This window comes from Pelagibacterium mangrovi, from assembly GCF_036662815.1.
Lineage (GTDB): Bacteria > Pseudomonadota > Alphaproteobacteria > Rhizobiales > Devosiaceae > Pelagibacterium > Pelagibacterium mangrovi.
This window is the reverse complement of record NZ_JBAFXA010000005.1, coordinates 1-55,438: the sequence shown is the minus strand read 5'-3', so window position 1 is coordinate 55,438 and position 55,438 is coordinate 1. Positions and strand designations below refer to the sequence as shown.

Below are 55,438 nucleotides of genomic sequence, written 5' to 3'. Positions count from 1 at the left end.
CGGTTTGCGGGTCCCAGCGTTACTGGCATGGCGGGGCCATGGCAGCAAGGCCACAGAAATTCGCCAACTGCATGAAGACGAACGGTTTTCACTTTATGACTGCAAGCATTTATGCTGCCATATGGCTCATAAGAACAATGTCGAGAGGCGCAGGGTATGCAAGAGGCTGACATCGGTCTGATCGGGTTGGGGGTGATGGGCGAAAACCTGGCCCTCAATATCGCCGACAATGGCTACAAGATCGCCGTTTACAACCGCACGGCGGAAAAGGTCGATGCGTTTCTCGAAGGGGCCGGCGAGCTCAAATCCAACGTGATGGGCAGCGGGGAGCTGGCGACTTTCGTCTCCATGCTCAAGCGCCCGCGCTCGGTCATCATCATGGTTCAAGCCGGGGCGGCGGTCGATGAGGTGATCGCCGAACTCAAGCCATTGCTCGAGGACGGCGACGTGATCATCGACGCCGGCAACGCGAACTATCACGACACTGTACGGCGCTTTTCCGAGCTCGACGGAACCGGCATCGGCTTCCTGGGCATCGGGGTTTCGGGTGGCGAGGAAGGTGCGCGGCACGGCCCTTCGATCATGGTGGGCGGTTCGGAAGCCCAGTGGGAGAATGCCGAGGCGGTGCTGACCGCCATTTCGGCCAAGTTCAACGGCGAGCCGTGCTGCGCCTATCTCGGAACGGGTGGGGCCGGGCATTTCGTCAAGACCATCCACAACGGCATCGAATATGCCGACATGCAGATGATCGCCGAGATCTACGGCATCATGCGCGACGGACTGGGCATGTCGCCGGCCGAATGCGGCAAGGTCTTCGCCGAGTGGAACAAGGGGCCGCTGGATTCCTACCTGATCGAAATCACCGGCCATGTGCTCGATGCGATCGATGAGGACACCGGCCAGCCGCTGGTCGATGTGATCCTCGATTCGGCTGGGCAGAAGGGCACGGGACGCTGGTCGGCCATCGAAGCGCTCAATCTGGGCGTATCGGCCACCACCATCGAGGGCGCGGTTGCCGCCCGCTCCATCTCCGCGATCAGGGACGAGCGGGTTCGCGGCGAGGAAATCTACGGCGCAGGCGCCAAGGGCAACGCGACCATCTCGCTCGAAGCGCTGGAAAAGGCGCTGCTCGCGGGCAAGATCGCTGCCTATGCGCAGGGTTTTGCGGTGATGGCCAAGGCCTCGGAAGAAAACGGCTGGAACCTGCCGCTCGACGTGATCGCCAAGATCTGGCGCGCCGGATGCATTATCCGCTCGCGGTTCCTCGACCAGATTTCGCAATCCTTTGCGGGTGGGACCTCATCGAACCTTCTCACCCAGCCTGCCTTCGTCGATATGATGAAGGAGAGCAATGGGGCGCTGCGGGCGGTGGTCGCGACCTGCGCGATCAACGAATTGCCCGCGCCGAGCCTGTCTTCGGCGCTTGCCTATTTCGATGCTTACCGGCAGGGGCGGGGCACGACCAATCTCACGCAGGGCCAGCGCGATTTCTTCGGGGCGCACGGGTTCAAGCGGCTGGATAGGGAGGGTGATTTCCACCACGAGTGGCCGAGCCTTGCAGCGGAGCAACGGTAACGGCGGCGGTTACGGTATAGGTTCGAGAAAGAGCCGATAGCGGCGCGCATACCTTCCCCCCGAGATAAACCCGGGGTGACAGGGTATGGTGGTGGGTCGGATGAAGCAAAGGCGATGCTCTTTGCTTATTTATTTCGGCTCTCTGCCGCCGCTGCTTCCTCGTCCCCGTTCTCGTTTTCCTGCTCGATATCTTCCTCGTCGGGCGGGTTGACCGCCTGGCCCGACGGCTGGGGATAGCGGGGGCGTTTGCGCGCTTCGTCATAGGGCTTGTGCGAGAGATCGAACTTGAAAGCCGCGAAGATGAAGAGTGCTATCGAGCCCGCCACCAGCAGGCCGGCGGCAAAGAACGGTGCGCCGGGGAAGGTGACGGGGCGCAGCGGGTTGTTGGTGAAAAACGAGAAGAGCTGTGTCGCGGCAACCGGCGCGATGATCGCCGTCAGCGAATTGGATGCGTTGACCGCGCCCTGAAGCTCGCCCTGCTGGTTGGGGCGGGCATTGTTGGCCAAAAGGCCGGTGAGGGCCGGAGCGGCGATGCCCGAGAACGAGCCGATGACCAGGAACGTCCAGAGGCCCAATTCGGTGTGGATGAACGAAACGCCGACGAAGGCGATGACGGCGAGCGACAGGCCGATGACGACCGTCGCGGAAACGCCGATATAGCGCGTGGAAAATCCCACAAGCAGCGCCTGGCTGATGGCGAACAGGACGCCGAAGATGCCGAGCGAGCGGCCGACCTGCGAAGGCGTCCAGCCGAACTGTTCGATGGTGAAGAAGTTCCAGACGTTGGGATAGGTCTGGCCCGCCAGCGAGAACAGGAACAGCGCGCCGAGCAGCACGAAGATCACCGGCGCGTGCCGGAAGGCGAGAATGGCGCCGACGGGATTGGCGCGGCGCCAATCGAAGCGCCGGCGGCGGAATTTCGAAAGGCTTTCGGGCAGGACGAAGAAGCCGAACACCACATTGGCGGCGGCCACGGCGGCGGCGAGGTAGAACGGCGCGCGCGGGCCGAATTCGCCCAATTCGCCGCCGATCACCGGGCCGACGATGAAGCCAAGCCCGAAGGCCGCGCCGATCAACCCGAAGCGTTGCGAGCGCTTTTCCTTGGGCGTGATGTCGGCGACATAGGCGGTTGCCGTGCCCATCGCGGCGCCGCAGATGCCCGAGAGCACGCGCCCCACGAACAGCCAGACGAGCGTGGGGGCCCAGGCCATGATCAGATAATCGAGCGAGAGGCCGACGAGTGAGAGCAGCAGGATCGGGCGGCGGCCCCATCGGTCCGAGAGGTTGCCCAGGATGGGCGAAAACAGGAACTGCATCGTCGCATAGACGAAGACCAGATAGCCGCCGATGACGGCGGCATTGGTGACCGTTTCACCCGTCAACTCGAGGATGAGGCCGGGCAGAACGGGCAGGATGATGCCCAGGCCCACGATATCGAGAAACACCGTGATGAGGATGAAGACGAGCGTCAATCTCGACTGGGGGCTGACTCGCATAGGATTTTGCTTGCGGCGTTTGAGAGGGGATCAGTTGGCACATCGGTTGGGAGAAAGGCAAGGACAATGGCCGACGTTCCATTGGTCGTTGCAGATGTGATCAGCCGGCAGCTCCCGGATCGTAGCCATAGAGCCATTCGAGGCGTTTGAAATGCCCACGCGGCCCCTCCATGCGGATGACGGCGTTGCGGGCCAGCGAAAGCGGAAACCCCATGTGAAACACCCCGCCATTGCTCCGCGATATGTCCTGCACGCGCTTCACGCGTTCCTGGCGCAGGGCGGCGAAACGGGTGAAGGCATGGTCGGCGTTGGGGGAGGCGGCGAGCAGGGGCGCGAGCACGGCGGCATCCTCGATGGCCATGGCGGCGCCCTGGGCCTGGAAGGGCAGCATGGCGTGGGCGGCGTCGCCGATCAGGCCTATCGAGCCCTTGTGCCATGTGTCGAGTTCGACGGTGGAGAGCACCCAGGGCGTCCAGTTTTCGCCGACCGCATCGAGGATCGCCGCGAGCCGGCCTTTGCGCCTGGACCTTATGCGCGGGGCGCGTTGGTCCAGTACGGCTAGGTCGCTTTCAGCCTCCTGGGTGAACAGGGCAAGATTGACGGCGTTGCGGTGGGGAAGGGGATAGACGACCATGTGGAAGTCGGTGCCCAGTAAAAGGCTGGTGCGGTCGAGATGCACCGAACCGAGCCGGTCCGGGGTAACCAGTGCCCGCCATGCAACCTTGCCGGTGTATCGCGCGGTCGGGCCGCCGAGAACCCGTGTGCGTGTGGTCGAGCGTACACCATCGGCGCCGATGAAGGCGAAGGGCTGGGCCCGGCGGGTCTTGCCGTCGGGTTCGGCGGCGGTGACAGTCACCGCGCCGTTTTCCGTCTCCACGGCAATATCGGTGACGCCGAACACCACGTCGATATTGGCGAAGCGCCGGGCGGCAGCGTGGAGGATTTCGACGAGATCGGCGCGATGCATCACCGCATAGGGCGCTCCGAACCGCTCGGCGACGGTCCGGCCCAGCAAAAGGGACTGGAGCGGTTCGGCGCGGTCATCGGGGAAAATGTCTATCCCTTCGGGGACGAAGCTTTGGGCCTCGATCGCCGCGCCGAGCCCCAGATTGTCGAGCACCTTGCGCGCATTGGGGCTGATCTGCAGTCCGGCGCCGAATTCGCTGATCGCCGCATTGCGCTCGAGAACCACGACCCGAAGGCCGAATTTGGCGAGGCCGAGGGCCAGCGTCAGTCCGGCGATGCCGGCGCCGGCTATGTAGATGGTGCGGGGAGCGCCCATGGGGCGGTGCTTTACGCGTGCTCGATGTCGAACACCGCGCTCGCCGGGTTGGCGGCGCCGAACGGCAGGTCCGGGTTGAACACGTAAAGCGTCGAGCAATAGGGGCACACCGCTTCGGCGTCTTGGCCCATATCGATGAAGACATGCGGATGATCGAACGGCGGCCTTGCCCCCACGCACTGGAACTCCCGGGCGCCGATCTCGATGCGGGGCAGACCGTCGGAGTTGTGGAAGTGGGGTGTTGCGTGCTGTGCCATGGAAGTCGCCATCCAGCCGGTTCGGAATTTGGCGGACCATAACGATTTGACCCCGCCATGACCAGAGAAGATGTTGGCCCGGTTGGCGGCGCTCGCCTTGCTTGTTAAGACGGGTAAATTGCAGAGTCGAAAGAATCCCTTATGCCCAGTTTTCAATCCGAAGGTTTTGAAATCGCCTATGAGGTCCATGGAGAGGGCCGGCCCATCGTGGCCGTTCACGGCTTCGCGTCGTCGGGGGCCGTCAACTGGGTGGCCACGGGATGGGTCGAGACGCTGACCAAGGCCGGCTATCAGGTGATAACCATGGACAACCGGGGCCATGGCGCTTCGGAAAAGCTCTACGATCCTGCCCTGTATGGCGCGCAGGACATGGCGCGGGACGTCGCCAATCTTATCGATCATCTGGGGTTCGAGAAGGTGGCGCTGATCGGCTATTCCATGGGCGCGCGGATTAGCGCCTATGTCTGCATCCAGAACCCCGAAAAGGTCGCGTGTGCCATTTTCGGTGGGTTGGGCGCCAATATGCCGACCCCCACGCTCGACGCTCCGGAAATCATCGAAGGGCTCAAGGCCGCGTCGCTGTCGCAGGTCACGCACCCTTCGGCGCGACAGTTCCGTATTTTCGCCGAGCATACAAAAAGCGATCTCAACGCTCTTGCCGCGTGCATGGGCGGGTCGCGCACGCTGGTTCCGGTCGAAGCGCTCAAGGCTATTGAGGTGCCCGTGCTGGTCGCGGTGGGCAGCGCGGACGAGGTCGGCGGCCCGGCCCAACCCCTGGCCGATCTCCTGCCCAAGGGCGAAGCGCTGACCATCGAACGGCGCGACCATATGCGGGCCACGGGCGATCCGCAGTTCAAGAACGGGGCGCTGGAATTTCTCGGCAGGGTTTATGCGGCATAGGATAAATGTGAACCAATTTGCCACCGAACCCTTTGTTTGAGACAATGGGTTCGCCTATATCTGTCGATCCAAAAATCTCGTTCGCGGAGTATTTTATGTCGTCCAGCGTCAAAAAGCCCGGCACGCTCAAGGCTGTCGATCCCATATGGGACACGATGAGAAGTGATGCCGAGCGCATTTGCGCGGATGAACCCTTTCTCACGCAGATGGCGATTTCGAGCGTTCTCAACCATTCCGACCTCGAATCGGCCCTGGCGCATCGGCTTGCCGGGCGGCTCGATCATTCGGATGCGCCAGCCGATCTGATCCGGCAGGCGTTTGAGGAAATGCTCGATATCCATCCCGAGATCGGTTCGTCGGCACGCGCCGATCTGGCCGCGACGCTCGAACGCGATCCGGCCTGCCATCGGGTCATCGAGCCGTTCCTGTTCTTCAAGGGCTTCCAGGCGATCCAGACGCACCGGTTCGCCCATGCTCTGTGGCATGCGGGGCGTCGCGATTTCGCGCTGTATCTCCAGAGCCGGTCGAGCCAGGTCTTCCAGGTCGATATCAATCCCGCCGCCCGGATCGGCAAGGGCATCATGCTCGATCACGCCACCGGGTTCGTCGTGGGCGAGACGGCGGTGATCGGCGATCACGTTTCGATCCTCCATTCGGTAACGCTGGGGGGCACCGGCAAGGCCGATCAGGACCGCCACCCCAAGATCGGCAATGGCGTGCTGATCGGGGCGGGGGCCAAGATTTTGGGCAATATCCGGGTCGGAGATTGCTCGCGCATCGCGGCGGGTTCGGTGGTGCTCAAGGAAGTGCCCGAGCGCACCACCGTCGCCGGGGTTCCCGCCAAGGTAGTGGGCGAGGCGGGATGCAACCAGCCCGCAACGGTGATGGATCAGATCGTCATGGTCCCTCGGGACTGACATCGTGAGCAGCGGGGAAATCTCCTCCCCGTTCTTGCGTTATGGCGCATGATGGCTAAAGTCGCGCCGATCAGTCCCTGTTTTGTTGCGCTTCCGAACCACAAAAGTGGATCGTATTTTTTCTGGAAGCGTTCCAGCGATGTCATGTGATTGCGTTTTCGCAGGCGGAATTTTCGGTTTCGTCTGGCGATGGCGCACAACGGAGAATTTTTGTGAAGCACGAAGAAATCATCAAGCTGCAGAAATATTTGCAAAAGAAATTCGGCACGGCCGAGATCGACGTACGGCCGCGCCCCAAGCAGGACGATTCGGTCGAACTCTATCTGGGTGATGAGTTCTTCGGGTTGATCTATGTGGACGAGGACGAGGGCGAGCGGTCCTATATGGTCCAGATTTCCATCCTCGATATCGATCTCGACGAAGTCTGATCAATCCGCGCGGACATAAATTTTGGGGGCCTCCGGGCCCCCTTTTTATTTGCGGAAGAGCGCCAAGGCTTCTTCGATCCGCGCATCGAATACCCGCCAATTGCCGAGCACCGTGGCGTCGAAGGACACGACGGCGGTGTTGCGGTCCGATAGGGCCATGACGCGCAGGCAGGTGCGGGCGTCGCTTTCCGCCGCGACCGGCGCCATGCATTTGGCGACGAACGGGCTGGCGCTGAGCGGATCGTACCAGACGGTTTCTCCGCGCGTTCCGGCATCGCCTTCCAGCGGCTTGCCCACGAGGCCTGCGATGCCCGAAAGCTGGGTGTCGGCGAACTGGTGCAGATAAACGCTGTCGAGCAGCGTCGCGCTGGTGCGCGCCCGCCCGCGCGGCATGATGGTGATCGCCACCTCGCTCAATCCCTCGGCGGCCAGCGGCAGGGCGAGGGTGAGATCGATCCGTTCAGCAAAGCCGTCGCGGCGCTGGGTCGGATCGGCCAGCAAGGCGGCGGGCAGCACGTAAGGCTGGGCGCCGATCGTCACGATATGGTTGGCCGTGAGCGTCGGTTCGATGGTCCCTTCGGCCATAGCATCGAGATAGGCGCGGACGCCATAGGCGAGGCCCAGAGTCGCCATCGCCACAATCAGCGCGATGCAGGCGATCGTATAGAGCACGGACCCAAAAGGCCGGGGCAGGGTGGCGGGTCTGTTCACATTAACCATCAAAGTGCGAGGGCCATGACAGCGAGTTTGGCCCCCGCTATGCTTAACAAATCGTAAAAGCCGCGATGTGCCGGAGGCAGGTTTCGTGACCCAATTGCTGTTGGCCCTGTTTCTCGTCGCTATCGGCATGAGTGTCGCGGGCACCGGTACGCATCTCTATCAGCAGTTCGCCCGCAAGGTGGCCGGCTTCCGTGTCGAGGGGCGCAACGGGTTGGAGAGCTTTGCGAACCTGTTCGTCGTCTTTCTTTGTGGTCCCTATATGCTGCTGCGGCTGGGGTGGCAGGCCGATGCCAGCGGGCGCACCTCTGCGGTCAACGCGCTTTTGGCCGCCTTCATCGCCTTTAGCTGGAGCTTCGTCACCGGACTGATGGTCGTGGGGACCTATGTTTCGATGCTTAGGGCAGCCGCATAAAAAGAAGGCCAGCGCTCAAAAGAGGCTGGCCCGAGTTTGACACTCCTGTCGGGGAGTGGATTGGGTTGCGCTAGATCAGTAGCCGGCGGTTGCGGTGACGGTCACGTCGTCGCCGCTCAGAATATCCACCCACTGGCCCGCGTGGGCCTGGGACTGGCGCTTGAGAAACGTATAGGACGTCTCGTTCCAAAGCTTGATCAGGCCTTCCTGATTGTCGAGCACCATGTCGCCACGGTCGGTACGCACCATCAGCACGGCGTGGCCTTCGCCATTGGGCTGCCGCACGACGGAAATCAGAAGGTTCGCAGGCTCCCAGCCGCGTTCGATCAGGGCGGCGCGCTTGGCGAGGACGAAATCCTCGCAGTCGCCATAGCCCGAGGTGGGATAGGTCCAGAACTCGGCAATGCCATAGAGGTCCTGGTCGCTGACGGCGGTGACCGTCGTGTTGTAGTGGTTGTTGACGTCCTGAAGCTGGCGCCAGAGGTCGTCATTGAGCGCGACCGGAGCGGCCGGCGCCATCGGCTGGCACTCATAGGGGCGCTTCTGGCAATATTCCAGATGGCCGACCGGGATGGAGGTATGGGTGACGGCCACTTCGGCGTAAGCGGTCTGGATACGGGCGTCCTGGGCGGCCACGGGTGCGGCGGCTCCGATTGACGCGATGAGGGCGACAAGGCCCGAAACAAGGATCGATGTGTTTTTCATTATCGTGATCTCCCCGACGAAGATCACGATAGAGGGCGGCAATTGCCCTGATAGAAAAATTGCCACGCAGTTTTTATGCGTGTTTTATCGGCTTGTTTTACAAACCGTTAGGCATAAATCCTGCGCTTTTGATTCAGCGGCGCGCGTAGAACGCGTTGCCGCCGGCGACCAGCACGTAATGCATGTTGCGGTAGGGGAAGGTCAGCCCGGCAGTGTGGAAATACATGGCGTCGTAAACGCCGGGGTGGCGTTCGCCGCGCAGCACGCGCGAGGCCATCTGCGAGGCCAGCGCCACCGAACGGGGTTCGGTCATCTTGTTGTGCAGTACGCCGCTGGCGAACTGGTTCTTCTGGCCGACAACGCCGCAGACATCGTTGGGGAACTGGTGGGAGCCGACGCGGTTCATCACCACGGTGCCAACGGCCAGCATGCCATCGGGGCTTGAACGGTTGGACTCGAAATACATGACGCGCGTCATGCATTCATGCGGGTTCTTGGACCCGCCGAACAGCCCACCCAGGAGCGATGTGCACCCGGCAAGGGAGGTGAGGGCGGCAAGGCTGACGGCAAGAGCCGCTACCTTTTTGACGATACGCATAACAAAAACCATCCAGATTACGCGGGTGGTTGCGCCATCCGAACCCGCCCCCGCGACCGGACCTAGCGCGACTGGCCGATACATTAGGAGCGATCGGGTTAAGGATCGGTTCACTACGATCGCTGGCTTGAAAAACAGTCCGATTGGTCTAAAATCAGGCCGATTGGTCGATTTTGGTGGGGAATGGCGAGCTTTATCGAGCAGGCACGGCGAAAGCAGATCATCGCGGCGGCGATCTCGGTGTTGGCGCGCGAGGGTTATGCGCGGGCCTCGCTGTCGCGGATCGCGGCACAAGCCGGCATTTCCAAAAGCGTCATCTCCTATCATTTCGCCGGCAAGGACGAGATGTTTTCCGCCGTGTTCGAGCATGTTGTAGAAGCGGCGGGCGCCTATATGACGCCGTTTCTCGAACAGGCGGGCGATCCCGCCGGTCAGATCGCGGCCTATATCCGGCACCAGCTCGGCTACATGGAAGGGCATCGCGACGAACTTCTCGCCATCGGCGCACTCGCGATGAACCACACGACCGGCAATCTGGCCGACACCATCGCCAATTCAACAGCCGAGGAGCGGGCCGTCCTGGTTTCCCTGATCGAAGCGGGGCAGGCGGCGGGGCAATTGCGCCCACTCGATGCCGGTGTCATGGCAGCGGTGATCGCCAAATCGGTGGAAAGCGCGCTGGAAGAATGGGCGTGGCGACCCGAAACCGATCTCGCCGCCTATGCCGACGAGCTGGTCGAGCTCTTCGCGCGCGGCATGCGCAGAACCGATCGGTGAGCGCGGTTCTTGTCGGATTGGGCTGGCGCCATGCGGCCGTACCGGTCGGCGTCGTCGGTGCCGCGGCGGTGTTCGTTTCGTCGCAGAGCGGTGCCGATATTGGGTTAATCGGCAATGCGTTTGCCGTTGGTGGACTAATTCTGCTGGTCTGGCTGGCCATCGCTCTCCCTGTTGCGGCGCGGGCGGGCAGGGAGGCGGCGATTGCCGTGGTCGCCATGTCGCTCCTGTTCCTCGTCAATTTGATCGGGTTGAGCCTGCCGCGTATCGGGTTTTTCGCCGAGCTCGATTGGAACTGGCAGGGCAAGACGCTTGATCTGGTCTGGTGCCTGCTGCTGATCGGGATGTTGAGCCCGCAGATGCGGCGCGAGATCGGGTGGACCTGGGCGACGCGGCCCGGCACGCTGCCGATCGCCTTCATCAACATCGCCATACTGGCTATCGCCGGTTTTGCGTTGCTGGGCGGCGCGAGCGCCCAAGAGCTTACGCTCGAGCGGGTGTTGTTCGACACGACCCATCCCAATCTCGTCGAGGAAATCGTCTTTCGCGGTTTCATGCTGGCGTTGCTGGATCGCGCGTTCGGGACGCGCTGGACCTTTGGCGGGGCGCGGATCGGCTGGGGCGTGGTCCTGACGGCTTGGCTGTTCGGGCTGGTCCATGGAATAGCGCTCGATGCGGACGGCGCGCTGGTTTTCTCTCTGCCCTATCTGCTGCTGACATTTATCGCCGGGCTGGTGCTGGGCTGGATACGCGCGCTGACTGGCAGCCTGTGGCCGGCCTTTCTCGCCCATGTGGCTCCCGAAGCGGGAATTTTGCTGGCGCTGGCCGTGCGCTGATCCGAAAAGGAGATTTCAATGCCCCCGATTGCATCGCCATATTTGAGGGTCGGAATCGTCTGGGTGGCGATGGTTGCCATCTGGTTGCTGTTGTCCTTGCTGCGAAACCTGATCTGGGGCACGGGCGCCGATGGCTACAGCCTCGGCGGACATATCGTCAGCGCCGTCTTGGCCACTGTTCTGGCGGTGCCGATGGTTGTCGTGGCGCGGCGGGTGCTCGACGGCAAATCGGTCCAAAGCCTTGGGCTGGAATTCTCATCCGGGGCGGTCGTGCAATTTTTGATCGGTGCCCTGGCTTTCCTGCTGCCGTCCGCGCTCGGCTTTGCGATCGTCCTGGGTTTCGGATGGGTGAGCATCATGCCGGTGGCGCCGATCGCCGAGATTGCGCTGTTCGTGCCGCTGCTGGTTCTGCTCGTCTTCATCTACGAAGCCTTGCCCGAGGAACTAGCGTTTCGGGGCTATATGCAGGTCAATCTGGGCACCCGGCTCGGCTATTGGGGCGCCAACATCGCGCAGGCGGTGCTTTTCGCGCTTTGGGGAGCGGCGTTGTGGACCGTCACGACGGGCGCGCCCGCGCTGGGCAGGCTGGTCATGTTCTTCTTCATCGCCTTGGTTTTGGGGATGGTTCGCGCCAGTACGGGATCGGTCTGGACGTCGATAGGCCTGCACGTCGCGTTCCAGACCGTCGCCCAGCTTTTGCTCAATACCGAGCGCCGGCACTTCGCGGTCGAAGGCGTCGAGATGCTGCAACTCGTCGCGATCGGGATCGTCCCGTTTTCGCTGGCGGTGCTGGTGGTCGAGGTTTCGAGCGCTCGGCTTAGGCTCAGGTGATCCGTAGGTTTTGCTGCACCCAAAAGCGCGCGCAGCAAAAGTGGTTGCCGGTTTTGCGGTTAGCGCGCGCGAATAAAGCCGTGGTGCTTGCCTGGGCGGATCAGGTGATCCGCAAATTCTGCTGCACCACGGTCAGCATTTCCTGAACCGAGGCGAATTCGACGGCGATGCCGTCGGAGAAGTGCCGCACCACGCGGGCGCGCATGCGGCCGAGCGTGATCGGGGTGCCCAGCGCCGGGCGCACGTCGATTTCGACAGCGGCGCCCGAAAGCGAGATGTCGGTGATCTTGCAATTGTAGCGCCGTCCGTCCTCGAGCAGGATCGAGGAGTGGCGAATATCGGGGACCATGCGTTCGTGTCGCCGGTCCTCGGGCAAATTCAGCAAATCCTTGTTGGTCAGCCAGGTGAGCTGCGCGGCGACCTTCTCGCGCTTGCGCGGCGAGGCGACGAGGTCCATGCGGAAGCCGCCATCGGTGAGCTCGAGGATAGTCCCTTCCACCCGGCCCAGATGGTCGAGATAAATGATGATCTTTTCGCCCACGCGGCCGGGAACCGGCGCGATGACGAGCGCGTCACCGGGAGACATTTCGATGATTTGGCAGGGGAACTCGCGGCGGTCGACCAGCATGTAGCGGCCCAGAATCGAGACGCGCACACGCTGGAAGCGTCCTTCGTCCTCGCTGGTGGGCGAGGAACCGGGATGAGTCCCATGCATCGGATTCTCGATGAGCATATGCCGCGTCCGCCCCTGATCGCTGCCGGAATTCCTCCGACAATATGCGTCATAGCGTTAACGGACGGTAAGGCGGCCAGTCACGATTTGGCTTGAATGCCGCCCGATCAGCTCTTTCCGCCGTCGATCACCGAAAGATGGGCGTAGCGGCGAGCAGAGTATCCCGCGACCGTCGCCGGCATGGGCGCGCGCGTGTCGTTCACGACGGCGGCGATGTCTTCCATCATGGCGTTGCGACAGCCTTCGGGGGTGACGGTATCCCTGTCGTCGGGCCAGATCAGGCGCAGTCCCGTGATGCGCTGGTCGACGATGGGGTGGATGCCCAGCCAGTAGGGCGCGTCGAGCGCGGTGAGGCTGCCCAGCATGCGGGCCGATGTGATGCCGTTGTGCCGCAGCGGAAACAGCGCCATTTCGAACGCGAGCTTTTCGCCGCGTTCGGTCTGGCCCTCAAAGGTGACCAGCGCCACCGCATGATCCTCGGTCACCGCCCGCATGAGCGTTTCGAGCGCGTCATGGTCGCGCATGGCCCAGAGCGAGGAGAAGGGGCGGGTCTTGAGTTCCCGGCAATAGGTCGCGCAGATGTGGGAACCGGCCAGCCGGAAGGAAAAATCGATGCCGTCGTTCGATTCGAGAATGAAGGTCTGGGCCAGCGCGTCGCGAATCCGTGTAGGGTCGATATCACGGCGTTCCGGGGCGGAACGGGCGCCGCGAATCTCGTTCCAATAGGAGTAGAGCGTTTTCGTCGAGCGCTGTTGCATTTTATTCCCGGCTGGTCTGGATCGAGAGTGGGGAAGCTCGATATGAGTTTCCGCCGACACAACGTGACAGTGCCAAATTCGCTGCGCAAAAGCGCTCTTAAACAATCATTAAGGTTAATATCCACGGCGCCCATGTGGATAATGTTCGAGCCGGCGGCTAAGCTTTAGGAAAACAAGGGAAAATCCGATGTCCGATAACGAAGATCCCTCCGGCGCTCCGCAACGCGAACCCATCTTCAACGTGCCGGGCGTGATCACGGTGCTGGTGGGGTTGATGTGGGCGATTCACGTCGCCGCCGACCTTGCGCTGGACGAGTACGGGTTGGGCAATCTGCGCATCTGGTTCGCTTTCATTCCCGATCGGTTCTTCAATGGTGCGGAGTGGCCGGGCGGGATGTTGCCCTTGCTCTGGACGGGGTTTACCCACGCCTTCCTGCATGTCGATTACATGCATCTGGCGATCAATACCGCCTGGCTTGCCATTTTCGGCACGCCGGTCGGCCGGCGGTATGGAGCGGTTGGGGTGCTGATCGTTTTTCTGTTGGGTGCGCTGGCGGGCGCGTTGGTGCAGGCGCTGGCCATGAGCTTTTCGATCAACCAGTTCGCCGTTCTGCTGGGCGCTTCGGGCGGCGTTTCGGCGCTCACGGGGGCGGCCATGCGGTTCATCTTCGAACCGCCCATCTGGGGCAGGGATGCCGAAACCGGTGAACCCGTCCCGCTCGGGCGGCGCACGGCTACGCTGGGGGGCGTGTTCCGCAATCCGCGCAGCCGCGTGTTCATCATCTTCTGGATGGGGCTCAACCTGCTGATCGGGTTTGCCCCGATGATTCTGGGCACAAGCGTTGCTATCGCCTGGGAAGCCCATATCGGCGGGTTTGTCGCGGGGCTGCTGCTGCCCTCAGCGCTGGATGCGATGGCGCGGCGGCGTTTGCGGTCCGAGCGCTAAGCCAGCCTCAGCGCCCGTAAACCTCTTCGGGGTCGAACAGGCGCGGTTCTCCGGTGTCGGCGAGACGCGCTTTGCCATCCACCATCTCGACCTTGCGGTAAAAGCAGGATTTGCGTCCGGTATGGCAGGCTGCGCCGTGGCCGGTCTGCCTGACGGTCAGCACAATTGCGTCCTGATCGCAGTCGGTGCGCATTTCGACAAGCTCCTGGAGCTCGCCAGAGCTTTCGCCCTTTTTCCAGAGCTTGCCGCGCGAGCGGGACCAGTAGGTCGCATAACCCGAGCGCAGCGTCTCGGCGAGCGCCTCGGCATTCATATGGGCGACCATGAGAATCTGGTTCGTGCCGGTTTCCACCGTGATGGCGGTGACGAGCCCGTTCGCGTCGAATTTGGGTGCAAAGACCGAACCCGATTCGCGTTCGGCTTCGGTGAGCGATTGAGGATCGGCAAACATGTCTATCGTCCGGCGCGGATCAGCGCGAAAAAGCGGTCCTGTTCCTGCCGGTCCTCGGCAAAAACGCCGGTGAAGCGGTGGGTTACGGTCGACGACCCGTGCTTTTGCACGCCGCGCATGGACATGCACATATGCTCGGCCTCGAGCATCACGGCGGCGCCGCGCGGGTTAATCGCCTCGTTGATGGCCTCGATGATCTGGGCCGTGAGGTTTTCCTGCGTCTGCAGGCGCTTGGCGAAGACGTCGGTCACCCGCGCCAGCTTGGAGAGACCCACAACGCCATCATGGGGCAGATAGGCGATGTGCGCCTTGCCCACGAAGGGCACCATGTGGTGCTCGCAATGGGAGGAAAAGGGGATGTCGCGCACCAGCACGATATCGTCATAGCCGCCGACCTCGGTGAAGGTCGTTTCCAGAATCGCTGCGGCGCTCTGATCGTAGCCGGCGAAAAATTCGGTATAGGCGTCGACCACGCGGCGCGGAGTGTCGAGCAGCCCTTCGCGATCGGGGTTGTCGCCGGCCCATGCGATGAGCGTGCGCACCGCCGCTTCGGCTTCCTGCCGGCTGGGGCGGTCGATGACCCGCTCTAGCGCGGTCTGGGCGAGGGCTTTGGGCTTGACGTTCATTTCCATCGGAAAGTCCCCTGCTGTCGGCGCCATTTCATCCGCAAGACGCCGAAGGGTTGCATCTGGACCAATTGGTTTGCAGGTCCGCGCACGGCTCCTTATATAGTTTTGGCGTGCCATTCGACAAGAAAACAGATTGGCAAGATTAACTGAACAATAGTCGAAACGACCCCGACCCGGCGCGAAATGGAATTTTCCGACCTTTACAGCGATCGCATCCTTGAAATCGCCGGCGCGGCGCGCCAGATGCCGCGTCTCGAAGCGCCCGACGGATCGGCTCGCAAGGTTTCCCGCGTTTGCGGCTCGGCCATCGAGGTGGATCTGCAATTGGCCGACGGGGCGGTCACGGCCTATGGCGCCAGCGTCAATGCTTGCGCGCTGGGCCAGACCAGCGCGGCGATCATTGCTGAACATATCGTGGGCTCGACGCCCGCCGAATTGCGCGCCCTGCGCGAGCAGATGATCGCGATGCTCAAATCCGACGGTCCGCCGCCCACCGGGCGTTGGGACGATCTCAAATATCTCGCGCCCGTTCGCGGCTTTCCCGCCCGCCACGCTTCGACGCTTCTGGTGTTCGAGGCGGTGACCGAGGCGCTGGACAGGGCAGGGGTGTGATGGACCGGCTCTGGGCCGTTATCGACTGGCCCTTCAAATGGACGGCCTATCTCCTGATCCAGGCCTATCGCTACACGCTTTCCTCCATCATGGGCCGAAACTGCCGCCACGCCCCCTCGTGCTCTGAATTCACCCGCGACGCGATTTTGCGGCACGGCTTCTGGCCCGGCGGCTGGATGGGTGCCGCCCGCATCTGGCGGTGCCGGCCTCGGGGAACGCATGGGTATGACCCCGTGCCGGAGGAAGTGCCGGGCGCGGCGCGGTGGTATCTGCCATGGCGGTATGGGCGGTGGGGGTAGGATCCCTACGCGTGCCGCGGTTGGCAGATCGAGCGCTGCCCACCCTTCATCCGACCCGGCTTCGTCGGCACCCCTTCTCCCTCAAGGGGAGAAGGGGTGCCCGTTGCAAGCGCCCAAGACAACAAAGGGCTGGAATCCGGGGCCATTCATGCTAATCAACCGCCTCGCAAATGCGAAACCCCGCTCAATCGTGAGCAATTTGGAGATTGAAAATGACGATCAAGGTGACGTTCCCCGACGGTGCAGTGCGTGAATACGCCAAAGGCACCACCGGGACCACCATCGTCGAGGGTATCTCCAAGTCGCTGGCCAAGAAAACCGTGGCGACGCGCTGGAACGGGGTTCTGGCCGATCTCTCCGATCCGCTCGAAGCCGATGGCGCCATCGAATTCGTTTTGCGCGACGACGAGGCTGCGCTCGAACTTATCCGCCACGATGCGGCGCACGTGCTCGCCGAAGCGGTGCAGGAGCTTTGGCCGGATACGCAGGTGACCATCGGCCCGGTTATCGAAAACGGCTTCTATTACGATTTCTACCGCGCCGAGCCGTTCTCGGAAGACGATTTGCGCGCGATCGAAAAGAAGATGGAAGAGATCGTCGATCGGGGCGCGGAGTTCACCAAGGAAGTCTGGAGCCGGGACGAGGCCAAGAAGGTGTTTTCGGCCAAGGGCGAGCAGTTCAAGGTCGAGCTCGTCGATGCCATTCCCGAGGATCAGGACGTCAAGATCTACAAGCAGGGCCAGTGGTTCGACCTCTGCCGCGGCCCGCATATGCGGACGACCAAGGATGTGGGCAAGGCGTTCAAGCTCACCAAGGTGGCGGGTGCTTATTGGCGCGGCGATTCCGACCGCGAGGTTCTGAGCCGCATCTATGGCACGGCCTGGGCCAGCAAGGACCAGCTCGACGCCTACCTCCACATGATCGAGGAAGCCGAAAAGCGCGATCACCGCAAGATCGGGCAGGAGATGGACCTCTACCACTTCCAGCCCGAGGCGCAGGGGTCGGTGTTCTGGCATCCCAAGGGGTTCGTCATGTACAATCAGATGGAGGAATATATCCGCCGTCGTTTGAACGATGCGGGCTACAAGGAAATCAAGACGCCGCAGCTTCTGGACAACAAGCTGTGGGAGAAATCGGGCCATTGGGGCAAGTTCCGCGAGAACATGTTCGTGGTGCCCGACGAGACGCCCTCGACCGAGGGCGATCAGCCGGTGATTTCCGCCGATGCCAACCTTCTGGCGCTGAAGCCCATGAACTGCCCCGCGCACGTTCAGGTCTTCAACCAGGGGATCAAGTCCTACCGCGATCTGCCTTTGCGGCTTGCCGAATTCGGCTGCTGCCATCGCAACGAGGCGCATGGGGCTCTGCACGGGCTGATGCGCGTGCGCCAGATGACGCAGGACGACGCGCACATCTTCTGCCGGGTCGATCAGATTCAGGCCGAAACCGAGAAGTTCTGCGCGCTGCTCGATTCCGTCTATGAGGACATGGGCTTTACCGAAGTCAAAATCCTGCTCGCCACGCGGCCGGAAACCCGGGCCGGTGACGATGCGGTCTGGGACCTCGCGGAAAAGAGCCTTGGCGATGCGCTGAGGGCCACCGGGCGCGATTTCGAGATCGCGGAAGGCGAGGGGGCGTTCTATGGCCCCAAGCTCGAATTCCATCTCAAGGATGCCATCGGGCGCTCGTGGCAATGCGGCACCTTGCAGCTCGATTTCGTGATGCCGGAGCGGCTGGATGCCTCCTATGTGGCCGAGGACGGTTCGCGCCAGCGCCCCGTCATGCTGCACCGGGCAATCCTGGGATCGCTCGAGCGCTTTATCGGCATGATGATCGAAAGCTACGCCGGCCGCATGCCGCTCTGGCTGGCGCCGGTGCAGGTGGTGGTCGCGACCATCGTCTCGGATGCCGACGATTATGCCCGCGAGGTGGTCGCGGACCTTCAGGCGAGGGGTATCCGGGCCGAACTCGACATTCGCAACGAGTCGATCAACTACAAGGTGCGCGAGCACTCGGTGGGGCGCGTGCCGTTCATCTTCGTCGCGGGTCGGAGGGAGGCCGAGGAAAAGACAGTGTCTATCCGCCAGCTTGGTAGCCAGGGGCAGACGGTCAAACCGGTCGCGGAGGCGATTTCAGAACTGGTTGGGCAGGTGACGCCGCCGGATTTGAAGCGGAAAGTGGCGTAATGTTTTATCCCCGGTGATGAGCCGGGGATATTTTTTTGCATGGGCACGCCGAGGTTTGTGCATATGGCCACCTCAGCACACCCCTCATCCGCCCCTTCGGGGCACCTTCTCCCTCAAGGGGAGAAGGGTAGCTCCTGGCAGCGTTGGTACTCTTGCCGAAACGCTGCCACGGTTCTCCTCCTCCCCTTGAGGGGGAAGATGGGCCGGCGAAGCCGGGGCGGATGAGGGGTGCGCTGAGCTTCAATATCCATCGCGGCGGCTGTTCAATCGCTGCGCCCCCTCATCCCCAACCCTTCTCCCCTGGTGGGAGAAGGTGCCCCGAAGGGGCGGATGAGGGGGGCGCTGAGCTGGCGCTGTACACTGCGGCCAGAGGTGTGTCCCTAAACCCCTCCCGTACCGCTGGCAGCGTTGCAGATTGTCGGGTCACGCCCGACAATGACGAGCGGATGGAGTGGGGCGCCTAATAAACCGTCGTCAAAATCTCGACTTCCCGAGGGCTGCCGGTGACGATTTCGAATTCGCGATTGTAGACCTTGTCGCCCAGCTTGGCCAAGGCGAGGTAGTCGCCCTCGGCCAATACCGTGGCGGGGAAGGCGCCGATGTCGGAGAAGATGGTTTCCCCTTCCGGCGTCTTGATCGTCCATTCCACGTCGGCGATCGCCTCGCCGCCTTCTTCCGAGACGAGACGCAGCGAGACCTGGGCGGCCTTGTGATGCAGCGTGGCTTCGGTGACCTGTCCGGATTCGACGCGCAATTCGGAGCGGACCACGGCGTTGATCGTTCCGAACCGGGAGACGATCGAATAAATCCCCGCGTTGAGATGGATCAGCTCGTCGGGCGCGACGTTTTCGGCAACGGTGGTGCGTCCGTTGGGACCATCGGAATAGATGTCGAAGCGCAGCAGGTCGCTGGGGATGGGCACGTCGCCACTGATCATCGCCGAAAGGCGCAGGCCGCCGACTTCGAAGACGATGGTGTGGGTGTTGGGTCCGGGCTCCACGAACAGCGTATCGCTGGCCTGCGCGCGGCCATAGGCGACGTGCATTATGTATTCGCCCGGCGGCAGGCTCAGGCTGGCCGTGGCTTCCTCGGATTTGGCGACCATCGCCAGCTCGCCCGTCGCATCGGTGCGGCTGTCGAAGACGCGCCAGACCAGGCCAGCAGGAATGAACGGCCCATCGTCGGTCAGCCGGGCCGAAAGCGTGACGGGCTGGGGATCGGTTATGCCGGAAAAATCGGGGCGGGCATCCGGGCCGATATCGAGCTCGGTGCCCTCGATCATCACGTCCGGGTCGGTATCCTCTTCGTCGGTGGCCGAGCCGCCGAACTCGGCCGGGCGCGCGGGCGGGACCGGGGCGACGAGGTCTTCATCGACCTCCTGAGCGAAACCGGGAACCGCGCCAATCAGGAGAACGCACAGGAAAAACAGGGAACGCAGCCGCATCAGCCCACTCTTTGCCGAACCGCCCACACCAGAACGGTGGCGATTCCTAGTCTTGGATTGGGGAAAAGCTGTGTCATAAGGGAGCGCGATGAGCAAGTTAGGAGCCCATTTCCCGTTATGACCACCAATGCCGCCCTGCGCGATTATCTCAAGACCCGCCGCACAGTTACCGCGCCGTTTCTGACCGAACCCGGCCCGGACGCCGATGCGCTTGCCGAACTGCTCACGATTGCGTGTCGCGTGCCCGACCATGGAAAGCTGGCGCCATGGCGTTTCGTGATTTTCCAGGGTGACGCGCGGCAGAAGGCCGGCGAGCGGCTGTTCGAGATCGCCGAGCGTAAATGGCCTGATCGGACCCCGGAACAGCTTGAGGCCGAGCGTCGTCAGCTCATGCCCGCGCCGCTGACCGTGGGGGTGATCTCGACAGCCGCGCCGCACGTCAAAATCCCCGAATTCGAGCAATTGCTGGCCGCCGGCAACGTCTCCTTCAACCTCTGCCACGCCGCCAACGCACTCGGTTTCGGCGCTCATTGGGTCACGCGGTGGTTCGCCTATGACGACGAAGCTTCCGCCATGCTGGGCGCCAAAGAGGGCGAGCGATTCGTGGGCTTCGTCCATATCGGTACGCCGCAAACCCGGCTTGAAGATCGCGACCGGCCCGATCCGCAGGCGCTGACCAGCTATTGGGAAGGTTAACCGGGAATTAACCGTCGGTAGGGTTTCATTAACCATAGATTTTCGACTCGGATTTCCATGGCCTCGCCGATTTCCTCAGTTCCGCAGCCCATCGCTTATGCCCTGGACAGGGCAGGGGCCCGGAACGGCGTGGATTTCGACTATCTGCTGCAAACCGCCATCCGCGAAAGCAGTTTGAACCCTGCCGCCAGGGCATCCACTTCTTCGGCGACGGGGCTTTTCCAGTTCATCGAAAGCACGTGGCTCGAGGTGATGAAATCTGAAGGGCCACGGCTGGGCTATCAGGATTTCGCCGATCAGATCTACGAGAACGACGGCGAATTCTTCGTGCCCAACCCGGCGACCCGCCAGCAGATTCTCGATCTGCGCCATGACCCGCAGGTTTCCGCCGATCTCGCCGCGGCGTTCACGCGGCGCAATGGCGATTATCTGTTCGGCAAGTTCGGGCGCATGCCCAGTCCGGGCGAGCTCTATATCGCCCATTTCATGGGCCCGAGCGGGGCCGAGCGCTTTTTCGAACTGGGGTTGCAAAGTCCCGATGCGAGCGCGGCGGGGGCCTTTCCGCGTCCGGCTGCGGCCAATCCCTCCATCTTCTACGAGGGTGGGCGTCCGCGCACGGTGCGCGAGGTTTATGAGGTGCTGGTTGCACGCCATTCCGGCGGGCCGGCCAATTCCGCATTCGACGTGCAACAGCTCGCCAGCCAGCAGCCGCTTCCTTCCCGCGTTGAACTGGATAACCGTCCGCTCATTCCGCCCGGCGTGTCGTTCACCTCGCTGTTTTCCACCGAGGCGACGCCGCCGGTGTCCTCGCCGGTCGAAACGCCCGAGGCCGTTCCCGGTCGTGCGTTGTTCAGCGGCCTTTATACGGGCGAATAATCCCAGGCCTTATGGTGAACCAATCCTTAAGTGTTGCCGGCTAAGGATTGGCGCAAGAGTGTTTGGGGATGCGTATGGTCGCCTATCAGCGTTACGTGCAACTGTCGCAATCGCGGAACAGCGAGGAGCGCGGGCAGGCGGCGCATCTGGCTGCGCTGGCTTATCTGGGGCATAAGGGGCCTGCTGACGAGCAGGCGGCGCTTTACGCCGCGCTGATGAGCTTTCTCGACGATCCTTCGGTCAAGGTGCGGGCGGCCCTCGCCTATGGATTGCTCCATTCCGAGCACGCCCCGCGCCCGATCATGCTTTCGCTTGCCCAGGACGCGCCGGTCATCTCGCGCGCCGTCGTGCAATTTTCGCCGGTGCTGCTCGATGCGGATTTGATGGGCATCATCCGCTCGGGCGATCCCGACATGCTCGTGGCCATGACGGCGCGGGATTCACTCAGCCAGCGGATTGCCCTGGCCCTGACGCGTCTGGGCGATCCGGACCTTTGCGTGCGCGTGTTCGAACGGTTCGATATCGGCCTGCCGGAAGACGATCTTATCGCCCTGGCCGACAAATGGGGCGAGGATGCCAGGGTTCGCGGCGCGCTGCTCAAGCGCCGCGATCTTCCCGGCATCGCGCGGCTGCATCTTGTGAGTTGCGTGCGCCAAGCGCTCGGCGGGCTGCGGATCGTCAAGGGCGCCATCCAACCCCGCCGGCTTGAGCGGTTGATGCGCGACGCTTGCGATAACGCCACCACCGCCATCGGCGAGCGGGAGGCCGGTAGGGGCGCGCGTGGTTATGTCGCCGCCATGGCCGAGGGGGAAAAGATCAACGCCCGGCTGATGCTGCACGCGCTGGTGCACGGCCATGTGCTGTTTTTCGCCGATGCCCTCGCCCAGCTATCGGGCACGCCGCTGGCCAAGGTGTTCACCATCCTCGACGGTGGAAGCCGCGCGGCGCTGCATGCGCTCTTTACCCGTTGCGGGTTCACGCCCTCCGTTCGCAACCTTTTGGCGCGGATGGTCGGACACGCCCGGCGCGCCGATCTGGCCGATGACGTCGCCGCCCGGCACTATGTGGTTTCGCTTTTGATCGAGGAATTGATCGTCGAGCATGATGGCGAGCTTCCGCCCTCGCTCGATGAATCCTTTGCCTATCTCAACGAGCAGAATATCGCGCTGGCCCGCCGCGCGGCGCGCGGTGTCATGCCGGCCTTCGCCGCCGAGGCGCCTGAGGAGATCATGGTCGCCGAATTGACGCCGGAACGCCTCGCGCTTCCAGCCGCCTAGAGTCTTTCCGCGTTTCTTCGAATCGCTTCACTTGCTCTGGGTCTTTGTTTTGTCGCGCTTCCGAACCGCAAAAGTGGTGCCCACTTTTGCTGGAAGCGCTCTAATACCGGAACTGCTCGATCAGCACCCGCTCGTCCAGGCTGTGCCCGGGATCGAACAGAAGGGTCGCCGAGTGCCGTCGGTCCTCATGGACCTGCACCTCGATGACATTGTGAAATTCCACATTGTCGGCAACGGCGCTGAGGGGCCGTTTTTGGGCTTCGAGGGTCGTGAAGGTCAGATTGGCGCGGTTCGAAAGAATGGCCCCGCGCCAGCGCCGGGGCCGGAAGGGGGAAATCGGGGTCAGCGCCAAAAGCGGCGCCGTGATCGGCAGGATCGGGCCATGGGCCGAAAGATTGTACGCCGTCGATCCAGCCGGGGTGGCGACGATGACGCCATCGCAGATCAGCTCTTCAAGGCGAACCTCGCTGTCGATGCGGATCTGGATCTTGGCGGCCTGGTAGGACGAGCGGTAGAGCGAGACTTCGTTGAGCGCCAGCGCTTCGGAAACCTTGCCGGTGGCATCGGTGACCCGCATCTTGAGCGGATGGATGGTGGTCGGCATCGCCGCCCGCAACCGCACGTCGAGCGCGTCGGGGCTGTATTCGTTCATGAGGAAGCCGACCGAGCCGAAGTTCATCCCGTAAACGGGGACGCTGAGGTCCATCACCCGATGCAGGGTTTCGAGCATCAGCCCGTCGCCGCCGAGGGCGACGATGATCGAGGCGTTCTCGATGCCGGGATCGCCGTGTTTGGCGACGAGTATCTCGCGCGCCGCTACAGCCTCTGCCGTATCCGAAGACACGAAGGAGACCTTGCCGTCAGTATAAAGCGCCAAGCGTGTTCTCCCCGACCGCAGACAGATTAAAATGCCGTCCGGGCATCTAACACGCAGGCCTCGAACTGGCCAGCGTCAGCGTGTCGACGCCGTCGAGATGATCCCGTAGATCAGCGCGGCAAATGCGATGACGATGATGGCGACACCGCCCACCACCGACCCGCCGAGGGTCGCGACATAAATTCCGCCCAGCAGCAGCGCCATATGGATGAGGAACCATTTGGCCAGATGGACGAAGCCGTTATAGGTCCGCGTGTGTTCGGCATATTCGGCGTCGAGCTGGGTCGGCGTAGGTTCGGCGATCGCGGGGTCGACGCTGACGAGTTGTGCTTCGCTCATGGTAAGCCCTCCTTGCTTGATACCACTAAACGTGGAAGTGGGCCGGAGGTTTCAAAGGCTCGCTTGCATCGAGGGAGGACTGGTGCTAGCAACCTCGCCGTTGCCGGTATAGCTCAGTTGGTAGAGCATCTGATTTGTAATCAGAGGGTCGCGGGTTCAAGTCCTGCTGCCGGCACCATAAAACTCCCGGAATTGCTGATGTTTTGAAAGCGCCGCTCGGGGCGTCCCAGTCCATTTTGGCCGCTGGGACGCCGTTGGGACGCCGGGCGCGGAATCAAGGTTGCGATCCTTGCGTCCGACGGCGAATGCAGCATAGTTGCCCCATGCGCATCCTCACACTCATTTTCGTCCTGCTCTCGACACCGGCGTTTGCCGTCGATCCTGCGGTGAAATCGGCATTCTGGTCGACCCTCGCTCCCTTAGGCCCCTCGCTTTACTGTGAGGCAGATGTGGCCGAGCTGCTGGATACGGACACGTACTCGGTCGAGCACGTGTACCCCTCAAGCTGGATGAGAACGACGCTGGGTTGCGGGGACTGCGACAACGATCCAGCTTATCGGGTCTTCGACAACGACCTCCACAATCTATGGCCGGCGGAACGCAGCGTGAATTCGGCACGGGGCAATCGCGCGTTCGCCGATCTCGTGGCCGCCGACGACTGGCGCGGTGGCGAATGCGCATTCCGGTCACGCGGCGAGCAGATCATGGGCGACATCGAGCTGGATGGACTCGTTGAGCCTCGGGACGAGGTCAAAGGGATGATCGCGCGAACGCTTCTTTATGTGCGTGACACGTATGGGGCCCAGCTTCCGATCACGCAGCTCGAAACCGCGCTGGACTGGCATCAAAGGTATCCGACGACTGAACTCGAGTGTGCGCGTGCAGCAGTCATACTCGAGCTCCAGGGCACGATCAATTCGTGGCTCGATTGCCCGTGAGTTGGACAGTCCGCGTCCTCCTGCTGTGCGGCGTGCTGTCGATCTTGCTGTCACTCTATAGTGCGTTGACGGGTGTTCTTGGTATGTTCTAATTGTGCAGCAGGTCTTTGCACAAATGGAATCATGCCGCCGAAGCCATTCCTCATCGTTGACTATCCGTGGGTCGTCGTCCGAGTGCAGTGCAATTTATGCCGCCGATCGGGCCAATATCGGCTCGCTCGCCTGGCGGCGAAATTCGGAGCTGACATCTCGCTGGCACACATGCTCGACCTGCTCGCTGCCGACTGCCCATGGACCGCAGACCGTTTCAAAGCACAAAAATATCGGAAGGGATGCGGCATCCATTTGCCGGACATTGAGCGCGACCCGACGCCTCCCCCCGACCTGCCGCCGGCCCTGGGTGGGCTTTCTGTCATAGAAGGCGGCAAGAAGCGGAAAGCGGGGTGATGGCTTTACCCACTCAAGCCGGAATTCGAGCTTAAGTGGGTAAAACACCTTTTTCGCTATCGATAATCGATAAGGTGATCATCCTCGGCGTCGTCGACTTCGGGCTTCACAGCGCGAAAATCGATGTCCGGCAGCGCCGCCATTCGCTGCTTAATGTCGAGAATGGATAGGGGCGCGTATCCGATCTCATCGACGCCGACGTCGAGGCTCCGGTTCGACGATAAGAGCTTCGCGTGCGTGTGCCCGAATAGGTGGATCGCGCCGGTGTGATAGCCGGGCCATTCGCGCATCGGATAGTGACAGCAAACGATGCGCTGGCCGGCATGCTCGAGGATGGCGATGTCGTGGATATCAATCCAGGGCAACCGATCGGCACGCTGATCGTGGTTGCCGCGCACAAGGATCTTGCGACCGTGAAGCTTGTTGAAGAGTTTGAGCTGAGCGATCTTCGACATCCTCATCGCGAAATCGCCCAGATGTACGACAAGCGCATCGGGCGGCACGGCATCATTCCATGCCGCCACCATGGCCGCGTTCATCTCGTTCGCGTCCGCGAAGAGTCTGCCGTCGACATTCTTGCGCTTGCCGAAGCCGATGGCGCTGTCGTGGCCGAAGTGCGTGTCGCTGACGAAATATGTGTCGTCATCGATCTTGAGAGGCTTCATCAGTTGAAGCTCACGATGGCTTCGGGATCGTCTTCGCGATCGAGTCGCTTCGCGGTGCTGGCGATCCAGCCCTCGGTGAGGATGCTCACCTCCTCGATCGACTGGCCGAATCTGGTCGCGCAATACACGCGTACGGCATCCGACCAAGAGTCGGTATTCTCGCGAAGCCAATCGACGAGATCGTTCCAAGCCGCGTCTTCGTACATGCGGCCAGCGGGCTCGAGTTCGGCGGCTGGGTGCGCGTAGCCGATGCTCTCTGCAAGCGCGGCGATTTGCATGGTTTCGGCATGGGTGCGGGGCATCGATATTCTCCATTGGTGACGATGGAGGGAGGATGCCCTGGGGGGATGAAAGTCACACGCAATCAGTTGCTCTTTATTTATGGGGGCTTGATTGCATTGCAGCTACCGAGTTAGGCGCGGATGCTCGAAGATCAGAATCCTTGCGTTCACATATCAAAATCGTCATCTGACGCGATGCGGAACGCTAGTAATTGATTCTAGTTGACCCCTAGAAACCCTTCGAAAATCGAAACGTTCGATTTCGTATTTCACGGCTGGCGGCATCGTAGCCCCGTTCACCCCTTAATCACAAGTTCGTGAGCGTGTCATTCTGAGGGCCGATCTGGTCGCTTTCATCGATCCGAAGGACAACGAATCGATCGCAGCCAAGGAGGTCCAAGATGCGAGCAATTTTCAGAGCGTTTGCCGCGATGTTTGCGGCGATCATGAGTGCAGTGCGGTGGGTGCGGGATGAGACCGGCAAGCTCGTCATGAAGCTTGTCGGCGGTGGCATGCCCATGACCCCGATGCCGACAATTCAGGACGAGGTCGCGCAAGATCGCGGCGTCGCCCCCGACCGCGGATACGATCAGCTGCGCCTGGCAGCAGACCTGCTGTCACGGGGGCGTGTGCCCCACGCTGAGGTCTTGGATGCGATCGGGTCGGATAACGTCAAATGGCTGAGTGCGATGCCGGCCCCGATGCTGACGCTCGTCGTGCAAGCGTCCGATGAGCAGCTGTCAGCGCATATGCGTCAGACGCGCTCGATCCGGGGGCTGTTGGCGTACGATCATGAGAGCATTGCAGCGTACGAGCAAGCAGTCGAACGGGATCGCGCGATCGAACGTGAGCGGGAGCAGCGGACGCGGCGAAGGCCGGTGACGGATGCATTCCTCGACAAGCTGTATACGTGAGATGGGCGGGAACGATCCCGCCTTTTTCGTTTCAGGAAAACAGACGGCGGCGCTTGGCAACAAGCTCGAGCTGCAGGCGAAGACCGCGCTCGCGGGCGAGCTCTTGCTCAAGCTCGGCGACACGGCGCTGCAATGCCGACAGTGCCGATGAAAGGCGGGCCTGACCGGCGGCTGCGCGACGGCGTGCGGTTTCGGCATTCTTCGCGCGTGTGGCCATGTTCATCGCGAGTACGAAGTCGGTATTATCTCCTGAAAACATGTGCTTCTCCTTGTCTACGGCTTATAGCACGAATCCTCGAAAATTGGGTGAAATCGATTGGTAAAATGCCGGCTATCAGGCCCTTCGGTGCCGTTGCATCCGCTCCCGATAACGGGTCGCTTTCACGAGGTCCTTGAGCGTTGCGCGGTCTTCGAGCCGGTTCGCAGATATCTCGACGAACTCGAGCGCGCGACCGACGGCGCCAGATGCCTTTCGTTTCGCCGACAGCCCGACGGAAAACTCGGCCGAAATCGCGTTGATCTGCTCTGCGCCCGGCGTGAGGACTGAAGCAAGCAACCGGCCCAGCGTGATTTCGTAATCACCATCTGGTCGCTCCCGACGGGCAGCGCGACAATAGTCGCCGAACATGTCGTGCACGTCCTCGGCCGTCATCCGTATCTTCACTTGCTTCATCCCCGGGTTGCGATGAAACCACGCGCCAAGGCGCAGCCGAAGCAGGATTGCGTGCACGGATGAATACGAGCGGAACTCTTCAACACGGATCGGGACAAAGCCGCGATCAAGCTGCATGTGATAGCCCCCTGCAGGCGATAGCTTTCCTTTAATGACCCCGGCGGTCGTCCGTCGGATGCCGGGAATGTACTGCAAGTCATCGAACCAGAGGTCTGGTTCGGCGATATTGCCGACGAGGGATTCGAATAGAGGCATCAAAAAGCGCGTCGCGTTGTCGATGCGCAGATCGGCGGCTTCTTCGAGCTGAGGCTTTAGGATCTCGAAATAGCCGTCGGCATTCACACGCGACAGCAGCATGATCATGGCGCGCATCTGAGGAGCCGAAAGGCCTGACGGATACAAAGTCTGCGCAAGCGGCAAAGGGATGTCGATGACCGCATCGGTCGGCTGAAAACGGCTGCTCTGAACACGCATGAGTTAGACCCGTGAAATTATCCATTAGGCAGAAGATGGGGCCCGCTGATGCGCATGTCCAGCGCTGGTTTCCCGGGTCATAACGCAGTGGATGTCTGACCCTTTGGGCTACCTTATAGGGAATCCCTTCTTTCCCCTACGGTAGCCACATCCACTATGCTCAGCGCGCGGGAGGCGCGCTGAGCTTATCCCCACTCGAGTCTGGTCTCCCGACTCCCTCCCGTTGAAAACAGTGTGGACTCCCGACCAGGGGTACGATTTTTTGAATGGCGCCACCCGCGCTAACGCGCGTAAATTGCGCAGCTCTGCTGCGCGATGAATCTGGAATCCCGGAAAGGCGAACGCTGAGGACATTCTTTGATGCGGAGCGGTTGTCAGAGTCTTTTGCCTCGGCCCGGTCGTCTGCCTCGCCTCCCTCTATGTCGCATGATCCGTCAGCGTCAGGCCGTGGGCATGTCGAGACGCTTCCACGTCCCGTTTTCATCTACCCAATTCCGATGCCCTCAGCGGCGCTCCTAACGGACGTTTCCATCCGACACGTCCCATCATTTCCCTGACTTGTCCCTTGCATCGTCTGGCCACATCTTCGCGAACATGAGCAAGACAACAGCCCAGCGCCGCCGAGACGATCGCGACCGCAAGCGCGCGGAACGCGAACGCCGCCGCGCGTCTGGCATTCCTGAATCTGCCGCGATCCAGAACGCTGTGACCGAGGCCTTGAGCTTTGCGATCCTCACGCTCGACCGGAGATCCATCCAGCCCGGCAATGTGCCCATCAACGCGGCCCTCGTCATCGCGGTTGCCGTCGACATCCTCAGCAAGCGCGGCGGCTACAATGAAGTCGAAACCCGCAAGGCAGTTCGCGATGCCCTGGCTCCACGCGAAGCGCATCGCATGGCTGGTCACATCCCATCCGTGAGTCCAGACGGCTCGTGCCGATATCGGACCACCCCTCCGTCATCGTGACGCGTCGTCATTGGCATTGCGTTCACCCCCGTTACCTGCTCAGGACGCGTCCATCCAGGTAACGGAAGTCCAGAAACCGTTGCGGCAGCGGCAACAGATGTTGTGTCATGCATGCGGAAAGCGTACATTTGACACTGTCCTGTAGTGCTTTCGCACGACATTGGCCGCCGAGGGGTGCAAGCCTCGGCGGCCCAACTTTTCCCCATAAGCTTACGGCGCAGAGTCGGAACCCCTGTCTCAAACCGGGGAGGCAAAGTGTCGTGAGTATTGCCGGACGCAGCCAGTCTGGCTCCGCCGAGGAAGCGCAGAATCGTGCCAATCAGCATGCCACCCCATGCCGGCCATTTGCAGTCTTACGGCGACTGTCCGTCGTCAGATGATTTGGCGCAATTTGGTGCGTTGAATAGAGGAGCGTTGGCCTCGTCTGTGGGTTGATGTTATGCGGCGAGATTGCGGTGTTGCAAGCGCCGATGCTCGATGGTCTGTCGTTTGATCCTTTCTCGTTGTTTGATGATGGTTTGTGCCCTTCCGAAGTAGGCATCGGCCGGGGTCACGTTGTCGAGGCTCTCGTGGTAACGCCGATGATTGTAATGTTCGATGAAAGCGGCGATCTGGGCCTCGAGATCGCCGGGCAGGAAGTAGTTTTCCAGTAGCACGCGGTTCTTGAGCGTCTGGTGCCAGCGCTCGATCTTGCCCTGGGTCTGGGGGTGACAGGGCGCGCCGCGCACGTGGCTCATCCGGTTGGCCTGGATGTAATCGGCCAGCTCCCCGGCGATGTAGCTGGGGCCATTATCGCTAAGCAGCCGAGGCTTGTGGTGAACATTGGCTTGGTCGCACCCTGAGGCTGCCAGAGCCATGTCCAGCGTGTCGGTAACGTCCTGGGCCCGCATCGTTGAGCACAGCTTCCAGGCGATGATGTAGCGGGAATAATCGTCGAGCACGGTGGAGAGATACATCCAGCCCCAGCCGATGATCTTGAAATAGGTAAAATCGGTCTGCCACATCTGGTTGGGCCGGGTGGTTTTGGTATGGAACGCATCGGCGGCCTTGATCACCACATAGGCCGGGCTGGTGATCAGGTCGTGGGCCTTCAAGAGCCGGTAAACACTGGCTTCAGATACGAAGTAGCCCTTCTCGTCAGTGAACCGAACCGCCAGTTCCCGAGGCGACAATTCAGAGTGCTCAAGCGCCATCTCTATGATCTGATCATGGATATCGGTCGGGATCCGGTTCCAGACCCGGCTGGGTGCCGATGGTCGGTCCTCGAGCGCCTCCGGGCCACCAATGAGGTAGCGGTCATACCAGCGATAAAAGGTTCGGCGCGCGATACCCAGTTTATCCAGCGTGCGCTTTGCCGGCAGGTGGGATTGCTCGACCAGCCTGATGATCTCGAGCTTTTCGGATGCTGGATACCTCATGCGTCGTCGTCCCCATCCGCGATCATGCTTTTTTTGAGCAGACGGTTTTCCAGCGTCAGGTCCGCAACACATTCCTTGAGCGTTCCGGCCTGGCGGCGCAGTTCCTTGACCTCCTCGGTGGTGGCAGCACGGGCTGTATCGCCAGCAAGCCGACGCTTTCCCTTCGGCCTTGCACTCGAACCGGTGGCGTGCTGTCGGCCTCAGTCCATGAATTCCTTCGACCAGGTGTAGTAGAGGCTCTGGGCGATACCTTCCTTGCGGCACAGCTCGGCAATGCTGTCCTCGCCGCGCAGGCCATCGAGCACGATCCGGATCTTGTCTTCTGCTGAGAAATGCCGCCGTGTCGCACGGCGAATGTCCTTGACCACCTGTTCGGCGGGCTTTTTGGCTTTCGAGGGTTTTGATCTCATCTTCGTTCCTTCGTCACTCCGACGAGACCAAAACCCTCCTTACATCACAAGCTCAAATCTGTGCCATTGGTGCTGACGGGAAACACCACCGACGCCGCTTGCCACACGCGAAGGCGCCGCAAGGGCTATTTCCACGCCGTATGCGTCAGCCGGACGAAGTCTCTCAAACCTCATCCCCCCTCCATGCACGGGTTAGAAGCGATCGTATCGGCGCGTTCTCGATTGGACGTGGGTTCCAATAAGCATTTTCCGTGGCGAGCTCGGCAGCGCGCGCTATATCTGCTTCATCGAAACCCAATGCCTGAAGAGATGTTGGGGCTCCCAACTTTTTTGCAAGTGCACGAAAACCCTTTGCAGCGTCCACACCTCCCATGGCGCGCGACATCGCTACCATCGCGTCGGGAATTTCTGGACGATTGTAGTCCAAAGCATAAGGCAGTATTACGCAGTGGGTAGCTGCGTGGGGCAAATCGAAACTGCCGCCAAGCGTGTGGCACAATTTGTGGTGCAGAGCCATTCCGGCGGAGCCGAGGCAAATCCCACACAACCAGGCTCCGTACAATGCCTTGCTTCGCGCCTCGACATTTCGCTCGTCATCAACGATCTGTGGGAGCGCTTGCGTCAGGACGCGAATAGCTTCCTCTGCCAAAAGGGAAATCACCGGATTGCCGTCCCGGGCGTAAAGTGCCTCAGCGGCGTGTGCAGCCGCATTTAAGCCTGACGTGACAGAAATTTGGGCCGGTAAGGACAGAGTTAAGTCGACGTCGTAGATCACCGTCTGGGGCTGGATTTTTGGGTTACGGATTGTGGTTTTCAACCCATCTTCCGTTTGCCCCAGTATGGGGGTCATTTCCGACCCCGCGTATGTCGTCGGTACCACAACCTGTGGCAAATCGGTTCGCCACGCTATTGCTTTGCCCAAACCAATTGTGGAACCACCTCCGATAGCAACCAAGCAGTCCGCATTGACCTCGCTCGCTCGCCTGACACCCACCGCCGTGACTTCACTCGGAGTGTGCATAGCGGCTTCATGGAACGACCCCGCCAACCGCCATTCTAAGTTGCTCGCGATTGAAAGCGACTGTTCTTCTTGTTGCGGTGTGGACAGTACCAGCGCTCTTCTCAGCCCTAGGCGGTCCAGCTCCTCAGCCAGTGATTGTGATGCTCCGCGGCCAAAGATAACCTTCGAAGCAGCGGAGTTGTACACGAAAGGTTGCATTGAATATCGCCCTTTCAAATGGCACCGAACAATCGGGCAGGGTTATCAACCAGGATTTTATGCCGGAGAGCGACGTCAGGAGCAAACCGGGCTACTAAGTTCAACAAATCGCCGTCATCTGGCATGCGCTTCGGGTCGAAGTACCCGGAATGCGGCCAATCGCTTCCCCAGAGTAGGCGGTCAGGGGCTACCTCAATTAAGGCACGTGCGAACGGCACAACATCGTCATATGGAACACCTGAATGCGAGATCCGATCGGCTCCCGTCAACTTAATCCAGACATGATCGAGGGTCGCAAGATCACGTAGGATCTTAAAGGGAAGCTGGTTGACACCAGCCACCGTTTCGACCCTGCCAAAATGGTCGATTATGATCGGCGTTTCAGCTCCCGCGATGAGGTCACATAGCCTCTCCAAGGCATCAGGAGCAAAATGCATGTTTATGCACCAATTGAGTTCACGACACCAATCATGCATTTGCTCGAACAGTTCGGTATCGAGTGCCCCGGATCCATGCTGGGGATTGAAAGCGAAACGTACTCCTCTTACACCGCGCGTCTTCAGGTCACGCAGTTCCGCAAAGGTCATATCACGATGAGGCTTGATGATTCCGAGGAGACGCCGATCAGAACGCTCAACCGCATCAATAGTCACTGAATTATCAATCCCGTGTACATTCGGGTGGACACAGACACCTCGTTCGATGCCCAAACGCGCCATCAACGCCAGATAATCTTCAAGAGATGAATCTGGCGGAGTATACGGACGCTTTTGCGCATATGGGAACACAGCCGTTGGGCCAAAAACATGGAGATGCGTGTCCCATGCGCCTTTTGGCATTGCAAAACTTATGGGGGCAGAGCGCGCGCGAGGCCCTTCGCAAGGCGGTATGCCAGCTTGATCAGCGGGTAACATTTTCGGGGAGCTCCTTTCTGTTAAGCCGAAACTAGCAAGTCAGGCCAATTGCTTCCGAATAGAGATTAGCGCTGCGCGACAGCGGCTCGCGGCAGCATTGATCGCTGGTGCAAGCTCAAATGCCTGCAGAATGGTGGAATGGTGGGCGGGAAAGCGTTTGGCCAGGCGTTCCCGGAGGTGCCCACCTGAACGGACGATGTGGGCGACCTCTTCCTCTACGGCGGTGTAAGCTTCGGCGCGGCCCATTGCCTTTGCTAGACCTCCCGCAACCGCATCGCTGAATATCATTCCGTTTGTCAGTTCTATGTTTCGGTACATTGTTGCCGCATCGACCTCCAAGCCATCAGCTAGAAGACGAGCCTCTCTGAGCGCTCCTGCCGCTAGTCCTACGAGAGACGGGAGCGCCAGCCATTCAGAATGCCAGGCGCCAACGGGCCTCTCATGAAGGCTCGCCATCGCAGTCACCAATGTCGAAAGGTGTCCCACTGATGCAGAGTGTTGGGCCAGGATGATCATCGATCCAACAGGATTTCGTTTGTGAGGCATAGCCGAGGATCCACCTCGGCCGGCAACCGCTGGCTCAGATACCTCTCCCACTTCCGTTGTGGCGAGATGGAGCACATCTGTCGCCAACTTCGCTAGAATTCCGAGAAGGATGGCCAACCAACTACCTAGTTCAACTATTCTGCTACGATGCGTGTGCCACGGCATAGCGGCGACGGATAATCCGAGTTCCGCCGCAGTCCTCGTCACAACAGCTTCGGCCCGATCGCCCATTTGGGTCAATGTGCCTACAGGACCAGCCAATGAGAGGACGAGAGCTCGCCGTTTAAGTTGCTCAAGCTGAGCTAAGTGCTCAGCGATTGCGACACACCAGCCTGCCACTTTGAAGCCGAATGTGACAGGCGAAGCATGTTGGCCAGCTGTGCGCCCGATGCAGGGAGTCTCGCAATGTTTCTCCGCTAGCTCGCACAGGGAAGAAAGCAAGGCTCTTAGGTCAGTTTCGATCAGATCCACCGCATCGGCCATTTGAAGAATGATGGCCGTATCCATGATGTCCTGGCTCGTAGTCCCGAAATGGAAGCCACCTGCTAAATCCGGCGGAAGCATGGCCTGCACTGATTTTACGAATGGGATGACAGGGACAGCCCCAAGTCGGGTCTGCTCTGCGAGTGCCTGAATGTCCAGAGTGTCAGGATCTATACCTGCGATGGCATCGGCAAGCTCTTGGCTGACGAAACCTTCAGCAGCCTGAGCGCGCGCCAAAGCGGCTTCAACCCGCAACATCAACGCAAGAAATCGACGTTCCGACAGCGTGTCCCTCATTTTGTTCGTCGTAAACAGGGGACCCAACAGGTCTGAATCAAGGGGGGAAAATGACATCAAAACGCTCAGCAAGTTGAATCGAGGGCTGCTCCGGCAGCCATAGTTTGATTGGCTATTATATACAGTGTCAACTTAAGATGAACAGCGCCTGGAAGATGATTCTTGTGCAATCTGCAGTTGGAAAAGCGAAGTACCGTCCCGCTCATCCGGCCAAGGGGTGTTGTTCGGGCCATGTACGATGTTCATATGACGGATATGGAAGTGAGTCAGGGCGGCACTGGGATGTGCAACTGGGAACCGTTTCTCTTGGCTGTTTAGAAACCCCCTCTCCTCGCCGGTCAAGGGGATGCAGCATGGCTGGCAAGACTCACCGATAGGAAGGACTATGATCGTGTTCCATGGAGTGGTGTAGCTTAGACGACCACGGCTCATCCCAGAGGGCCGGATGAGTGTCAGCTTGCGGCTGGCAGGCTGATGAGCGGATCATCGCTCATCGTGGCGATGGTCTCAAGTGTCATGTAGCGGGATCGCTGGACAGCCCACTCGTCGTTTTGTTCGAGGAGCAGCGCCCCCACGAGCCTGAGGATTGCGTCATCGTTGGGAAAGATGCCGACGACCTCTGTGCGGCGCTTAATCTCGCCGTTGAGGCGTTCGATCGGATTGGTGCTGTGGAGCTTGGTCCAGTGCTGCCTGGGAAAGGTCATATACTCGAGCACGTCCTGTTCGGCACTATCCATCAGCGTGGCGAGTTTCGGCACCTTCGGCCTGATCTGGTCGGCGACATTGCGCCATTGTGTGCTCGCCGCCTCTGGCGTGTCCTGGGCAAAGGCCGTGGCGATGAAGGCGGAGACGACACGCCTTCCGCTCTTTCCGGCATGGGCCAGCGCGTTACACATGAAGTGAACCCTGCACCTCTGCCAGGTGGCGGAAAGCACCTTCGACACGGCTGCCTTGATACCCTCGTGCCCATCGGAGACGACGAGCTTGACGCCGCGCAGGCCTCGTCTGGTCAGCTTGCGCAGGAACTCGGTCCAGATCGCTTCTGCCTCGGATGTGCCGATTTCCATGCCGAGCACCTCGCGTCGGCCATCGGTGTTCACACCCACGGCGATGATGACCGCGACAGAGACGATGCGTCCGCCACGACGAACCTTCAGGTAGGTGGCATCGATCCAGAGGTATGGCCACTCGCCCTCGATGGGGCGGTCGAGGAAGGCTTTGACCTTGTCATCGATCTCTTCGCAGAGCCGCGATACCTGGCTCTTGGAGATACCCGACATGCCCATCGCCTTGACGAGATCATCGACTGAGCGGGTTGAAACGCCTTGGATATAGGCTTCCTGGATGACTGCCGTCAGGGCCTTCTCGGCCATGCGGCGCGGCTCCAGGAAACTGGGGAAATAGCTGCCGGTGCGTAGCTTAGGAATACGAAGCTCGACGGTGCCAGCCCGTGTCTCCCAGTCTCGATCGCGGTAGCCGTTGCGCTGGGCAAGTCGGAAGCCGTTCTTCTCGCCATAGCCCGCGCCTGTCTTCGTCCCGACCTCCAGCGCCATCAGCTTCTCGGCAGCAAAGCCGATCATCTCGCGCAGCAAATCGGCGTCGGCGCTCTTCTCAACGAGTGAGCGTAGGTTCATCATGTCGTCGGTCATCGGTGGTGTCCCTCAGGTTGGTCATAAGCAACCCGACCCTACCGGAAATCACCGATGGCTATGAAATCCAGCTACACCACTCCATGGGACACGATCAGGACTATAGTGGCCATCATCCGTCGACCACTCACGAGATCGAGATGATCTGGTATATGACAACCACCGGAAGGCAGCGATTCGCAAGAATGAGAGGACTATGGCTCAGGAGCCCAATTCGCCACAAGGCACAGTACAAACGGTCTCAAAAGCGCTTGCCTTACTTGAGCTATTCACGACCGATGTTGAATGGCTTGGGGTACGCGAAATCGGGAGAATACTCGATATAAACAGTGCAACAGTTCACAATCTGCTCCGCACCCTCGCCAGCTCAGGATTCATTGAGCAGCATCCAGAGACCCGAAAATACCGGCTCGGGCTCGCACTCGTTCGGCTTGCGGGGACCAAGCTTGCACAGTTAGATCTTGTGACGGTTTGCTCTCCCCACATGAAGGCTCTAATGGAAAAGACGGGGGAAACGGTAACCCTTTCTGTCTTGCACGGTTCGGAGCTTCTTTACCTCGCGAAAAACGAAAGCATCGAACCGATGCGTGTTGCTTCTCGCGTCGGCGGCAGTGCCCCTTTGCATTGCTCTGCAAACGGAAAAGCCCTGCTTGCGTTCATAGAAGAGGCGCAACTGTCCCAGCTCCTTTCGCAACCCCTCAAGCGCTTCACATCGGAAACTATCGTTGATTCTGAGATATTGAGAGCTGAACTCCAGGACATTCGGCGTTTAGGCTATGCTGTCGATCTTGGCGGCTACTTACCAGGTGTGAATGCGGTTGGAGCACCGATTCGTGACCAGACCCACAAAGTGGTGGCGTCGCTCGGAATCGTTGGACCTGCCAGCCGTCTTAAGGAGGAGAAACTGACCTTCTGCACCATTCATGTACAAGAGGCCGCAGCTGAAATGTCTCGTTCATTGGGGTGGAACAGGAGGTAGAGGCAAGTGAACCGCGCCGGGTTTGCCGGAGGCTCTAACTTCTGAGAAAGTGGAGCCGATATGAGCAAGACAACGAACAAATTTGCACCTGAAGTGCGCGAGCGGGCCATTCGTATGGTTCTGGATCACCAGGGGGAGTATTCGTCCCGGTGGGCTGCAGTTTCCTCCATTGCTGCCAAGATCGGATGCTCACCGGCCACGCTGTACGACTGGGTCAAAAAGACCGAGGTCGACACTGGCAAGAGGGCGGGCCTGCCGAGCGATGTGGCCGAGAAGATGAAGGCTCTCGAGCGTGAGAACCGCGAACTTCGGCAAGCCAATGAGATCTTGCGTAAGGCATCTGCATATTTCGCGATGGCGGAGCTCGACCGCCCACTGAAGCGATGATTTCCTTTATCGATGAGCATCGTTCGGCGTTTGGGGTCGAGCCGATCTGCAGGATGCTGCCGATTGCCCCATCCACCTATTACGACGCTATCGCCAAGCGCATGGACGTGGATCGCCTATCGGTTCGGGCCCGCCGTGACATGGCCCTGAAGATCGAGATACGCCGGGTGTTCGATGAGAACTTCCGTGTTTATGGCGTGCGTAAGGTCTGGCGGCAGTTACAGCGTGAGGGATTTGGTGTGGCCCGCTGCACCGTCGCTCGGCTGATGAGATCGATGGGCCTGCAGGGCATTATTCGTGGCAAACCGATCCGCACGACAATCTCCGATAAAGCGGCTCCGAGCCCGGTCGATCGGGTGAACCGTCAGTTCAGGACCCCGGCACCGAACAGGCTCTGGGTTTCGGATTTCACCTACGTGGCCAGTTGGCAGGGCTTTGTCTATGTGGCCTTTGTCCTCGATGCCTTCGCACGCCGAATTGTGGGCTGGCGGGTGAGCCGGACGGCACATGCCGGATTCGTGCTCGATGCCCTTGAGCAGGCCCTCCATGACCGACGCCCCGTCCATGGCGGCGGCCTTGTGCATCACTCGGACCGGGGTGTTCAATATGTATCAATCAGATATTCCGAGCGCTTGGCTGAAGCAGGCATCGAGCCTTCCGTCGGAAGCGTCGGCGATTCTTATGACAACGCCCTCGCCGAAACGATCAACGGCCTCTACAAGGCCGAGGTCATTCATCGACGCGGTCCCTGGCGCAACCTTGAAGCTGTTGAATTCGCCACCCTCGAATGGGTCGACTGGTTCAACCATCGACGGCTTCTCGAGCCAATAGGAAACATCCCGCCAGCCGAAGTCGAGAAGAACTATTACACCATGCTGGACGCATCAGTCATGGCCGCATAACTTCAACCAAACAGCCTCCGGCAAACCCGGCGCGGTTCAAAGTGTCCGGGCCAACCGCTGCGCAGTTGGCCGGGACACTTGTATTTCTCTGAAAAAGTCAGAACATCGCCTGGGGTATAAACAATGCAATTTGGGGGAAAAGTACGAGCAAAAGCAGACAGAATCCCATTGCAAACCAGAATGGTAAGACGCCGCGAAAAATCGTGGCCATGGGCACATCACCGGCAATACTTTTCACGACAAATACATTCATGCCGACAGGAGGCGTGATCATACCCATCTCAATCATGATAACGGCTACAACACCAAACCAGATCGGATCAAAGCCCATCGACATCATGATGGGGTAGAAGATGGGAACAGTCACGACCAGCATTGCTAACCCGTCCATGAACATCCCCAAAATCAGATAGGCAACAACGACAAGAAACAGCACGCCATAGGGGCCGAGACCAGAAGACGTCATTGCTTCGCCCAACATCGACGGCAATTGTGTCATCGATAGAAACGGATTGAGGACTGCTGCGCCTATAATGATCAGGTACAGCATGGCTGTAGTGCTGACCGTGTCGCTAACCGCTCGCCAAGCGGTTGACGGAGTCAGCTTCCGCGTAAATAGAGCCAAGATAAGGACCAGTCCCGCGCCGATGCCGGCGGCTTCGACTGGCGTGAATACACCAAGATAAATACCCCCAATTGATACTATGATTACCGTTAGCAGGGGCGCCGCACGGAGTGCGGCAGCCATACGTTCCTTTAGCGGAACATGAGCTCCGCGCGGTCCCGCTTCTGGATTTCGAAGCGAGATGAGGGTGACCGTGAGAATGAACAAGCCTGCAAGCAAGAGACCGGGGAGAATACCCGACATGAACAATTGGCCAATGCTTTGTTCGGTGAGAATGGCGTAGATAACAAAGCCGGTTGATGGTGGGATAAGGAAACCAAGGGTGCCACCGGCAGCAATCGCACCCGTTGCGAGCCCGCTGGAATAGTTGAAACGCGCCATCTCTGGCAGTGCGACTCGTCCAATGGTAACCGCAGTCGCCACCGATGAGCCACTGACGGCGGAGAACGCCGCACTCCCAAGGACTGAAGCCGAAGCAAGACCTCCAGGGAGTCGCCCCACCCATGCAAAAGCCGCTTCGTAGAGCCCACGGCTGAAGCCGGCTACCGAAGCTATATTGCCCATCAATATAAATAGAGGGATGACGGTCAACGAGTAGTTGGATACGTGAGAGAATGTCTCCGTAACCATTAAGGCGTTCGCCGAACGGAAGCCATTCAGCATCCACGTGCCGAAGAAGCCCACGGTCAGCATCGCCATCCCAACTGGCATGCGCAAGACCATCAATACGAAAAGCGCTACGATGCCGAAGAGGCCAATCGAAAAATCAGTCATCAGCGCCAGGTCCCCCGCGAATGAGGTCAACTATTTGCAGGACCAGAACAACTGCAAAAAGGGCACTCCCGAGCGCCATGAGTCCATAGAATGGCCAGAATGGGACACGCAGCATGTTGGATAGGTCGTTATACTCCAGTGCTTCACGCAGTTTTAGCCACGAGCGCCAAGTCAAGAGGTACATGAGGTAGACGCCTACGGCACGCGAGAACAAGTCGCCAATGAAACGGCCCCACACGCCGATATGCTCATCGAACACATCAACTCGCACATGTCCGTCGCGCTGGGCGGTGCCTGGCATTGCGAGCATAACCAACGCGATCGAGACTAGCTGAATTATCTCATCACTACCGAGGATTGGGGTCTGAAAGAAATAGCGCATGATGACGCCAACAAAGCTGGTGCATAAGATAATGGCTAAGGCTAGAGCTGACAGAGACGTTAAGAAGGCAACCGCCCATTCGATTACTATCGAATGGGCGATGCCTTGCTTCTTTTTTATTGTCGGAGAGTTAGTCATTCTGTAGCGCTTCTACATAGGCGCGTGCTGCAACGCCTGTTGCTTCGACTTCTTCAATCACGCTCTCGACCACGGTACTAGTTGCGGCATTGAATTTCTCAATTTCTTCCTCTGAAAGCGTAATTACTTCTTTACCTTCCGTTCCAGCGAAGTCCTCGAGGGCGGTGGATGCAACGCCGAGCCAAGCCCTATTGCCGTTTCGTGCGGCTTCCTGACCAGCATCGAGAACAGCTTTTTGTTGCTCTTCACTAAGCTCCTGGAAACTGTCGAGATTCATCACCATCAAAAACTGGGAAATCGACGTATCCATGCCGACTGTGATGTAGTTTGTCACCTCTTCCAGTCTGAACCCTGTCAGAGCTGTGGCGTCAATCATCGCTCCATCGATGACCCCCGTTTGCATCGCATTATAAACTTCACTTGCAGGCATGGAAACGGGAACACCTCCCCACGCTTCGAGCACAAGGCCTGCGTTACGTGATGGGACGCGAACCTTCATGCCAGCAAGATCCTCGAGCTTACGAATTGGCTTGGTCGCAGAGAACAAAAACGACGGTGCGTTATTCCATAGGGCGAGCAGCTGAACTCGACGATACTCCTGAGAGAGCTTGTCAATGTTGGCCAGCATGCGTTCGGTACCGGTCTCAGCGTCAATCACACCGGGCAGGTCGGCAAGAAGGGTCAATGGAAATGTAGAGGCCGTGTAACCCGGCATAGCCAAGACGATATCAGCGACGCCATCGACAGCACGATTGTACTGCTCGTTTGGGCCTGGGCCAAGCTCCCCTCCCATATAGAGTCGGACGGTTAAATCCCCGCCCGTTGCCTCTGACACTGCGTTCGCAAAAGGCTCATATACCTCTTCAACAATAAAATGCGAGGGCGAATGAAAATCGGCAAGTTTCAGATCACGGGCAAAGGCGGGCAATGTCGACAGAAGCGCTGTCGCGGTCACTGCGGAAACCAACATTTTCGAGAACATCATATTCCTCCTTGGCTTGATGTTGCTAAACTTACGTAGTCCGGTCTTTCTCAACACATGCGGCCACGCGATTGGCGTCAGAATTACCTTGCGCTGCAAAGGCAGCCTTCGCAGGCGAGTGCTATGTTTGTGATCTCACACTTCGAAGAAAACCGTCTCCCTCTGTCCTTGAAGGCGGATTGTGATGTGAAAGGCGGCATCATCGATCTTTTCTGCGATAAGCGTAGCACGCTCATCACTCGACAGGAGAGCCAAGATCGGGTCTTCATCATTAGAGACTTCATCTGCGAAATAGATTCTCGTGTATAATCTGCGGTTCAATCCCTTTCCAAAGATGGAAAGCGCAACGTGAGGCGCCTGTAAGATCCCTGCGGATGTCGGAACACGACCCGGTTTCACAGTGTGAAATGTGAAGGAGCCAGACTCATTGCAGTGGGTGCGGCCAAAGCCCGTGAATGATGACTTTCGTGGGTTGATTTGTGCACCTACAAAATTGCCATTTCCATCAGGCTGCCAGAGTTCGATCATACCATCAGGGATGGCATGATCATCTCCGTCGATGAGCGTTCCCGAAATTGAAATGCGCTGTCCCACAGCATCGTCGGTGGCGAGGTTCCTTCCAAAAATAGGAGGGATCGTTTGATAGTCGTCTGGCGTCAGGCAGTAGGCATAGAAGGGACCGACTGTCTGAGATGGTGTGATCGTCATCGGGGCTTCAATGCGCATGAGTTTCCTCGAAATAGTTCCCGTTTCGGCCCCGCAGAACAATGTCAAAACGGTAAGTTAAGCCCCATTCAGACTGTGTAGCCTCAAGATCGAGCGAAGCCACCATTCCTCTCTTTGAGAAATCCGGCGCTGCATTATAGATGGAGTCATATCTGAGCAGGGGATCGCCCTCGAAGTAGAGTTGGGTGACCAAGCGGCTCAAAAATGACGGCCCGAATAAAGAGATGTGAATGTGGCGTGGACGCCAGACGTTGTGCAGTCCCACGACCGGATAAGCACCAGGAATAATCGTAATAAATGAATATGAGCCGTCGCTTCCGGTAACGGTACGGCCAGCGCCCGAAAAGTTTGGGTCAAGGGGTGCTAAGTGCTGATCTAACTTATGAATATAGCGACCAGCTGCGTTCGCCTGCCAGATTTCCAAAAATGTGTTTGGAACGCCGCGGCCGTCTTCATCGATAACACGCCCCGTAATTCGAATGCGCTCTCCTATCGGCTCTCCGTCATGCTGACGAGTCAGATCCGAGTCTTCTGGACGAACACTTTCGTGTCCATACACAGGCCCGTACAACTCCGTAGCAGTCTGCGGAATATATCTTAAGGGCCGGGATGGAGCGCGCTTTCTGGTAAAGATGTAGGCCGGCGTATCATAAGGCGGATGCATGCCGACGCTATCGGAGGGATATTCCGCCGGCACTTCGGGCCAGCCGGGGAGGAACAAGGCCATGAGCACTTACCTGTTCATTTTAAATAAACACTGTTCAATAATGTAGAACACATTTTCTGAGGCGTCAATTCCGACCTGGAGTCGCTTCGCGTCAACGAAGATTATTTGATCGGTTGAGATCCGCTATCGCTTAAACGGACTGCCATCTATGAGCTCGCCCTCCGTATGCGATAGCCTGCGTCTCGCTGAGTTTACGACCGGGAACAGCCTGGCAGACTGCGAGGTTGCCCAACAAAGAAAGACCGGCGCAACGAGCCTGTAAGGCTGTTTGCGACAAGTCTGCGGATGCAGCGAGCGGGTTGCAGGCGGAGGAGTTGGAATCTCAGACACAGCCATTGCAGCGGACCTGCCATTGGTAGGAATGGTTCGATTAATTCGCTGGCGCGCCGCCGGACGAATGAACTGCTCTCACAGAGCGCCAAACTTACCACTCTGCCGAGTCGACCGAAAACTATTCGAAACAATCGATCATTCTGATCCATTTTTTGCGTTGGACCTTCGGGTGTTGGAATGCGATTTCGTCCACTGCATAGATGGAGTATGAAGTGTCTGCTCGTTCCTCGGTCCATTCAAAGCACCACTCGAAGTCGTTTCGGATAATGACCACGCTACAGGATATCTTACCTGGGATATTCCTAGCTGCGGTCGTCAGTGGTGCCGCCTATTCGCTGCGCGGCTTCCCAGCGCTTGCCATTTTCAGCCCGATGATCCTCGCAGTCATCTTGGGCATCATCTTTGCAAACATCATCGACATCCCCCGTGGCGCGGCTGCCGGGATCGCCTTTTGCCAACGTCCAATTCTCAGGACAGCAATCGTGCTGCTCGGTTTTCAGCTCACCTTTTCGCAGATCCAGTCCGTTGGCATGGGTGGTTTCCTCATCGTTGCTGTTTCGCTTTTCGCCACCTTTATCGCAACGTTGGGCATAGCGCGCCTTCTTGGTGTGGAGCACAAGCTGGCAGAACTGATCGCTGCTGGCACTTCGGTCTGCGGCGCCTCTGCGATCGTGGCAACGAACTCCGTCACCAATGCCGATGATGAAGATGTGGCTTACGCCGTCGCATCTATCACTCTGTTTGGCACGATTGCGATGTTCATCTTCCCATTGCTCATGCCGGTCTTCGGGCTTTCAGACGCAGAGTATGGTCTTTGGGCAGGCACGGCGATTCACGAGGTCGCACAGGTTATTGGCGCCGGTTTCCAGAACGGCATGGAGGCAGGCGAGATGAGCACAATCGCAAAACTGTCTCGCGTCGCTATGCTGGCACCCCTGGTTCTGGCACTTGGCTATCTTGCTACCATGCGCCAGACCGCAAGCGTATCGGCCCGGGCACCCGTACCATGGTTCGTTTTTGGGTTTGTTGCCGTGGTGGCACTCAACAGCCTTGTCAGTCTTCCGGAAGCCTTCACGGCGACCATTCCCAAAATGACCACGTTTCTGCTCACTATTGGGTTGGCAGCCATGGGGCTGCGGACGAATGTGGGGGAGATTCTTGCCAAGGGTATTAAGCCCTTGCTGCTGGCCTTTTCGGCGTCGATCTTCATTGCCGCGTTAAGCCTCGTCCTGATAAAAATGTTCTAGAAAAATTTCTCAATCCCAAGGGAATAATATGCCGGCTCCGCATCTCAAGCGGGGCTCATGAGAGATCAGGTTTAGATGACACTGGAACAGCTACGAATTTTTGTTGCCGTCGCCGAACGTGAACATGTCACGCAGGCGGCTCGGGATCTCAACCTGACGCAATCTGCAACGAGTTCGGCCATAGCGGTCCTTGAGGCGCGTTATCAGACGAAGCTATTTGACCGCGTCGGCAGAGGCATCGTACTGACAAGCGCGGGCCATACGTTTCTTGCAGAAGCGAAAGCCGTGCTCGCTCGGGCGGAAGCCGCTGAGCATGTACTGGCTGACCTTGCCGGACTGCGGCGTGGCACCATCCATGTCGCCGCAAGCCAGACCGTCGGCAACTATTGGCTGCCCCGATACCTGCATGAGTTCAAGATGGCATACCCAGGCATATCCGTATCGCTCACGATCGGCAACACGGCGGAGGTTGCGGCTCTCTTGCGCGATGGGGCTGCGAATCTCGGCTTCGTGGAAGGCGAGGTGCGTGATCCACGCATAAAGGCAACACCGATCGACTCTGACGAATTGGTTCTCGTTACCGCCCCCGGCCATCCCTGGTCTGAGAAGACGAATGCGTCTCTTGATTTTTCCAGAGTCAAATGGGTTTTACGCGAAGTCGGTTCCGGCACCCGCGACATCGTCTCTGCCTTGCTTGCCGATAAGGGGCTGACGGTGAACGACGTCCCTGTTAGCCTTGTACTTCCTTCGAACGAAGCCGTTGTTGCGGCAGTCGAAGCAGGTGCCGGCGTAACGGTATTGTCCAGACAAGTCGCGAGAAGTGCCATCGAAACCGGACGCTTGATCGTGATCGACTACCCTGTCCCTCACCGGCACTTCTTTATGCTGCGTCATAGGGAACTTCATGAAACCATAGCGGTGCAGGGGTTCGCCAAGATGATTAAAGCCTGCCTCCAAGCGACTCTTGATGAAACATAGCACAACGCCGTGTAATTTTTGATGGGGACCGTATCCGGAGGCAACACTACAAAGCGTTTCGCCTACCTTCATTGAACGAGATCCTCAGCCGCAGAATATGAGAATACTGGGACTGGCTTTCAAGCTGTATGAATAGCCCCTAGCTTTCTGGACGCCTTCTTCCCTAAATTTGAGGCAAGGAGGCCATGATGCGGTCTGGCAATTTCAGTGATGAGTTCAAGCGTGATGCGGTCGCGCAGATTACCGAGCGGGGATACCCCGTTGCGGAGGTTTCGAAGCGTCTCGGCGTGAGCCCGCATTCGCTCTATGCTTGGAAAAAGAAGTTCTCTAAGCCCTCGGGATCGGACGATGTGGATCAAACAGCAGAGATCCGGCGACTGAAGAAGGAACTGGCGCGCGTCACCGAGGAGCGCGACATCTTAAAAAAAGCCACCGCGTATTTCGCCAAGGATGCAAAGTGAGATACGCGTTCATTGCAGAGCATCGCCAGCAGTTCACGGTTCGGGCAATGTGCCGTTGCCTGCGCATCCGACCCAGCGGTTTCTACGCGTGGCTGAAGAATCCGCTGAGCAAGCGGGCGTTGGAAGATGCACGTCAGACGGAGCTCATCAGCAATGCCTGGAAGGAAAGCGGCAGGGTCTATGGCTACCGCAAGCTCCATGACGACCTTCTCGATCAGGGAGAGACCAGTTGTGCCAACCGCATTGCTCGTCTTGCCAGGCTGGCCGGGATCAAGGCGCAGATCGGCTACAAGCGACGGCCCGGCTCCTATGGCGGCAGGCCCTCGATCGTGGTCGACAATACCTTGGCCCGCCAGTTCGATGTGGAGGCTCCAGACAGGGCGTGGGTGACCGACATCACCTACATCAGAACCCAGGAAGGCTTTGCCTATCTGGCCGTTGTCATCGACCTGTTCTCACGTCGTGTCATCGGCTGGTCAATGCACAGCCGCCAGACAACCGACATCGTGTTGCAGGCTTTGCTCATGGCAGTGTGGCGTCGAAAGCCCAAGAACAAGGTCCTGATTCATTCCGACCAGGGTTCCCAGTTCACCAGCATGGACTGGGCAGCATTTCTCAAGCATCACAATCTTGAGCACTCGATGAGCCGACGGGGGAATTGCCACGACTGTGAATGTACTATCGCAGCCTGATGGCCTGACCCATGCTACGATTGACTGCGTGTCATTGCGTTGACCTGTCGACCATCAGGCTGCCCCGGCAGCGGGCGAGATGTGACCTTATAGGAGCCTGACGGTCCCGTACCTTCACAGTCCTGTCCTCTTCGATCGATGCCCGGGCCATTTTTTTGGCAAGAGGACATCCATGGGCCAGATCATCATTGGCGTTGATACGCACAAATCCAACCATATTGCTGTCGCGCTCAACGCACACGGCGCCCGGCTTGGTACCCTGACCATTCCGACAACACGACAAGGGTATAACGAACTTGAGGCGTGGGCCACTGGCTTCGGATCGGTCAAAGCGTTCGGTATCGAAGGCACAGGGTCGTACGGCGCTGGCCTGTCGCGCGATCTGCTGTCCAAAGGCTACACCGTCCTGGATGTGATGCGGCCCAATCGGCAGTTGCGCCATCTTCAGGGCAAATCCGACAGCATTGATGCTGAAAGCGCTGCACGGTCCGTCTTGAGCGGACAGGCCACTGCATTGGCCAAGGCGCAGACAGGATCATCGGAAATGATCCGCCACATCAAGATCGCGCGCGACAGTGCGGTAAAAGCCAAGTCCCAAGCGATGATCACATTGAAAACATTGATCATAAATGCGCCGACCGAGCTGCGGGATGCGCTTGACCAGATAAAGGGCAGAATAGGTCTGATCCGACATGCCGCGGCGCTGAGGCCCGGTGATATCACATCACCTACTGCGTCCGCTAAGGCATCGATGCGCGCGATTGCGCGGCGCTGGCTGACCTTGCACGAGGAAATCCATGGCCACGAGCAGGCACTCGACCGTTTGGTGCGCGATCGGGCTCCCGGATTGATGGAATCGCATGGCATTGCCACCATGACTGTTGCGGAAATGCTGATCCTCGTCGGCGACAATCCGCAGCGTATCCGGTCCGAGGCCGCCCTGGCCAAGCTCTGCGGCGTCTGTCCGATCCCTGCGTCCAGCGGCAAAACAAACCGCATGCGATTGAACCGAGGAGGGAACCGGCAGGCCAATGCTGCGGTGTATCGGGTCGCCATCGTCAGAATGCGCGATCACGAGCCCACAAAGATCTATGCGGCCAGACGAACAGCTGAGGGGAAAACACGCCGAGAGATCGTTCGTTGTATAAAGCGATACATTGTGCGGGAGATATACCGGCATCTCTGTACGTCAACCCAGCCAACGGCCAGTTGACAAATATAGGAGCTTCAACGCTGTGGCAGAAAGCTTCTTCAATCTGCTCAAGCGTGAGCGGATACGGCGCAGAACCTATCGAACACGCCAAGAGGCAAGGCAGGACGTGTTCGACTACATCGAAATGTTCTACAACCCAAAACGAAAGCACGTCCGGAACGGGATGCTGTCACCCGTCGAGTTCGAACGACAGCAGGAAAACTAACCCGAGGGTGTCCACGAAACTCGGGGCTATTCATGGAGCCGTCTGACAGCAATTCGGCATCCCCCTCACCGCTGACCTCGTTCATTTCGTCTGATCCGGTCCATGTAAAGAAGACCATTGCAGGGCTGTCCGCATCGGCCAGAAGAACGGCATTGTCCGGCAATGGGCGAAGCGCGGCACGCGACCACGCCAGCCAGCCGATCAGCGCTATGAGAACGTGTATCTGTTCGGTGCCATCTGTCCCGCCAGAGGCACGGGCGCTGCTCTGGCTCTTCCCTATGCAGACACCTACGCAATGCAGTTGCACCTTGAAGAGATCAGCAGGACCGTCAAGCGGGGCGCTCACGCCGTGCTGTTGATGGATCGCGCAGGATGGCACACGACCTCAAAGCTCAAACTGCCAAAGAACGTCACGCCGATCTTCCTGCCCTCGCGGGCGCCCGAGCTCGATCCGGTGGAGAACGTCTGGCAATATCTGCGTCAGAACTGGCTCTCCGACCGGGTGTTTGAAGATTACGATGCCATCATCGAAGCCGCCTGCAAAGCATGGCAGAACCTGATCGCCGAACCAGCCACCATCACCTCAATCGGATCCCGGAAATGGGCCATGGAAAGTCAGAGATGAGGGCCGTTGGTATGATCCCACCAATCTAGACTGAGTATCACATCAGTCCTTTTAAGAACCTCCACGCAAGGATCATCCACAAAGGCAATTAGAGGGTCACCCACGTGCAACGTGTGTGCGGTCGGAAACCCTGCTGCAACTTTAAAGTCGGTCAACACTCGAGCGCCAAGTACCTCGGCGAGGGCAACTCGCGTCTGCCAGTCTTTTTCGCTCCGGGATACTCTGCCAGCTAAAATCACTGTCCCGTATTTCTGAAATCCGCAAACAGCTCCGTGACCTTGGGATCGCCAGCCAATTTCTCCAGCAGGCTCGGTATCGAAACAGAATGATGCTTTAGAACTTCCGTCATGTGAGTGACACCGGTTCTGAGCCCGCCCAGGCGCGCGCGATTATAGCTTTTAGTGCCGCCCTTTCCAGCGGCCTCGGGTTCCAATAGGGATTGGCCAAGGCATCGGCCGCAATGATATCAATGCCGCTCTCAGGCATGCCGAGCTCGCGAAGTGATTGCGGGGCACCAATTCTCGCGGACAGTTCAAAGAGACCTCTAGGAACATCGGCGAGCCCCAACGCCTCCTTCATCATGTCCATGGCTTGAGGTACTGCAAGCGCATTGTATGACAAGGCGTGTGGCAACATCACGGCATGCGTCTCTGCGTGAGGTAGATCGTATCGCCCGCCAAGCGCGTGGCAGAGTTTGTGGTGCAGCGCCATCCCGACGTTACCCAAACAGACTCCGCACAACCAAGCTCCATATAATGCGTCTGACCGCGCTTTGGCATCGCTCGGATTGTCGCAAATGCGCGGAAGCGCACCTGCCATCGCCCGCATACCATCCTGCGCCAGCAGGTTAATGATTGGATTCCCATTGCGGGCGTAGAGGGCCTCGGCAGCATGGGCAATGGCGTTGAGTCCGCTGACCACTGACAGGTAAACTGGCAGCTTTAAGGTGAGGTCTACATCGTAGATGACAACTTCTGGCAATACCGTTGCGCTGGTTAGGGTCTTTTTGCAGCCGTTTTCTGTCTCGCCAAGAATGGGAGTCATCTCTGAACCGGCGTAGGTCGTTGGGGCGACAATCTGCGGCAGATCAGTCCGCAAAGCTAAGGCTTTTGCCAAGCCAGTGGTAGACCCCCCTCCGACAGCGACGAGTCCGTCCACTTCCAGCCGTTTTACCTCGGCGAGTGCTTGCTCCGTCACATCCACCGGTGTGTGCATGCGGGCACCAGAAAAAATGCCTGCAGCTCTTCCCCTGAGTTTCTTTGCCAGTGTTTGGGCCTGTTCCGTCTGTTCTGGCGTAGAGAGAACTAGCACGCGCCGCAGCCTTAGGGTCTCCAATTCTTCATACAGGGAAGTCAACGTTCCCGATCCGAAAAGCACCCGGGCCGGATGGGCATTGTAGACGAAATCCAGCATGGATCATTCTCCTTGTTTACTGAAAAGGCCTAGGTCAACACTGCGAGTCCGCCCAGTGTCCCGCAACTGATGAACAGCGTCGATAGGCCTCCGAGTGCCCACCTCACCATAACTTCACATACGGCTTGACCAACTGAGCTGCTATTTGCTTCACCTCATGTCCGAAAGAGGTGAGCAAACGCGCCCAGTGGTGCGGCGCGCCGCACCTCGATAGCGATCACCGTGGGCAGAAGCTTGTTGAAAAATCTCACCATAACTTCCCGGCGCAATTTTCGCCGAAGAACCACCTCCTCAGCGGCATTCACACCATGATGCTGAAAGACAGACTTCGACGTATCCATTCCGATTCTGATAGTTGGCTCATGGACGGCTCCCTTGTTTGAGCATTGACAACTCATTCTGGCACATCAGATGCCGTCGGGGGACGTCCACTCCATCAAGTGTGGAGCACGGCGGTAATGCCAAGGCGCGCACCGAGATGTTTTGGATCGGCGGCGATGGTCGCTCTTCGTCTCGCCGTCTGTATCCCAGCATTGCGCAAATCCCAGTTGCATAATGGTTCCTAGGTCCACTGCCGGATCTGATGCAGGAGTCGGCCGCGGGCAGAAGAGATATGTGCCTTGAGCACCCGGGCCGCTGCGGCCGGGTCTCCGCGCTCCAGGGACTCAATCAATTCGGCATGCTCGCGCATCGCCTCCTCTCCAAGACGAAGTTGATAGGTTTCGGTGCGCATCTTGAGCGAGATCCGCTCGAATATCGACGCCAGCATCTGCACCAGATGCACGTTGCCGGACTGGACCGCGAGCGCCAAGTGGAACTCGGCATCGACCTGCAGCCGAGTCTTGGCGGCATGGTCGGCGATGGCCTTCTCGTAGCGCAGGCCGATCGCACGCAGCGGCGCGGTCTCCACCCGTCCCGATACGGCGAAGGCAGCGTCGAGCGCATAGAGTTCGAGAGCCTCGCGCACGCCATAAAGGTTCAGCGCCTCCGTCTCATCGATCTCGCTAACGTAATAGCCGCGATTGCGCTCATGGCGCAGATACCCCTCCTGGTGGAGCCGCTCGCAGGCCTCGCGGACCGGTGTACGCGAGATACCGAGCGCCTGCGCAACCTCCTGATTGATCAGCTTGTGGCCCGGCCGATAACGCCCGGACAGGATCATCTGCTTGATCGCGAGATAGGTGCTGGCCTGGGCCTGAACACCGCCGACGACGGCAACCGGGCGCGCATCCGCCGTCAGCCTCACTGCACCGCCTCCTCGGTCCTGGTGGAGAGTATCCCCCTTCTATAGCGCAGGTATTGCAGTGATGCCATGACGAGGCCCAGGAGTGTCGCTAGCGCCATGAGCCACCACAGGCTGGTCAGCATCCAGCACAGCGTCGCCACCACACCGGCGGCGGCGAGACCGAGATCAAGCGGGGTGGTGCGGACAATAAACTGGCGCTCGGTGAGGATGGCGGGAAACAGACCCAGCAGCAGCGCGCCGTAGGCCGCATAGGCCATCTCCGGTGAGACGGCGGGAAAATCGAGCAGCGCCGGCTGGTAGACAAACAAGAAGGGCAGCAGCATCGGGGCAACCATCAGCCGCATCGCGCCCCAGGCCGAACGCCAGAAAGAGGCTCCGGCAATCCGGCTGCCCACGATCACCGCCGTGGCGATAGGCGGGGTAACGGCGGCAAACACTGCGTAATAATAGACGAACATGTGCGCTGCCGTAGCGTCGACGCCCAACTGGCGCAACGATGGGATCACCATCACCGCCACGATAGTATAGGCAGCCACGGTGGGCAGTCCGAAGCCCAGGATGATGCAAGTGACCATCATCACAACCAGCGCCAACAGCACCGAGCCTGCCGACAGCAGCGCGACAATCGAGGCCAGCTTGGGCGCCAGCGCCGTGGTAATCATCACCTGGGTTACCAGCGAGATCATAGCTACGATGACGGCGATCTCGGCGCCCTGCCGGGCTCCACCGGCGAGTCCTTTGACGATGCGCCGCACTGCGTCGGCGAACCCCTCCCGGCTGGTCAGCGCCGCACGGTTGAGAAAGCTCAGCACCACGATCGCCGCGATGGCCCAAGTGATCGACAGATGCGGGGAATAGCCGTTGACCAAGAGAACCACCACTATTCCGAGCGGGATGACGAAGGCGGGCAGGTGCTTGAGGATCAGCCCCCTGTCTATGGGTTCGTCTTCCAAGGTCAGTTCGCTGCGCCGCACCAAGAGTAGGATCGGCATGAGGATGGTCAGAAAGAACAGGATCGCCGGCACCAGCGCCATGACGGCGATGTCAATGTAGGCGACGCCTAGAAAAGTCGCCATGATGAACGCGCCGCTGCCCATGATCGGAGGCAGGATCTGTCCACCGCAGGACGCGACCGATTCGATGGCTGCGGCATCCTGCGGCCTGATTCCCTGGCGTTTCATCGCCGGGATGGTGAAGGTGCCGGTCAAGGCGACATTGGCCACAGTGGCTCCTGTGACGGACCCCAGCAGCGAGCTCGACACCAACGCCGTCATCGCGGCGCCGCCGCGCACCACACGACCGAGCGCCTTGCCAATCTCAAAGAACATGCTGGTGACGCCGGTGGCCTCCAGCACCCCTCCAAACAGCATGAACAGGAAGATAACATTGGCCGAGATCGGCGTGACTTGCCCCCAGATACCAGTGCCGCCTCCGCCCACAAGAAACATCATCGCGTAGTCCGCCGACTGCAGGCGCGCCGCCTGCAGGGGGCCGGGGATCAGATAACCAAAGAAAAGGTAGAGCACGCCCAGCCCGCCGATGGTGGCGATGATGCCGCCCCATTCCAGCCAGCACACCGCGAGGAGCAGTGCGACCAGCACGACACCGGCGACGAATTGCGGCGTGGTCAGCGAGATGCCAAACATCATCTCCATCTCGGGTTCGGCACCAAAGAAGAAGGCGAACAGGACCGCGGTGAGCGGCACCGCTACCGCCATCAGCGCGCGGGTCACCGGCCGGCCGCGCAGCATCAAGCCCATCTCGACGATTAGCAGCGCCAAGCCCACATGCACGATGGTGTGGCGACCCTGCCCCCAGGGGAGTAAATAGTTGTAGCTCAAGTGATAGGCCGCAGCTGCGAGGGCAACGGTGGCGATGACGATACCCACAAGTCTGGTCATGGATGCTAACTCCTTGCACGAAATGATCCAGCGCCGGCCGACGCTCCCCTAAGGGCCCCTGGGGGGGGGAATTGCCCAGGCCGGGGCCGGGGGGGCAGAGCGCGGCGAACGCCACCCCCGGGAGCCTATTGCCTTAGTCGAGAAGTCCGGCCTCCTCGAAGGCCCTGGCTGCGCCCGGATGCAGCTCGGCGCGCGTGGTCTGTCCGAGCAAGCGCGCCGGTGTGGCGATGGTCTCGAGCAGCGCCTGGTAGTCGGGCAGTTCCTCGGCCCGATCGATCATCGTCCTGACGATCTCGTAGGCGGCTTCCTCTGGGAAATCCTTGTTCACCGTAATCATACCGGGCGAGAATACCCAGGTGACAGGTTCGTCAGTCTCGATGGGCAGAACGCCGGGCGCGAGAGTGATTGACTGGAACGGCAGGCCTGCGGCGCGGGCATTTTCGAAATGCTCCTCGGTGAAGCTGAGCGGGTGCAGATCGCGGCCCGAGGCGATGAGCTTGCTGAGCACGCCAGGAGTGAAGGCCTTGGAGCCGTCCGGGAACACCGGCACCTGAGTGGCGGTGGTCGACATGCGTCCGTCCGACACCGCCTCGTGCGAGGGATCGGTCCCGAGAAACTCGAAACTGACCTCGGCGGCGGGCAGACCATTTTCCACCATCATGGCAGGGATACCTCCCCAGTTCGCCTGACCGCGCCGGCCGGCAGCGACCGTCATCCCGTCGAGATCGCTCACCGCATTCAGCTCGTCATCGGTGGTCACGAACCCGACCGCGGCGTAAAGATAGTTGAACAGCACCTTCACATCGCCGCTGATGTCTACCGCCTCGGCGAAGAAGGGTTCGACGCCAAGCCGAGCATAGGCGTGATCGAGAACGGTCGTGCACCCAATCGAGCTCTTCCAGGCGGGGTTGTTCATCAGGTTGACCGTGGCCGCGGTGGCCCCTGCGCCCTCGGCGGAAATGATACGAACGTCCTGGTTGTCGGCGAACATCTCCTGCATTGCATTGCCCACCGTATAGGCGACCGAGCCCAACGTCCCGCACTGGAAGGTAAACTCGGCCGGCTGGTCCTGTGCCACGGTCGGCGCGGCAACCCCAAGGGCGCTCACCAGCGCCGCCACTGGCGCGAAAGATTTCAACAAGGTCATTTTTTCCTCCTCTAGTTTTAAGGGCCTGACCGCTCACCGATCAGACGCAGCGGGTTATCCGCCAGGATCCGGTCACGCGTGACCCGATCCGGAACGAAGTCCTTCATAAGATTGAGCAGATCGCCATCGTCGGGCATGTCACGAAAGACGCCGGTATGCGGCCAGTCGCTGCCCCACAGCATGCGGTGCGGGGCAATGCCGACGAGATCGCGCGCAACGGGCACCGCCGCCGAAAGCGGTGTGCCGGGACCGCACAGTCTGTCGGCTCCGGACAGCTTAATCCATACGTGGTCGTACCCGGCGAGTTCGGCCAGCAAACGGTAATGAACCCCCTGCGTGCCCTCACGCAAATCGACGCGGCCCATGTGGTCGATGACCACCGGGCACTGCGCGGCGGAAAGCGCCAGCATTAACTCCGGCAGGGCATCGGCAGCGAAATGCAGCTCCACGAACCATCCCATCCGGGCGCACCACGCCTCGGCGCGACGGAACCCGGCCCGATCGAAGCTGCCTCCGTGTTGGGGATTGAAGGCGAAGCGGATGCCGCGCACCCCGGCCCGGTGAAATTCGCGCAGCAGTGCCGCGTCCGCCTCTTCGGGCATGCAGACCACACCGGTGAACCGTCCCCCGCCCTGCGCGAGCGCTTCGAGCAACGGCCGGTTGTCGGTACCCTGCAAATTGGCATGCACAAGCATAGCCCGCCCAATCCCAAGCCTCTCCATAAGGGCCAGATAGACATCAATGGGCGCCGGGGGCGGCGTGTATTTGCGGTTCGGCGCGTAAGGCGCTCGGAGCGGATCGAACAGGTGGAAGTGCGTGTCCCATGCCCCATCGGGCAGCGCAAAGGTCACCGGTGCATGCGTGTGCCGGGGCCCCAGACAGGCGGGAATGTTATCTTCGGCCACACTGTAAGTTTTGTTGTGGTTGCCCACGTTCCGCTCCTCCATCTACTGACCCAGATCGCCCGCATTGCTCATAAGGTGATACGCTCCCAGCGGTAAGCCCTACCCGGACCGCTAGATTCCGCTCCCGCGAAAAACGGCCCAAGAGGATCAGCCCTCACTTTCGTGGGATCCGTAACACGCGCCATATCCCAATACAAGATTGCATGCAATCTTGTATGCAAAACACCTCGCACCGGCAGAGCGGCCAGCCTAGGCCGTAAACTCATAAACGGGTGACAGTGGTGGCTTGATTTGATTCAAGG

General features: G+C 59.7%; 54 protein-coding genes, 1 tRNA gene, 6 pseudogenes and 1 other annotated feature. Of the genes and pseudogenes, 28 read left to right on the top strand and 33 right to left on the bottom strand.

Translation table 11 applies throughout. From position 1 onward, the window contains the following. Positions 1-156: 156 nt before the first annotated feature. A complete protein-coding gene (gene gnd, locus V4T21_RS09770) occupies positions 157-1,575 on the top strand; it encodes an NADP-dependent phosphogluconate dehydrogenase (RefSeq protein WP_332715962.1) in 1,419 nt (472 codons plus the stop codon). A gap of 125 nt (positions 1,576-1,700) precedes the next feature. Here the strand turns inward: gnd and V4T21_RS09765 are convergent, their stop codons facing one another. The 3 genes from V4T21_RS09765 to V4T21_RS09755 form a co-directional block, all read right to left on the bottom strand. Continuing rightward, positions 1,701-3,071, bottom strand: coding sequence for a TCR/Tet family MFS transporter (locus V4T21_RS09765; protein WP_332715960.1), 1,371 nt, complete (start codon positions 3,069-3,071; stop codon positions 1,701-1,703). A gap of 100 nt (positions 3,072-3,171) precedes the next feature. Next, positions 3,172-4,353 carry an FAD-dependent monooxygenase gene (locus V4T21_RS09760; RefSeq protein WP_332715958.1) on the bottom strand — a complete coding sequence of 394 codons (1,182 nt, stop codon included), beginning with the start codon at positions 4,351-4,353 and terminating at the stop codon, positions 3,172-3,174. An 11-nt stretch (positions 4,354-4,364) separates the two neighbouring features. Continuing rightward, positions 4,365-4,610, bottom strand: a complete 246-nt coding sequence (locus tag V4T21_RS09755; RefSeq protein WP_332715956.1) for a zinc-finger domain-containing protein — start codon at positions 4,608-4,610, stop codon at positions 4,365-4,367. Positions 4,611-4,751: 141 nt separating this feature from the next. Here V4T21_RS09755 and V4T21_RS09750 point away from each other — a divergent pair, with 141 nt between their 5' ends. The 3 genes from V4T21_RS09750 (at position 4,752) to V4T21_RS09740 (ending at position 6,855) form a co-directional block, all read left to right on the top strand. Then, a complete protein-coding gene (locus V4T21_RS09750; RefSeq protein ID WP_332715954.1) occupies positions 4,752-5,510 on the top strand; it encodes an alpha/beta fold hydrolase in 759 nt (252 codons plus the stop codon). Positions 5,511-5,605: 95 nt separating this feature from the next. Then, positions 5,606-6,427, top strand: coding sequence for a serine O-acetyltransferase (gene cysE, locus V4T21_RS09745; RefSeq protein WP_332715951.1), 822 nt, complete (start codon positions 5,606-5,608; stop codon positions 6,425-6,427). Positions 6,428-6,639: 212 nt separating this feature from the next. Next, a complete protein-coding gene (locus V4T21_RS09740) occupies positions 6,640-6,855 on the top strand; it encodes a DUF3126 family protein (protein WP_332715949.1) in 216 nt (71 codons plus the stop codon). Between the two features lie 45 nt (positions 6,856-6,900). Here V4T21_RS09740 and V4T21_RS09735 read toward each other — a convergent pair whose 3' ends face one another. Continuing rightward, complete coding sequence (locus V4T21_RS09735; protein WP_332715947.1) at positions 6,901-7,566, bottom strand: hypothetical protein; 666 nt, start codon at positions 7,564-7,566, stop codon at positions 6,901-6,903. A 94-nt stretch (positions 7,567-7,660) separates the two neighbouring features. Here V4T21_RS09735 and V4T21_RS09730 point away from each other — a divergent pair, with 94 nt between their 5' ends. Next, entirely contained in the window at positions 7,661-7,987 is a 327-nt protein-coding gene (locus V4T21_RS09730; RefSeq protein ID WP_332715945.1) for a DUF6949 family protein, read from the top strand. 75 nt (positions 7,988-8,062) lie between these two features. Here the strand turns inward: V4T21_RS09730 and V4T21_RS09725 are convergent, their stop codons facing one another. Next, positions 8,063-8,692 (bottom strand): transglutaminase-like cysteine peptidase, encoded by a 630-nt coding sequence (locus V4T21_RS09725; RefSeq protein ID WP_332715943.1) that lies wholly within the window; start codon positions 8,690-8,692, stop codon positions 8,063-8,065. A gap of 136 nt (positions 8,693-8,828) precedes the next feature. After that, a pseudogene (locus tag V4T21_RS09720) lies at positions 8,829-9,176 on the bottom strand (cell wall hydrolase); the annotation flags it as partial. A gap of 297 nt (positions 9,177-9,473) precedes the next feature. Here V4T21_RS09720 and V4T21_RS09715 point away from each other — a divergent pair. Genes V4T21_RS09715 through V4T21_RS09705 form a run of 3 tightly spaced genes read left to right on the top strand, consistent with a single transcriptional unit; the run spans position 9,474 to position 11,731 of the window. Continuing rightward, positions 9,474-10,067 carry a TetR/AcrR family transcriptional regulator gene (locus V4T21_RS09715; RefSeq protein ID WP_332715941.1) on the top strand — a complete coding sequence of 198 codons (594 nt, stop codon included), beginning with the start codon at positions 9,474-9,476 and terminating at the stop codon, positions 10,065-10,067. Further along, a complete protein-coding gene (locus tag V4T21_RS09710) occupies positions 10,064-10,900 on the top strand; it encodes a CPBP family intramembrane glutamic endopeptidase (RefSeq protein WP_332715939.1) in 837 nt (278 codons plus the stop codon). The genes V4T21_RS09715 and V4T21_RS09710 overlap by 4 nt, the downstream gene beginning before the upstream one ends. Before the next feature lie 18 nt (positions 10,901-10,918). After that, on the top strand, positions 10,919-11,731 hold the full coding sequence (locus V4T21_RS09705) for a CPBP family intramembrane glutamic endopeptidase (protein WP_332715937.1): 813 nt from the start codon (positions 10,919-10,921) through the stop codon (positions 11,729-11,731). A gap of 100 nt (positions 11,732-11,831) precedes the next feature. Here the strand turns inward: V4T21_RS09705 and V4T21_RS09700 are convergent, their stop codons facing one another. Together V4T21_RS09700 and V4T21_RS09695 are read right to left on the bottom strand one after the other, a co-directional pair. Then, entirely contained in the window at positions 11,832-12,464 is a 633-nt protein-coding gene (locus tag V4T21_RS09700; RefSeq protein WP_332715934.1) for a PilZ domain-containing protein, read from the bottom strand. 107 nt (positions 12,465-12,571) lie between these two features. After that, positions 12,572-13,222, bottom strand: coding sequence for a PAS domain-containing protein (locus V4T21_RS09695; protein ID WP_332715932.1), 651 nt, complete (start codon positions 13,220-13,222; stop codon positions 12,572-12,574). 187 nt (positions 13,223-13,409) lie between these two features. Between V4T21_RS09695 and V4T21_RS09690 the strand changes: the two genes are divergently transcribed. Further along, the gene (locus V4T21_RS09690) at positions 13,410-14,168 is read left to right on the top strand and encodes a rhomboid family intramembrane serine protease (RefSeq protein ID WP_332715930.1); all 759 of its coding nucleotides are present in this window, start codon (positions 13,410-13,412) and stop codon (positions 14,166-14,168) included. Positions 14,169-14,175: 7 nt separating this feature from the next. Here the strand turns inward: V4T21_RS09690 and hisI are convergent, their stop codons facing one another. Then, positions 14,176-14,619, bottom strand: a complete 444-nt coding sequence (hisI, locus tag V4T21_RS09685; RefSeq protein ID WP_332715927.1) for a phosphoribosyl-AMP cyclohydrolase — start codon at positions 14,617-14,619, stop codon at positions 14,176-14,178. 2 nt (positions 14,620-14,621) lie between these two features. Beyond that, positions 14,622-15,251 (bottom strand): GTP cyclohydrolase I FolE, encoded by a 630-nt coding sequence (folE, locus tag V4T21_RS09680; protein ID WP_440589644.1) that lies wholly within the window; start codon positions 15,249-15,251, stop codon positions 14,622-14,624. Between the two features lie 180 nt (positions 15,252-15,431). Here folE and V4T21_RS09675 point away from each other — a divergent pair, with 180 nt between their 5' ends. The 3 genes from V4T21_RS09675 (at position 15,432) to thrS (ending at position 18,345) form a co-directional block, all read left to right on the top strand. Next, positions 15,432-15,860 (top strand): iron-sulfur cluster assembly scaffold protein, encoded by a 429-nt coding sequence (locus V4T21_RS09675; protein ID WP_332715925.1) that lies wholly within the window; start codon positions 15,432-15,434, stop codon positions 15,858-15,860. Next, the gene (yidD, locus tag V4T21_RS09670) at positions 15,860-16,159 is read left to right on the top strand and encodes a membrane protein insertion efficiency factor YidD (RefSeq protein ID WP_332715923.1); all 300 of its coding nucleotides are present in this window, start codon (positions 15,860-15,862) and stop codon (positions 16,157-16,159) included. The genes V4T21_RS09675 and yidD overlap by 1 nt, the downstream gene beginning before the upstream one ends. A gap of 212 nt (positions 16,160-16,371) precedes the next feature. Then, positions 16,372-18,345, top strand: coding sequence for a threonine--tRNA ligase (gene thrS, locus V4T21_RS09665; protein WP_332715921.1), 1,974 nt, complete (start codon positions 16,372-16,374; stop codon positions 18,343-18,345). 460 nt (positions 18,346-18,805) lie between these two features. On the opposite strand, the gene V4T21_RS09660 is transcribed toward thrS, so the two are convergent. Then, positions 18,806-19,789, bottom strand: a complete 984-nt coding sequence (locus V4T21_RS09660; protein ID WP_332715919.1) for an RgsD C-terminal domain-containing protein — start codon at positions 19,787-19,789, stop codon at positions 18,806-18,808. A gap of 117 nt (positions 19,790-19,906) precedes the next feature. Between V4T21_RS09660 and V4T21_RS09655 the strand changes: the two genes are divergently transcribed. The 3 genes from V4T21_RS09655 to V4T21_RS09645 all read left to right on the top strand — a co-directional run bounded on the left by V4T21_RS09655 (position 19,907) and on the right by V4T21_RS09645 (position 22,638). After that, positions 19,907-20,485 carry a nitroreductase family protein gene (locus tag V4T21_RS09655; RefSeq protein WP_332715917.1) on the top strand — a complete coding sequence of 193 codons (579 nt, stop codon included), beginning with the start codon at positions 19,907-19,909 and terminating at the stop codon, positions 20,483-20,485. Positions 20,486-20,542: 57 nt separating this feature from the next. Then, a complete protein-coding gene (locus V4T21_RS09650) occupies positions 20,543-21,361 on the top strand; it encodes a transglycosylase SLT domain-containing protein (RefSeq protein WP_332715915.1) in 819 nt (272 codons plus the stop codon). A gap of 68 nt (positions 21,362-21,429) precedes the next feature. Continuing rightward, the gene (locus V4T21_RS09645) at positions 21,430-22,638 is read left to right on the top strand and encodes a DUF2336 domain-containing protein (protein WP_332715913.1); all 1,209 of its coding nucleotides are present in this window, start codon (positions 21,430-21,432) and stop codon (positions 22,636-22,638) included. 100 nt (positions 22,639-22,738) lie between these two features. Here the strand turns inward: V4T21_RS09645 and V4T21_RS09640 are convergent, their stop codons facing one another. Both V4T21_RS09640 and V4T21_RS09635 read right to left on the bottom strand, forming a co-directional pair. Continuing rightward, a complete protein-coding gene (locus V4T21_RS09640; RefSeq protein WP_332715911.1) occupies positions 22,739-23,515 on the bottom strand; it encodes an NAD kinase in 777 nt (258 codons plus the stop codon). A 75-nt stretch (positions 23,516-23,590) separates the two neighbouring features. Beyond that, positions 23,591-23,854, bottom strand: coding sequence for an aa3-type cytochrome c oxidase subunit IV (locus V4T21_RS09635; RefSeq protein ID WP_332715908.1), 264 nt, complete (start codon positions 23,852-23,854; stop codon positions 23,591-23,593). 102 nt (positions 23,855-23,956) lie between these two features. Between V4T21_RS09635 and V4T21_RS09630 the strand changes: the two genes are divergently transcribed. From V4T21_RS09630 to V4T21_RS09620, 3 genes are all read left to right on the top strand, one after another. Further along, positions 23,957-24,032, top strand: a tRNA-Thr gene (locus tag V4T21_RS09630). Between the two features lie 145 nt (positions 24,033-24,177). Continuing rightward, positions 24,178-24,792, top strand: coding sequence for an endonuclease (locus V4T21_RS09625; RefSeq protein ID WP_332715906.1), 615 nt, complete (start codon positions 24,178-24,180; stop codon positions 24,790-24,792). A 123-nt stretch (positions 24,793-24,915) separates the two neighbouring features. After that, entirely contained in the window at positions 24,916-25,239 is a 324-nt protein-coding gene (locus tag V4T21_RS09620) for a hypothetical protein (protein WP_332715904.1), read from the top strand. A gap of 56 nt (positions 25,240-25,295) precedes the next feature. On the opposite strand, the gene V4T21_RS09615 is transcribed toward V4T21_RS09620, so the two are convergent. Continuing rightward, complete coding sequence (locus tag V4T21_RS09615; RefSeq protein ID WP_332715902.1) at positions 25,296-25,904, bottom strand: metallophosphoesterase family protein; 609 nt, start codon at positions 25,902-25,904, stop codon at positions 25,296-25,298. Beyond that, on the bottom strand, positions 25,904-26,206 hold the full coding sequence (locus V4T21_RS09610; protein ID WP_332715900.1) for a hypothetical protein: 303 nt from the start codon (positions 26,204-26,206) through the stop codon (positions 25,904-25,906). The genes V4T21_RS09615 and V4T21_RS09610 overlap by 1 nt, the downstream gene beginning before the upstream one ends. A gap of 380 nt (positions 26,207-26,586) precedes the next feature. On the opposite strand from V4T21_RS09610, the gene V4T21_RS09605 reads away from it, so the two are divergent. Next, a complete protein-coding gene (locus V4T21_RS09605) occupies positions 26,587-27,099 on the top strand; it encodes a hypothetical protein (protein ID WP_332715898.1) in 513 nt (170 codons plus the stop codon). Positions 27,100-27,130: 31 nt separating this feature from the next. On the opposite strand, the gene V4T21_RS09600 is transcribed toward V4T21_RS09605, so the two are convergent. Next, positions 27,131-27,358 (bottom strand): hypothetical protein, encoded by a 228-nt coding sequence (locus V4T21_RS09600; RefSeq protein ID WP_332715895.1) that lies wholly within the window; start codon positions 27,356-27,358, stop codon positions 27,131-27,133. Between the two features lie 75 nt (positions 27,359-27,433). Then, positions 27,434-28,246, bottom strand: a complete 813-nt coding sequence (locus V4T21_RS09595) for a hypothetical protein (RefSeq protein WP_332715893.1) — start codon at positions 28,244-28,246, stop codon at positions 27,434-27,436. Positions 28,247-28,840: 594 nt separating this feature from the next. Here V4T21_RS09595 and V4T21_RS09590 point away from each other — a divergent pair. Then, the gene (locus V4T21_RS09590; RefSeq protein WP_332715891.1) at positions 28,841-29,212 is read left to right on the top strand and encodes a hypothetical protein; all 372 of its coding nucleotides are present in this window, start codon (positions 28,841-28,843) and stop codon (positions 29,210-29,212) included. A gap of 437 nt (positions 29,213-29,649) precedes the next feature. On the opposite strand, the pseudogene V4T21_RS09585 reads toward V4T21_RS09590, so the two are convergent. The 5 genes and pseudogenes from V4T21_RS09585 to V4T21_RS09565 all read right to left on the bottom strand — a co-directional run bounded on the left by V4T21_RS09585 (position 29,650) and on the right by V4T21_RS09565 (position 36,148). Beyond that, positions 29,650-31,040 (bottom strand): annotated as a pseudogene (locus tag V4T21_RS09585) (IS3 family transposase). 163 nt (positions 31,041-31,203) lie between these two features. Continuing rightward, positions 31,204-32,259, bottom strand: a complete 1,056-nt coding sequence (locus V4T21_RS09580) for a maleylacetate reductase (RefSeq protein WP_332715889.1) — start codon at positions 32,257-32,259, stop codon at positions 31,204-31,206. Positions 32,260-32,273: 14 nt separating this feature from the next. Continuing rightward, the gene (locus V4T21_RS09575) at positions 32,274-33,173 is read right to left on the bottom strand and encodes a 4-sulfomuconolactone hydrolase (RefSeq protein ID WP_332715887.1); all 900 of its coding nucleotides are present in this window, start codon (positions 33,171-33,173) and stop codon (positions 32,274-32,276) included. A 39-nt stretch (positions 33,174-33,212) separates the two neighbouring features. After that, the gene (locus V4T21_RS09570) at positions 33,213-34,556 is read right to left on the bottom strand and encodes a class-II fumarase/aspartase family protein (RefSeq protein ID WP_332715885.1); all 1,344 of its coding nucleotides are present in this window, start codon (positions 34,554-34,556) and stop codon (positions 33,213-33,215) included. 395 nt (positions 34,557-34,951) lie between these two features. Beyond that, positions 34,952-36,148, bottom strand: coding sequence for an IS256 family transposase (locus V4T21_RS09565; RefSeq protein WP_332715882.1), 1,197 nt, complete (start codon positions 36,146-36,148; stop codon positions 34,952-34,954). A gap of 196 nt (positions 36,149-36,344) precedes the next feature. Here V4T21_RS09565 and V4T21_RS09560 point away from each other — a divergent pair, with 196 nt between their 5' ends. Continuing rightward, positions 36,345-37,127: an IclR family transcriptional regulator gene (locus tag V4T21_RS09560; RefSeq protein ID WP_332715880.1), complete on the top strand. Its 783-nt coding sequence runs from the start codon at positions 36,345-36,347 to the stop codon at positions 37,125-37,127. A 60-nt stretch (positions 37,128-37,187) separates the two neighbouring features. Beyond that, a protein-coding gene (locus V4T21_RS09555; RefSeq protein WP_332715878.1) for an IS3 family transposase occupies positions 37,188-38,416 on the top strand; the annotation gives its coding sequence in 2 pieces (ribosomal slippage) (positions 37,188-37,482 and positions 37,482-38,416; 1,230 coding nt in all). Then, positions 37,469-37,585 (top strand) — a sequence feature (AL1L pseudoknot). It overlaps the preceding gene by 117 nt. Positions 38,417-38,513: 97 nt before the next feature. Here the strand turns inward: V4T21_RS09555 and V4T21_RS09550 are convergent. Genes V4T21_RS09550 through pcaH form a run of 5 tightly spaced genes read right to left on the bottom strand, consistent with a single transcriptional unit; the run spans position 38,514 to position 42,770 of the window. Continuing rightward, positions 38,514-39,815: a TRAP transporter large permease gene (locus V4T21_RS09550; protein ID WP_332715876.1), complete on the bottom strand. Its 1,302-nt coding sequence runs from the start codon at positions 39,813-39,815 to the stop codon at positions 38,514-38,516. Beyond that, a complete protein-coding gene (locus tag V4T21_RS09545) occupies positions 39,808-40,335 on the bottom strand; it encodes a TRAP transporter small permease (RefSeq protein WP_035228617.1) in 528 nt (175 codons plus the stop codon). Before V4T21_RS09545 ends, V4T21_RS09550 begins: the two co-directional genes overlap by 8 nt. Then, positions 40,328-41,416: a TRAP transporter substrate-binding protein gene (locus tag V4T21_RS09540; protein WP_332715873.1), complete on the bottom strand. Its 1,089-nt coding sequence runs from the start codon at positions 41,414-41,416 to the stop codon at positions 40,328-40,330. The genes V4T21_RS09545 and V4T21_RS09540 overlap by 8 nt, the downstream gene beginning before the upstream one ends. A 36-nt stretch (positions 41,417-41,452) precedes the next feature. Next, positions 41,453-42,043 carry a protocatechuate 3,4-dioxygenase subunit alpha gene (pcaG, locus tag V4T21_RS09535; protein WP_051796746.1) on the bottom strand — a complete coding sequence of 197 codons (591 nt, stop codon included), beginning with the start codon at positions 42,041-42,043 and terminating at the stop codon, positions 41,453-41,455. Beyond that, positions 42,033-42,770 (bottom strand): protocatechuate 3,4-dioxygenase subunit beta, encoded by a 738-nt coding sequence (gene pcaH / locus V4T21_RS09530; protein ID WP_332715869.1) that lies wholly within the window; start codon positions 42,768-42,770, stop codon positions 42,033-42,035. Before pcaH ends, pcaG begins: the two co-directional genes overlap by 11 nt. Positions 42,771-43,369: 599 nt before the next feature. Here pcaH and V4T21_RS09525 point away from each other — a divergent pair. From V4T21_RS09525 to V4T21_RS09500, 6 genes and pseudogenes are all read left to right on the top strand, one after another. Next, on the top strand, positions 43,370-44,350 hold the full coding sequence (locus V4T21_RS09525) for a YeiH family protein (RefSeq protein WP_332715867.1): 981 nt from the start codon (positions 43,370-43,372) through the stop codon (positions 44,348-44,350). Between the two features lie 75 nt (positions 44,351-44,425). Next, entirely contained in the window at positions 44,426-45,328 is a 903-nt protein-coding gene (locus tag V4T21_RS09520) for a LysR family transcriptional regulator (protein WP_332715865.1), read from the top strand. 185 nt (positions 45,329-45,513) lie between these two features. Further along, positions 45,514-46,457: pseudogene (locus V4T21_RS09515) on the top strand (IS3 family transposase); the annotation flags it as partial. A 196-nt stretch (positions 46,458-46,653) separates the two neighbouring features. Further along, positions 46,654-47,694 (top strand): IS110 family RNA-guided transposase, encoded by a 1,041-nt coding sequence (locus V4T21_RS09510; protein WP_332715863.1) that lies wholly within the window; start codon positions 46,654-46,656, stop codon positions 47,692-47,694. Between the two features lie 16 nt (positions 47,695-47,710). Next, positions 47,711-47,899, top strand: a pseudogene (locus V4T21_RS09505) (IS3 family transposase); the annotation flags it as partial. Positions 47,900-48,029: 130 nt separating this feature from the next. Then, positions 48,030-48,524: pseudogene (locus tag V4T21_RS09500) on the top strand (IS630 family transposase); the annotation flags it as partial. 345 nt (positions 48,525-48,869) lie between these two features. Here V4T21_RS09500 and V4T21_RS09495 read toward each other — a convergent pair. The 6 genes and pseudogenes from V4T21_RS09495 to V4T21_RS09470 form a co-directional block, all read right to left on the bottom strand. Next, positions 48,870-49,937, bottom strand: a complete 1,068-nt coding sequence (locus tag V4T21_RS09495) for a maleylacetate reductase (RefSeq protein WP_332715861.1) — start codon at positions 49,935-49,937, stop codon at positions 48,870-48,872. Positions 49,938-50,049: 112 nt separating this feature from the next. Continuing rightward, positions 50,050-50,335: pseudogene (locus tag V4T21_RS09490) on the bottom strand (hypothetical protein); the annotation flags it as partial. A gap of 164 nt (positions 50,336-50,499) precedes the next feature. Beyond that, positions 50,500-51,183 carry a GntR family transcriptional regulator gene (locus V4T21_RS09485; RefSeq protein ID WP_332715859.1) on the bottom strand — a complete coding sequence of 228 codons (684 nt, stop codon included), beginning with the start codon at positions 51,181-51,183 and terminating at the stop codon, positions 50,500-50,502. After that, on the bottom strand, positions 51,180-53,084 hold the full coding sequence (locus V4T21_RS09480) for a TRAP transporter permease (protein WP_332715857.1): 1,905 nt from the start codon (positions 53,082-53,084) through the stop codon (positions 51,180-51,182). Before V4T21_RS09480 ends, V4T21_RS09485 begins: the two co-directional genes overlap by 4 nt. A 133-nt stretch (positions 53,085-53,217) precedes the next feature. Further along, entirely contained in the window at positions 53,218-54,231 is a 1,014-nt protein-coding gene (locus V4T21_RS09475) for a TAXI family TRAP transporter solute-binding subunit (RefSeq protein WP_332715855.1), read from the bottom strand. Between the two features lie 17 nt (positions 54,232-54,248). Further along, positions 54,249-55,163: an amidohydrolase family protein gene (locus tag V4T21_RS09470; protein WP_332715853.1), complete on the bottom strand. Its 915-nt coding sequence runs from the start codon at positions 55,161-55,163 to the stop codon at positions 54,249-54,251. Positions 55,164-55,438: the final 275 nt, after the last annotated feature.

What these genes read in the sequence shown, in the direction of transcription:
- V4T21_RS09635 (WP_332715908.1), bottom strand. Translation starts at nt 23,854, where the DNA reads ATGAGCGAAGCACAACTCGTCAGCGTCGACCCCGCGATCGCCGAACCT.
- V4T21_RS09610 (WP_332715900.1), bottom strand. Translation starts at nt 26,206, where the DNA reads ATGCCCCGCACCCATGCCGAAACCATGCAAATCGCCGCGCTTGCAGAG.
- V4T21_RS09575 (WP_332715887.1), bottom strand. Translation starts at nt 33,173, where the DNA reads ATGTTACCCGCTGATCAAGCTGGCATACCGCCTTGCGAAGGGCCTCGC.
- V4T21_RS09625 (WP_332715906.1), top strand. Translation starts at nt 24,178, where the DNA reads ATGCGCATCCTCACACTCATTTTCGTCCTGCTCTCGACACCGGCGTTT.
- gnd (WP_332715962.1), top strand. Translation starts at nt 157, where the DNA reads ATGCAAGAGGCTGACATCGGTCTGATCGGGTTGGGGGTGATGGGCGAA.
- V4T21_RS09705 (WP_332715937.1), top strand. Translation starts at nt 10,919, where the DNA reads ATGCCCCCGATTGCATCGCCATATTTGAGGGTCGGAATCGTCTGGGTG.
- V4T21_RS09590 (WP_332715891.1), top strand. Translation starts at nt 28,841, where the DNA reads ATGAGCAAGACAACAGCCCAGCGCCGCCGAGACGATCGCGACCGCAAG.
- V4T21_RS09560 (WP_332715880.1), top strand. Translation starts at nt 36,345, where the DNA reads ATGGCTCAGGAGCCCAATTCGCCACAAGGCACAGTACAAACGGTCTCA.
- V4T21_RS09595 (WP_332715893.1), bottom strand. Translation starts at nt 28,246, where the DNA reads ATGCGTGTTCAGAGCAGCCGTTTTCAGCCGACCGATGCGGTCATCGAC.
- V4T21_RS09645 (WP_332715913.1), top strand. Translation starts at nt 21,430, where the DNA reads ATGCGTATGGTCGCCTATCAGCGTTACGTGCAACTGTCGCAATCGCGG.
- V4T21_RS09580 (WP_332715889.1), bottom strand. Translation starts at nt 32,259, where the DNA reads ATGCAACCTTTCGTGTACAACTCCGCTGCTTCGAAGGTTATCTTTGGC.
- V4T21_RS09545 (WP_035228617.1), bottom strand. Translation starts at nt 40,335, where the DNA reads ATGACTAACTCTCCGACAATAAAAAAGAAGCAAGGCATCGCCCATTCG.
- folE (WP_440589644.1), bottom strand. Translation starts at nt 15,251, where the DNA reads ATGGAAATGAACGTCAAGCCCAAAGCCCTCGCCCAGACCGCGCTAGAG.
- V4T21_RS09675 (WP_332715925.1), top strand. Translation starts at nt 15,432, where the DNA reads ATGGAATTTTCCGACCTTTACAGCGATCGCATCCTTGAAATCGCCGGC.
- pcaG (WP_051796746.1), bottom strand. Translation starts at nt 42,043, where the DNA reads ATGCGCATTGAAGCCCCGATGACGATCACACCATCTCAGACAGTCGGT.
- V4T21_RS09520 (WP_332715865.1), top strand. Translation starts at nt 44,426, where the DNA reads ATGACACTGGAACAGCTACGAATTTTTGTTGCCGTCGCCGAACGTGAA.
- V4T21_RS09600 (WP_332715895.1), bottom strand. Translation starts at nt 27,358, where the DNA reads ATGTTTTCAGGAGATAATACCGACTTCGTACTCGCGATGAACATGGCC.
- V4T21_RS09700 (WP_332715934.1), bottom strand. Translation starts at nt 12,464, where the DNA reads ATGCTCATCGAGAATCCGATGCATGGGACTCATCCCGGTTCCTCGCCC.
- V4T21_RS09750 (WP_332715954.1), top strand. Translation starts at nt 4,752, where the DNA reads ATGCCCAGTTTTCAATCCGAAGGTTTTGAAATCGCCTATGAGGTCCAT.
- V4T21_RS09550 (WP_332715876.1), bottom strand. Translation starts at nt 39,815, where the DNA reads ATGACTGATTTTTCGATTGGCCTCTTCGGCATCGTAGCGCTTTTCGTA.
- V4T21_RS09495 (WP_332715861.1), bottom strand. Translation starts at nt 49,937, where the DNA reads ATGCTGGATTTCGTCTACAATGCCCATCCGGCCCGGGTGCTTTTCGGA.
- V4T21_RS09475 (WP_332715855.1), bottom strand. Translation starts at nt 54,231, where the DNA reads ATGACCTTGTTGAAATCTTTCGCGCCAGTGGCGGCGCTGGTGAGCGCC.
- V4T21_RS09650 (WP_332715915.1), top strand. Translation starts at nt 20,543, where the DNA reads ATGGCCTCGCCGATTTCCTCAGTTCCGCAGCCCATCGCTTATGCCCTG.
- V4T21_RS09690 (WP_332715930.1), top strand. Translation starts at nt 13,410, where the DNA reads ATGTCCGATAACGAAGATCCCTCCGGCGCTCCGCAACGCGAACCCATC.
- V4T21_RS09725 (WP_332715943.1), bottom strand. Translation starts at nt 8,692, where the DNA reads ATGAAAAACACATCGATCCTTGTTTCGGGCCTTGTCGCCCTCATCGCG.
- V4T21_RS09620 (WP_332715904.1), top strand. Translation starts at nt 24,916, where the DNA reads ATGCCGCCGAAGCCATTCCTCATCGTTGACTATCCGTGGGTCGTCGTC.
- V4T21_RS09510 (WP_332715863.1), top strand. Translation starts at nt 46,654, where the DNA reads ATGGGCCAGATCATCATTGGCGTTGATACGCACAAATCCAACCATATT.
- cysE (WP_332715951.1), top strand. Translation starts at nt 5,606, where the DNA reads ATGTCGTCCAGCGTCAAAAAGCCCGGCACGCTCAAGGCTGTCGATCCC.
- V4T21_RS09760 (WP_332715958.1), bottom strand. Translation starts at nt 4,353, where the DNA reads ATGGGCGCTCCCCGCACCATCTACATAGCCGGCGCCGGCATCGCCGGA.
- V4T21_RS09655 (WP_332715917.1), top strand. Translation starts at nt 19,907, where the DNA reads ATGACCACCAATGCCGCCCTGCGCGATTATCTCAAGACCCGCCGCACA.
- V4T21_RS09565 (WP_332715882.1), bottom strand. Translation starts at nt 36,148, where the DNA reads ATGACCGACGACATGATGAACCTACGCTCACTCGTTGAGAAGAGCGCC.
- pcaH (WP_332715869.1), bottom strand. Translation starts at nt 42,770, where the DNA reads ATGGCCTTGTTCCTCCCCGGCTGGCCCGAAGTGCCGGCGGAATATCCC.
- V4T21_RS09715 (WP_332715941.1), top strand. Translation starts at nt 9,474, where the DNA reads ATGGCGAGCTTTATCGAGCAGGCACGGCGAAAGCAGATCATCGCGGCG.
- V4T21_RS09765 (WP_332715960.1), bottom strand. Translation starts at nt 3,071, where the DNA reads ATGCGAGTCAGCCCCCAGTCGAGATTGACGCTCGTCTTCATCCTCATC.
- V4T21_RS09605 (WP_332715898.1), top strand. Translation starts at nt 26,587, where the DNA reads ATGCGAGCAATTTTCAGAGCGTTTGCCGCGATGTTTGCGGCGATCATG.
- hisI (WP_332715927.1), bottom strand. Translation starts at nt 14,619, where the DNA reads ATGTTTGCCGATCCTCAATCGCTCACCGAAGCCGAACGCGAATCGGGT.
- V4T21_RS09695 (WP_332715932.1), bottom strand. Translation starts at nt 13,222, where the DNA reads ATGCAACAGCGCTCGACGAAAACGCTCTACTCCTATTGGAACGAGATT.
- V4T21_RS09480 (WP_332715857.1), bottom strand. Translation starts at nt 53,084, where the DNA reads ATGACCAGACTTGTGGGTATCGTCATCGCCACCGTTGCCCTCGCAGCT.
- V4T21_RS09615 (WP_332715902.1), bottom strand. Translation starts at nt 25,904, where the DNA reads ATGAAGCCTCTCAAGATCGATGACGACACATATTTCGTCAGCGACACG.
- thrS (WP_332715921.1), top strand. Translation starts at nt 16,372, where the DNA reads ATGACGATCAAGGTGACGTTCCCCGACGGTGCAGTGCGTGAATACGCC.
- V4T21_RS09660 (WP_332715919.1), bottom strand. Translation starts at nt 19,789, where the DNA reads ATGCGGCTGCGTTCCCTGTTTTTCCTGTGCGTTCTCCTGATTGGCGCG.
- yidD (WP_332715923.1), top strand. Translation starts at nt 15,860, where the DNA reads ATGGACCGGCTCTGGGCCGTTATCGACTGGCCCTTCAAATGGACGGCC.
- V4T21_RS09755 (WP_332715956.1), bottom strand. Translation starts at nt 4,610, where the DNA reads ATGGCACAGCACGCAACACCCCACTTCCACAACTCCGACGGTCTGCCC.
- V4T21_RS09570 (WP_332715885.1), bottom strand. Translation starts at nt 34,556, where the DNA reads ATGTCATTTTCCCCCCTTGATTCAGACCTGTTGGGTCCCCTGTTTACG.
- V4T21_RS09525 (WP_332715867.1), top strand. Translation starts at nt 43,370, where the DNA reads ATGACCACGCTACAGGATATCTTACCTGGGATATTCCTAGCTGCGGTC.